The 57,671-nt window shown below is 44.2% G+C and carries 36 protein-coding genes and 1 riboswitch (1 of these 37 running past the window's edge); of the genes, 9 read left to right on the top strand and 27 right to left on the bottom strand.

From position 1 onward, the window contains the following. From DDR33_RS10995 to DDR33_RS10985, 3 genes are all read right to left on the bottom strand, one after another. Nucleotides 1–1,511, bottom strand: partial view of a TonB-dependent receptor gene (locus DDR33_RS10995; RefSeq protein WP_238387760.1) — the beginning only. The gene continues 1,843 nt to the left of window position 1, outside the view; only the first 1,511 of its 3,354 coding nucleotides appear in the window; it begins with the start codon at nucleotides 1,509–1,511; its stop codon lies off the left edge, out of view. Nucleotides 1,512–1,711: 200 nt separating this feature from the next. Further along, entirely contained in the window at nucleotides 1,712–2,863 is a 1,152-nt protein-coding gene (locus DDR33_RS10990; RefSeq protein ID WP_109415843.1) for a FecR family protein, read from the bottom strand. Between the two features lie 129 nt (nucleotides 2,864–2,992). Continuing rightward, nucleotides 2,993–3,571: an RNA polymerase sigma-70 factor gene (locus DDR33_RS10985; protein ID WP_109415842.1), complete on the bottom strand. Its 579-nt coding sequence runs from the start codon at nucleotides 3,569–3,571 to the stop codon at nucleotides 2,993–2,995. Between the two features lie 623 nt (nucleotides 3,572–4,194). Between DDR33_RS10985 and arr the strand changes: the two genes are divergently transcribed. Then, nucleotides 4,195–4,602 (top strand): NAD(+)--rifampin ADP-ribosyltransferase, encoded by a 408-nt coding sequence (gene arr / locus DDR33_RS26965; RefSeq protein WP_394341111.1) that lies wholly within the window; start codon nucleotides 4,195–4,197, stop codon nucleotides 4,600–4,602. A gap of 54 nt (nucleotides 4,603–4,656) precedes the next feature. On the opposite strand, the gene DDR33_RS10975 is transcribed toward arr, so the two are convergent. The 13 genes from DDR33_RS10975 to DDR33_RS10915 form a co-directional block, all read right to left on the bottom strand. Beyond that, nucleotides 4,657–6,867, bottom strand: a complete 2,211-nt coding sequence (locus DDR33_RS10975; protein WP_202913716.1) for an alpha-galactosidase — start codon at nucleotides 6,865–6,867, stop codon at nucleotides 4,657–4,659. 14 nt (nucleotides 6,868–6,881) lie between these two features. Then, on the bottom strand, nucleotides 6,882–9,230 hold the full coding sequence (locus DDR33_RS10970) for a glycoside hydrolase family 95 protein (protein WP_109415968.1): 2,349 nt from the start codon (nucleotides 9,228–9,230) through the stop codon (nucleotides 6,882–6,884). A gap of 25 nt (nucleotides 9,231–9,255) precedes the next feature. Beyond that, entirely contained in the window at nucleotides 9,256–11,601 is a 2,346-nt protein-coding gene (locus DDR33_RS10965) for a GH92 family glycosyl hydrolase (RefSeq protein WP_109415839.1), read from the bottom strand. A gap of 31 nt (nucleotides 11,602–11,632) precedes the next feature. Then, nucleotides 11,633–13,585, bottom strand: coding sequence for an SGNH/GDSL hydrolase family protein (locus DDR33_RS10960; RefSeq protein ID WP_109415838.1), 1,953 nt, complete (start codon nucleotides 13,583–13,585; stop codon nucleotides 11,633–11,635). 54 nt (nucleotides 13,586–13,639) lie between these two features. After that, nucleotides 13,640–14,866, bottom strand: coding sequence for a DUF4998 domain-containing protein (locus tag DDR33_RS10955; protein ID WP_109415837.1), 1,227 nt, complete (start codon nucleotides 14,864–14,866; stop codon nucleotides 13,640–13,642). A 22-nt stretch (nucleotides 14,867–14,888) separates the two neighbouring features. After that, the gene (locus DDR33_RS10950) at nucleotides 14,889–16,112 is read right to left on the bottom strand and encodes a DUF4959 domain-containing protein (protein WP_109415836.1); all 1,224 of its coding nucleotides are present in this window, start codon (nucleotides 16,110–16,112) and stop codon (nucleotides 14,889–14,891) included. 27 nt (nucleotides 16,113–16,139) lie between these two features. Beyond that, the gene (locus tag DDR33_RS10945) at nucleotides 16,140–18,065 is read right to left on the bottom strand and encodes a RagB/SusD family nutrient uptake outer membrane protein (protein WP_109415835.1); all 1,926 of its coding nucleotides are present in this window, start codon (nucleotides 18,063–18,065) and stop codon (nucleotides 16,140–16,142) included. 22 nt (nucleotides 18,066–18,087) lie between these two features. Beyond that, nucleotides 18,088–21,345, bottom strand: coding sequence for a SusC/RagA family TonB-linked outer membrane protein (locus DDR33_RS10940; RefSeq protein ID WP_238387759.1), 3,258 nt, complete (start codon nucleotides 21,343–21,345; stop codon nucleotides 18,088–18,090). 328 nt (nucleotides 21,346–21,673) lie between these two features. Beyond that, entirely contained in the window at nucleotides 21,674–23,275 is a 1,602-nt protein-coding gene (locus DDR33_RS10935; protein WP_109415833.1) for a solute:sodium symporter family transporter, read from the bottom strand. After that, the gene (locus DDR33_RS10930; RefSeq protein WP_109415832.1) at nucleotides 23,275–24,294 is read right to left on the bottom strand and encodes a GntR family transcriptional regulator; all 1,020 of its coding nucleotides are present in this window, start codon (nucleotides 24,292–24,294) and stop codon (nucleotides 23,275–23,277) included. Before DDR33_RS10930 ends, DDR33_RS10935 begins: the two co-directional genes overlap by 1 nt. Before the next feature lie 71 nt (nucleotides 24,295–24,365). Continuing rightward, complete coding sequence (locus DDR33_RS10925) at nucleotides 24,366–26,411, bottom strand: alpha-amylase family protein (RefSeq protein ID WP_109415831.1); 2,046 nt, start codon at nucleotides 26,409–26,411, stop codon at nucleotides 24,366–24,368. A gap of 82 nt (nucleotides 26,412–26,493) precedes the next feature. Continuing rightward, nucleotides 26,494–28,875 (bottom strand): ABC transporter permease, encoded by a 2,382-nt coding sequence (locus tag DDR33_RS10920; protein ID WP_158280708.1) that lies wholly within the window; start codon nucleotides 28,873–28,875, stop codon nucleotides 26,494–26,496. Between the two features lie 502 nt (nucleotides 28,876–29,377). Continuing rightward, nucleotides 29,378–29,983, bottom strand: coding sequence for an FMN-dependent NADH-azoreductase (locus DDR33_RS10915; RefSeq protein WP_109415829.1), 606 nt, complete (start codon nucleotides 29,981–29,983; stop codon nucleotides 29,378–29,380). 136 nt (nucleotides 29,984–30,119) lie between these two features. Between DDR33_RS10915 and DDR33_RS10910 the strand changes: the two genes are divergently transcribed. After that, nucleotides 30,120–30,503 carry a winged helix-turn-helix transcriptional regulator gene (locus DDR33_RS10910; protein WP_109415828.1) on the top strand — a complete coding sequence of 128 codons (384 nt, stop codon included), beginning with the start codon at nucleotides 30,120–30,122 and terminating at the stop codon, nucleotides 30,501–30,503. Between the two features lie 85 nt (nucleotides 30,504–30,588). Here the strand turns inward: DDR33_RS10910 and DDR33_RS10905 are convergent, their stop codons facing one another. After that, on the bottom strand, nucleotides 30,589–30,930 hold the full coding sequence (locus DDR33_RS10905) for a winged helix-turn-helix transcriptional regulator (RefSeq protein ID WP_109415827.1): 342 nt from the start codon (nucleotides 30,928–30,930) through the stop codon (nucleotides 30,589–30,591). Between the two features lie 104 nt (nucleotides 30,931–31,034). On the opposite strand from DDR33_RS10905, the gene DDR33_RS10900 reads away from it, so the two are divergent. Beyond that, a complete protein-coding gene (locus DDR33_RS10900) occupies nucleotides 31,035–31,778 on the top strand; it encodes an SDR family oxidoreductase (protein ID WP_109415826.1) in 744 nt (247 codons plus the stop codon). Between the two features lie 308 nt (nucleotides 31,779–32,086). Then, nucleotides 32,087–33,049, top strand: a complete 963-nt coding sequence (locus tag DDR33_RS10895; protein ID WP_109415825.1) for a helix-turn-helix domain-containing protein — start codon at nucleotides 32,087–32,089, stop codon at nucleotides 33,047–33,049. A 144-nt stretch (nucleotides 33,050–33,193) separates the two neighbouring features. Here DDR33_RS10895 and DDR33_RS10890 read toward each other — a convergent pair whose 3' ends face one another. The 8 genes from DDR33_RS10890 to DDR33_RS10855 all read right to left on the bottom strand — a co-directional run bounded on the left by DDR33_RS10890 (nucleotide 33,194) and on the right by DDR33_RS10855 (nucleotide 46,197). Beyond that, nucleotides 33,194–34,507: a MutS-related protein gene (locus DDR33_RS10890; RefSeq protein WP_109415824.1), complete on the bottom strand. Its 1,314-nt coding sequence runs from the start codon at nucleotides 34,505–34,507 to the stop codon at nucleotides 33,194–33,196. Beyond that, entirely contained in the window at nucleotides 34,504–35,850 is a 1,347-nt protein-coding gene (locus tag DDR33_RS10885) for a MutS-related protein (RefSeq protein ID WP_109415823.1), read from the bottom strand. The genes DDR33_RS10890 and DDR33_RS10885 overlap by 4 nt, the downstream gene beginning before the upstream one ends. A gap of 2 nt (nucleotides 35,851–35,852) precedes the next feature. Then, on the bottom strand, nucleotides 35,853–38,288 hold the full coding sequence (locus tag DDR33_RS10880) for a Gldg family protein (RefSeq protein ID WP_109415822.1): 2,436 nt from the start codon (nucleotides 38,286–38,288) through the stop codon (nucleotides 35,853–35,855). A gap of 13 nt (nucleotides 38,289–38,301) precedes the next feature. Beyond that, on the bottom strand, nucleotides 38,302–39,234 hold the full coding sequence (locus tag DDR33_RS10875) for an ABC transporter ATP-binding protein (protein WP_109415821.1): 933 nt from the start codon (nucleotides 39,232–39,234) through the stop codon (nucleotides 38,302–38,304). Nucleotides 39,235–39,330: 96 nt separating this feature from the next. Continuing rightward, on the bottom strand, nucleotides 39,331–40,740 hold the full coding sequence (locus DDR33_RS10870) for a RagB/SusD family nutrient uptake outer membrane protein (protein WP_109415820.1): 1,410 nt from the start codon (nucleotides 40,738–40,740) through the stop codon (nucleotides 39,331–39,333). Between the two features lie 12 nt (nucleotides 40,741–40,752). After that, complete coding sequence (locus DDR33_RS10865) at nucleotides 40,753–44,133, bottom strand: SusC/RagA family TonB-linked outer membrane protein (RefSeq protein ID WP_238387758.1); 3,381 nt, start codon at nucleotides 44,131–44,133, stop codon at nucleotides 40,753–40,755. Between the two features lie 234 nt (nucleotides 44,134–44,367). Beyond that, complete coding sequence (locus DDR33_RS10860; protein ID WP_158280707.1) at nucleotides 44,368–45,513, bottom strand: FecR family protein; 1,146 nt, start codon at nucleotides 45,511–45,513, stop codon at nucleotides 44,368–44,370. A gap of 117 nt (nucleotides 45,514–45,630) precedes the next feature. Further along, nucleotides 45,631–46,197 (bottom strand): RNA polymerase sigma-70 factor, encoded by a 567-nt coding sequence (locus tag DDR33_RS10855; RefSeq protein WP_109415817.1) that lies wholly within the window; start codon nucleotides 46,195–46,197, stop codon nucleotides 45,631–45,633. A gap of 258 nt (nucleotides 46,198–46,455) precedes the next feature. Between DDR33_RS10855 and DDR33_RS10850 the strand changes: the two genes are divergently transcribed. Next, the gene (locus tag DDR33_RS10850) at nucleotides 46,456–47,319 is read left to right on the top strand and encodes a DUF808 domain-containing protein (RefSeq protein ID WP_109415816.1); all 864 of its coding nucleotides are present in this window, start codon (nucleotides 46,456–46,458) and stop codon (nucleotides 47,317–47,319) included. Nucleotides 47,320–47,353: 34 nt separating this feature from the next. Here DDR33_RS10850 and DDR33_RS10845 read toward each other — a convergent pair whose 3' ends face one another. Continuing rightward, the gene (locus DDR33_RS10845) at nucleotides 47,354–47,872 is read right to left on the bottom strand and encodes an Lrp/AsnC family transcriptional regulator (protein ID WP_238387757.1); all 519 of its coding nucleotides are present in this window, start codon (nucleotides 47,870–47,872) and stop codon (nucleotides 47,354–47,356) included. A 123-nt stretch (nucleotides 47,873–47,995) separates the two neighbouring features. Further along, a riboswitch (cobalamin riboswitch) is annotated at nucleotides 47,996–48,190 on the top strand. Nucleotides 48,191–48,335: 145 nt separating this feature from the next. On the opposite strand from DDR33_RS10845, the gene metE reads away from it, so the two are divergent. Together metE and DDR33_RS10835 are read left to right on the top strand one after the other, a co-directional pair. After that, nucleotides 48,336–50,636 carry a 5-methyltetrahydropteroyltriglutamate--homocysteine S-methyltransferase gene (gene metE, locus DDR33_RS10840; RefSeq protein ID WP_109415814.1) on the top strand — a complete coding sequence of 767 codons (2,301 nt, stop codon included), beginning with the start codon at nucleotides 48,336–48,338 and terminating at the stop codon, nucleotides 50,634–50,636. Between the two features lie 140 nt (nucleotides 50,637–50,776). Next, nucleotides 50,777–51,352, top strand: a complete 576-nt coding sequence (locus DDR33_RS10835) for a P-loop NTPase family protein (protein WP_109415813.1) — start codon at nucleotides 50,777–50,779, stop codon at nucleotides 51,350–51,352. 118 nt (nucleotides 51,353–51,470) lie between these two features. Here DDR33_RS10835 and DDR33_RS10830 read toward each other — a convergent pair whose 3' ends face one another. After that, the gene (locus tag DDR33_RS10830; RefSeq protein WP_158280706.1) at nucleotides 51,471–52,199 is read right to left on the bottom strand and encodes a response regulator transcription factor; all 729 of its coding nucleotides are present in this window, start codon (nucleotides 52,197–52,199) and stop codon (nucleotides 51,471–51,473) included. 254 nt (nucleotides 52,200–52,453) lie between these two features. On the opposite strand from DDR33_RS10830, the gene DDR33_RS10820 reads away from it, so the two are divergent. Both DDR33_RS10820 and rpsA read left to right on the top strand, forming a co-directional pair. Next, entirely contained in the window at nucleotides 52,454–55,423 is a 2,970-nt protein-coding gene (locus tag DDR33_RS10820) for a PAS domain-containing protein (protein WP_109415810.1), read from the top strand. A 233-nt stretch (nucleotides 55,424–55,656) separates the two neighbouring features. After that, on the top strand, nucleotides 55,657–57,621 hold the full coding sequence (gene rpsA, locus DDR33_RS10815) for a 30S ribosomal protein S1 (RefSeq protein WP_109415809.1): 1,965 nt from the start codon (nucleotides 55,657–55,659) through the stop codon (nucleotides 57,619–57,621). Nucleotides 57,622–57,671 lie beyond the last annotated feature (50 nt).

The raw sequence follows: 57,671 nt of genomic DNA, 5'->3' as shown, positions 1-57,671 counted from the left end.
TCGTCTATGGGATAATAAGCGGGAAAACGCACAGGGTTAGAACGCATTACCTTCCCATACATTTCCTTCCCCCCGTCAAGCGGGCCACGGTAGTCGTCAAAATTGCCGTTCATCCGGACAATCAACTCGGTTGATTTGGTAAGATTAATATTGACATTTGCCCTCATAGAATAACTCTTCAGATTAATATTACTGTTGAAGTTATTCCGCTGATCTACTTTCAGTACTCCGTTGTCATTATTAAAAGCACCAGCCACATAATATCTTGCGATATTCCCGCCACCGCTCACATTCAAATTAAAGCGCTGGTTCAACGCATAATCTTTAAACAGCATTTTCCTCCAGTCATTTGCGGGATACACTAAAGGGTTAATCCCCGCACCTGTATTAGCGATTTTTTCTTCCGAATAGGGCAATTCATTGAGGGGGTTACGGGTGGCAACTGCTTCATTAGCCAGTTTCATGTAGGTGACAGGGTCAGCAAGTTCAACATTTCTTGTAGGAGATGATATAGAGTTCTCCAGTCGCAACGAAATTTTAGCCTTACCTACCGCACCCTGCTTTGTCGTAACCAATATAACGCCATTAGCCCCCCGCGCACCATACAATGAGGTCGCTGTCGCGTCTTTCATTACGGAAAAAGTAGCTATATCATCGGGCTGCATCCTTGCCAGATCAGTAGCTGTTAACTCTATTCCGTCAATTAAAATAAGAGGTCTCGTATTATTCCCGAAGGTTGTAATTCCCCTGACGAAAAAATCAGCGTTGTCAGCTCCCGGTTCCCCGCTCCTTTGATAGGATATAATTCCGGCAACCCGGCCTGCAAGGGATCCTGTAAGGTTGCTTGAAGGTACTCTTAGTTCCCCGGGCTTCACCGTCGTTATCGACCCGATTACACTCTCCTTCTTCTGAACTCCAAACGCAACAACAGAAACTTCCTGAAGCGCATTATCGGCATTCGGCAGCAACTTAATGTCCAGCACTTTCCTGTCTTTGATAACAACCTTCTGCGTTATGCAACCAATGAAGGAGAATATAAGGACATCTGCATCGCTGTTTACCTGTATCGTATATTTTCCGTCTTTATCAGAAACAGCCCCCCGCTCAGTGCCTTCGATTTTAATGGTTACCCCCGGCAGCGTCACTCCTGCCTCATCAAATACGGTTCCGGTAACCACCTTTTGAAGGCTGATGTCTGCTGCCTCTTTTTTTATTGCGTGCGAGGGTTTTACAACTATTGTATTGAGGGTGATCGTGTATGCGAAACGCTGCCCGTAAAATACCCGTTCAAGTGCTTCGTTTAAAGGAAGATTTTTAAAGTCGACACTCACCGGTTCAGCTTTACTGAGCTGCTTGTCACTGTACAGGAAATTGTAGCCCGACTGGAGACTTATTTCGTCCAATACCTTCTGCATCGGGGCATTTTTTACCTGGAGATTGATTTTCTGGCCAAATGTGCTGGCACTGACATGCAGAATAGCTATCAAAAGAAAAAACAAAATAAGTTTCATTATTAGCAGGATCTTTAGAACAGAGATCTTATAAATGCTTCGCCATGGAGCATAATATTCCATATATTTGATTGTTTGGGTTAGAGATTAAAGAATTGTACCGCAATTTTTGGTTAGATTAACCCAACAGATCAACCGGGGACGTCGCAACCGTCCCTGGTTATTAATGCTTTATTGGGTAAATAGTCTGAGTGTATAAATTAAGGCATAACAGTCACCCTCCTTCCTTCAAGCTTAAAATGAACTTCTTCTGTTGACTCAAGTACCCGCAGAACGTCACTTAGATTCTTAAACCTTGAAACAGTGCCCGTAAAAGTCGTATTTTCAAAACCAGGTGCATATACTATCTCGACATCGTACCATCGCGATATTTTCCGCATAATGCTTTCTACGTCATCTCTTTCAAAAATATAATACCCTCTTTGCCAGGCCATTTCCTTTTTTATATTGGCCTTATAAAGATTAATACGATCCGTATTTTTTACAACAACAGCCTGTTCACCAGGCTTCATCAGTCTGCTTCCATTGCCTTTCTTTACCATAACAAGCCCTTCAACAAGAGTTGTATTTGACTGGTCCTCGTCTTTATAAGCCATTATGTTGAAGTGGGTACCTAAGACTTCCACCTCCATATCGCCAGCCTTTAAATAAAAGGGCATTTTTTTGTCCTTCTGCACCTCAAAATAAGCTTCACCAGTAAGTTCAATGGATCGTTTACTCCCGGTAAATGTGGCCGGAAATTTTAAGGAAGAGGAAGCATTCAACCACACTTTTGTACCATCAGAAAGAATGACCTGGTATTGTCCGCCCCGGGGAGTGGATATTTCATTCATTTGGCCGGCGCCACTTGCCTGGTTATGATGATCATAAATTAGCTGACCGTCTTTTTTCTTCATGATTACAGCGTTTCCCTGGTTTGCCAGGACGCCTGCTTCTGATTCTTCGAGGATTATCCGCGATCCGTCCGAAAGCGTTAAAACAGCTTTATTTCCTCCCGGTGAGATATCATTACGCGTCTTTACATTTACCGTCTTCTTTATATTTCCTTCAGCGTCACGAGCATCTTTAATGAAAAAATATAATGCAAAAGAGAACACAACAAAAAAAGAAGCAGCTGCTGCGAGCCGATATCGCCTGATCCTTGTAGGGTTGAAGGAGGCTGCGTGCGGATGAGTCTCTGCCTGAATTTTTCTCAACAGATTTAACCTGAGCAGTTCTTCATCCTCCCCGTCCCATTCTACTTCTTCTGCGACATGGGTTTGATACCAATCTTCTAAAAGCTTGTGCTCCTCAGGAGTAGCTTTACCTGCTAAATATTTTCTGATTAATAACGTTAGTTCCTGAGGCTGCATATTTGGCGTTGTTTATGTATGTACCGTCACCGGATAGTTTACCCTTAGTCACACCAAAAAAAAACACAAGCAGTGCCTGTCAAAATGCTGCATCCGGGGAGGATAGGAAAACCTGGCAACAGACAGTCGTTAAGCCAAAAACTTCAGTATGATATACAGAAATAACCCATACTTGAAGAGGCGAAGCCGAATGGTTTTTAAGGCTTTGGTAAGATGCGCTTCTACCGTTTTTTCCGCTATATTCATCTCTTCCGAGATTTGAGGAATGCTTAAGCCGGAATTACGGCTATACTTGAAAACAAGCCGGCATTTCTCCGGAAGCTCATCGACAATACCGTTGATATATTCCTGCAGAAACTTAGCCTCAATTACATCGTCCGATACAGGAATCGTCTCCTGTTCCTGAATAGAGCACTTGATCTCTGTACGTCTTTTTTCTCTTTGGAGGCTTTTTAATACAGCAAATTTCACCGCCTTGGCTAAATAATTATCGAGAGTTTGGATAATAAGCACCTCTCTCCGATCCCAAAGACTGATAAAAATGCTTTGAACAATCTCTTTCGCATCGTTCTGATCTCTGGTATAATTGAACGCAACAGCAATTAATCTCTTCCAATAGCGGTTGAATATCTCAGTAAAGGCAGCTTCTTCCCCTGCTTTCAGAAGTTCCGTAAGTTCTGCATCACTAAGCTTTTTTATGCGGCTCATAATTCCTGTAACTTCTATAACGGTATCATTATTGAAGCATAATCCTTTTAATAAAAACGATTTAGTAAAGAAAGTTAAATATAGGAATATTTTAATCTTTAATAATTAATTAAATAGCATCACCGACAGAGGGTAGCACCGCATACTGTTATGCTGAAACCTTTTGTAGTTATAACGTCCGGATCAGGATCATAGTGCGCTGAGAAAAATATACTTTAAATCCCTATTGTCTACTGTTCCTACTGATTATTTTTGAACTACCCGAGATATCTTTAAGACAAACAACTATGGAATTTAACCCCGGTAATATCGTGATCCAACTCTGCCTGCAGGGGATGAAACTGGAAGAAAATAATGAACCAGGGAAAGCTGGCACCATATTTCTTCAGGCCTGGAACGCAGCATCGAATGACTTCGAAAAATTTATCGCCTCCTGGTATGTGGCGCGGCATCAGCCAAACTCAACTGAAAAATTAAAGTGGTATGAAAGTGCCTTACAGTTTGCTTTGAAGGTTAACAACGATGCGGTTAAAGCCGCACTGCCGTCACTGTACTCCAATATAGCCGGATGTTACGAAGAGCTGGGCGACAACGATCATGCAAAAAGGCAACGTGAATTATCCTTGGCATCTGCATGCCAGCCCTCAGACAAGGGACCATTTTATCACGGTACAAAAGCAGACTTAAAGACAGGCGACCTGTTGACCGCGGGCCGCGTGTCCAACTATCATCCAGAACTGGTGATGAACCACATTTACTTTACAGCCCTGACCAACGGCGCAGGGCTGGCCGCTTCTTTAGCCAGGGGTGAAGGATTAGAACGCGTTTACATCGTTGAACCCACTGGCGGTTTTGAAGACGATCCGAATGTTACCAACAAAAAATTTCCCGGCAATACAACCCGTTCCTATCGGACAAAGCACCCCTTAAAGATCATTGGCGAGGTAACAGACTGGCAAAGGCAAACACCAGAACAACTACAACAATGGCGAGAAAAATTAGCCGGTAACAAAGGTGAGATCATCAATTAATCCGGTTTACCGTAACAGCCCTGACTTTACCCAATCAGGGCCGTTACCCGAAGGTTATAATTCCTCGTCAATTTGAAAAACTACACTGGCTCTGCCTGAATTCACCTGAGGATTGAACCCTACATTCATCAAAAAGTCCCCCGAATACAGCTGTCCGTTTTCAAGGGACGAATATGTTCCGGGATAAAGATTGATCTCACTAATCCGGTATTTCCTGAGGGGATCCAGACCCTTCAATTTTACCGGAAGTTTACTACCTGCCCCATAGCGGTTACTAACCAGATAATTAAATACAACTCCCCTGCGCCGTTCTGCGTTTACATACATTAAAGAAGCAACATCGTTTTCCCATGGACTGGCAAGTCGGTACTGGTCGCCATGCCAAATGACGTCCTTCAGGCTTTTATAGCTTGCAATAGCTTCCCGGCAGAAACGGAGGTCGTTAGCGGAAAGCTTAGAGACTACGATGTCGAAACCTAGCTTACCCATCATGGCAACATCTGTTCTGAACTTGAGAGGTTGTTTTCCCCAATCCGTAACATGATTGGAAGAGCTGATAGCCGGGTAGAAATAAGAATACTCCCATTGAATGAAGATCCTCTCAAGCGGGTCTGTATTATCGCTTGGCCAGAACTCTGTAAAATACTGCAGGGCCGCATAATCTACCCGGCCTCCGCCCCCCGAACAAAGCATCATCGGAACAGAAGGATACTTGGTTCTGATCCTTTTAAGCACGTTATACAAGCCGCGCATGTATTCAATATAGAAATGAGACTGATTTTTAAGATAGGCAGAATGCGCATTGTATATAACAGCATTACAGTCCCATTTAATGTAAGACAGTTCCGGGTTTTTAGTAAACAGGTTATCTACTATTCCATAAACGAAGTCCTGGACCTTTGGGTTAGAAAGATCAAGAACCAGTTGATTCCTGAAATAATGTTCCTCACGGGCAGGCTGCTTCACTACCCAATCGGGATGATTCTCATATAACTCGCTTTTGGGATTGACCATTTCCGGTTCAATCCAGATTCCGAATTTCACTCCGTTACCCTGTGCTTCTTTCACCAGGGAGCTGATACCATCAGGCAACTTCTTCCGGTTCTCCTGCCAGTCCCCCAAACCTGCACGATCATCATTTCTCGGATATTTGTTGGCAAACCAACCGTCGTCAAGCAGGAAAAGATCGACCCCGAGTTTTTTTGTATCTTTTATCAGTTCAGCCAGCTTAGTTTCATTGAAATCAAAGTATGTGGCTTCCCAGTTATTAAGTAAGGTAAGGCGGTCGCCATTCCCATTCAGAAGCTTGTAATTTCTCGCCCAGCTCTGTAGTTGCCTGCTGGCATTTCCCTTGCCCTTATCTGAAAACGTATACAAAAAAGCAGGGGTTGTAAATGTCTCCCCCGGCTTCAGGGTATAAGGAGAGGCGTAGTTGTTAATGCCCGCTATTATCCGAAGATTATCCTGGTAATCAACTTCCAGATCAATTTTGAAATTTCCGCTATATTCTAAAGCACCATACAACACGTTGCCCTCTTCTTCTGTCGCCGGTTTGTCGAGAGAGATCATAAATACCGACGGCTGAAATAAGTTAGCCCGGGTGCCCAGTTTTGAATCCAGAGTTTTAATTCCGTGAGTCAGCCTGCTCTCTTCGGGCTGCATCTCTTTTGCCCAGTCGCCATGATACTGATTCAGCCAATAACTCTTTGCCTTGATATGCAAGTTAGCAGAAGCATACTTTTGCAGTATAACCTTATCTTTCTCACCATGTTTAATTTCACTCCACTGCTCAACAACATCCTCCCTGAAGTAGGATTTATAAAAAAGAGTGACTTGAAAATCATAAACCGGATCCTTTAAAAGGATACTTAAAATGCTGACGTTGTCGTCTACTTTTATCTGCCTGTGACTCACATAGCGCAAATCAAGGGAGTTGTTACCGTCAGCATGAGTAACGGTAATAGCAGGTTCAAGCAGGTTTCTTGATCCTGAAGGAGTATAGACCGAACTCGCCAGGCCTGTATACTCCTCTGTTTGTTTATATGCTCCCTGCAATAATTTGTATTCATTTATGTCAGCCAGCTTTTTGCCGAAAAATATAATACGAATATCTTTATCCTTTTCTGCCGCTATTACCAGTGCATTATGTTGGGTTTGAACAGGTATAATGGTTTGAGCAAAAGATGTAACGCTTATAATTACCTGCCCCATTAAAAAAGCCGCAAATAGAAAGATGTTGCCGGCGGTAGTTTTGTTTAATTTCATGAATGTCCTGCTCCTTATTTGCTCTCTTGTATTTTCTCTGATCGTATTTCTTTCAGAACTCCGTTAACTTTTACCGTTACGTTTGATCGTACAGGTGACAAAATTTTATAGTTAATCACTTTTCCGTCTTTCCAGCTAAAGTCGACCGTATAGTTTCCTCTTGCTTTCAGTCCTTTTACTTCACCGTAAGGTTTCCATAAATCCGGAATGGACGGAATAAACTCAATATATCCATCATGGCTCTGGATCAGCATCTCGGCAATACCAGCAGTCGCCCCAAAATTGCCGTCGATCTGGAAGGGGGGGCCTGCCGACAACATATTGGGATAAACCCCTCCCCCGGCTCCGTAATTGATATCTGTTTTCAACGTAGGTTTTAAAAGTTCCCGGAGCAGCTTGAACGCTCTGTTCCCCTCGTGCAACCTTGCCCAGAATAGAAGCTTGTAAGCGATTGTCCAGCTTGGCCCGTCATCTCCCCTCACCTCAAGTGTCTTCTTTGCTGCCTCCGCCAGCTCAGGAGTCGACCGCGGAGTAATCAGTGTTGCCGGGTACAGCCCGTACAAATGAGAAATATGGCGGTGCTGGGGATCCGTTTCTTTATAATCTTCAAGCCATTCCATTATTCTCCCATCTTTGGAAACCTGACCTACCGGCGGCAGCTGTTTAATTTTTGTCTCAAGCATCTTCCTGAATGCATCATCCTTACCTAAAACCCTGGATGCGATGATCACATTACCAAACAGTTCCCTCACGATCTGATTATCGATAGTAGGCCCCATTGTAATGTTCGCACTCTTCCCGTTAGGAAGATAAAAGCTATTCTCAGGCGATACCGACGGAGAAGTCACCAACCACCCCGTCTTTGGGTCTTTTACCAGCGCATCGTTATAAAATTCCGCAGAACCTTTAATAAGCGGATAAATCTTTTTCAGGTATCCTTTATCTCCTGTAAATGCGTAATGGTCCCACAAATTATTGCAAAGCCATCCTGAACCTGCATTGGAAGCTCCCCAGGATGCGCTCTCCCCCGGTTCTGTAAAGCCCCAGACGTTCGTGATGACATGTGCGATCCATCCTTTTGCATTATAATATGCTTTTGCTGTCTTTTCGCCGTTTTTTACCAATCCCTTCACAAGATCTGCAAGCGGAAGGTTTAGTTCCGATAGATTTGAAACTTCTAAAGGCCAATGGTTCATCTGCACATTTACATCAAGGTGGTAGTCACCGTTCCAGGGTGTATTGATCTGATTGGCCCAAAGTCCCTGAAGATTTGGTGGCAGGAGCCCTGCATAAGTGCTGCTGATGCTTAAATACCGGCCAAACTGATAAAAAAGAGCAGGAAGGCCCTTATCGGCCTGGGGATTATTATAGTAAGCTGCAAGTCGCTTATCTGTTGTAAGACTACCATTCTCCCCCTGGCCAAGGTCAATACTTACTCTCGAAAACAATTTACGGTAGGCTGCGATATGGTCCTGTTTCTGCTGATCATAATTTCGCTTTACTGCCGACCTTAATGCTTTAGCCGCTTTCTCTGCATAATGTGGATTTTTATAGTCGGTAGCTGCCGAAATAAAGATAATTACTTCTGTCGCATTCTTTATCTCCAGCGTATTTTGCACGACGCTCTGACTTCCGTCCTTTAGCCGTGTTCTCAGGCGGGTGATATAGCGCATACCCTTACCGTCTGTTCCGTTATCCAGCTGTCCTCTCATCACTAGTTCGCCGTCTTCAACGGTGGTTTCGAAGCTCTCCGGCCTGCTTAATGCCAGACTGAGATTTAGTTTTCCGGGTTTGTCTGCCTTGATTCTAACAACGCCGACATCATCACTAAAACTGGTAAAATACTCTTTAGTGTAGTTTACGCCCTTCACACTGTATGAGCTTGTAGCAACTGCGCTGTTCAGAAACAATTCGCGGGTGTAGTTCACGGGATAAAATTTCTCTGTTGGCGACAATTTGTAGTCATAAGTCAGCTGAAGCTCACCTAAAACCTGGAACTTACCCCACTGAGCTCCGCCTGAACCGGAACCTTTACACACGAATTCTTTATTTACCAGTTCCTGGGCTTCATCATTCTTCCCCTCCATAATCAGCTTACGGATTTGAGGAAGAACCTTGTAGGCATTGTAATTATTTGCGTCCTGAGGGCTTCCAGACCATAGGCTAATATCGTTCAAAGTTATTTTTTCAGTAAAAAATCCCCCGTCGGGTGTCATTCCCAAATGACCGTTACCCAGAGGGAGAGTTTCTTCCCATATCTGTGCCGGCTTATCGTACCAGAGTTTTAAGGACTGCTGCGCGAACGTGGCCTGAACAAGGCAAACAGCTACGATTGCACATTGAAAAGCTTTTTTAATAATCATAAGTAATATATCTGAGTGTGTATAATTATTCATTCCTGTTGATCGTTAAGTGGCCGGTTCTAACACCGAAAGAATTTGCAGACGGACGGTCTGCTTTAGCCTTCCCCCAATTTTTGTTTGGCTTTGCTCCCATTACCAGTTCGAGCTTCCCTCCTGCCTCAATATCCGATTGCGTAATATAAGTCCGGGTGTATGGTCGTCCATTAAGCCTGGCAGACTGGATATATATATTCTTTGCCGAGGCGTTAACAGCCTTTATTCCGAACGTTTTTCCTTCAGCAAGTTTGACAGACACATGTTCTAAAGCAGGAGAGCCAATAACGTAAACACCGCTGGCGGGGTTTACCGGATAAAATCCCATCGCGCTGAACACATACCAGGCCGACATTTCACCACAGTCGTCATTACCGGCATAGCCTGAAAAGGATGTGTTATACAGGTCATTTAATACCCTGGAAACGTAATATTGAGTCTTCCACGGCTGTCCGGCATAGTTATACAGATAAGTAACATGATGGCTCGGCTCATTTCCATGGGCATACTGGCCAATAAATCCGGAGGCGTTCCCATTTACCTCATCCGGCCTGGCGTCAAGGGTAAAAAAAGTATCAAGCTTGTCTGTAAAAGCGTTATCTCCGCCAACTAATGATATCAGGTCATAAATATCATGAGGAACATACCAGAAATATTGCCATGCATTCCCCTCGGTAAAAGGATTCCCGCCATTAGCTCCATATTTAAGGGGACTAAAAGGTTCCATCCACTTGCCCATGTCGTCTTTCGCTCTGAAAAAGCCCATTTTCTCATCGTAGAGGTTTTTATAGTACCGTGACCTTTTTATGAAACGCTCATAATCAGCTGTATTCCCAATCTTCCTTGCGAATTGCGCAACACACCAATCGTCATAAGCCATTTCCAGAGTGATGGATACCGATTGGCTTTGCTTATTCTCCGGCATATATCCGTATTGTTCCCAGATACTGAACGGCGAATTCAGATGATCGGTAAGTGATGAGTTTTTTACCGCTTCATAAGCCTTCTGAATATCAAACCCGGGAATACCTTTTAATACCGCATCAACAATTACCGGAATTGCGTGATTACCGATCATACAATAGTTTTCCTGCCCCCATAATTGCCATACTGGCAAATATCCGTAGGTTTCGTATTGGCGAATCATGCTATTAACAAATTTACCACTGCGCTCCCTTTGTATTAAGGTATACAGAGGATGAGCTCCGCGATAGGTGTCCCACAGGGAAAATGTAGAATAATGTGCTTTGTCTTCCGCGTTTTTGATTGTGTAATCCGCAGCCATATAATCTCCGGAAACATCCGCAATATTATTGGGTTGAAGGAGAGCATGGTAAAGACTTGTATAGAAAATTTGTTTTCTCTCCTCTGTACCCTCAACCTTTATCTTTTGAAGTTCTGCCTCCCATTTAGCCTCTGCTTCCTGTATCTTGTTGTCGAAGTCCCAGGCAGGAATCTCAGATTGAAGATTCGCCTTCGCATTTGCGATACTTACTGCCGATAAACCAACTTTTGCAAGCAGGGCGGGTGTATCTGCGGTATCAAAATCGAGAATAGCACGCAGGTCCGTTCCGTTTATCAAAGGCTGATTAAAGTATTCTGCTCCTCCGTCAACGAAATCATGAGCTTTGATGGGCTTTGAAAACTCTATGTAGAAATAAACCTTCCTGAACTTAGCCCACCCTGTTATCATGCGGTAGCCTTCGATGGCATGGTTGTTAACCAGGCGGAACTGAGCATTTACAATTCTGCAATTCCAGTCAGGTTTCTTGAGTGAGTGATCAAGGTCGATGACAACATGTGCTTTACTATCTTTGGGAAACGTATACCGGTGAAAACCGGCATGTTCCGTGGCCGTTAGTTCAACGTTAGTTTTATGGTCAAGTAAAAAGACGCTGTAGTAGCCTGGTTTCGCAGTCTCCTGCTGATGAGAAAATCGGGAGCGGTAGCCGCTTCCTGGTTGAGAAGGATTGCCGGCACGCGTTTTTATATCGCCCGTTGCCGGCATCATCAATACGTCAAACAGCTCAGCAACCCCTGTTCCACTGAGGTGCGTATGGCTAAATCCCACAATTGTGCTGTCGTTATGATCGTAACCTGAAGCAGCACTCCAGTCTGGTGCATCTTTGGTATCAGGACTTAACTGAACCATGCCGAAAGGAACGGTAGCTCCCGGGAAATTATTCCCCGACAGACTGGACGAAACAGGGCCGGTTCCGATAAAGGGATTCACATAGGAAGTTAACTTTCTACCCGATTGCTGTCCGAAACTTTGAAAAATTACGAGACAGCCTATACTTAAGAAGATATTTTTAACGAAACGATTAACTGTGAACATATTAAAATATTGGTGATATATATCTCAGCATCTAATTATCATTGACAAGGAAGTTGACTACCCGGCAGGCGTTTCCTTTACTATTCTGATTTTTTTTATCCAGTACTGTAAGTGTCAGCGTATGTGAACCGCGCTTAAGATCTCCCTCAAATAATATATAGTATGGCAAATGCAACCAGCTGCTATATTCAGTATATAGATCGAGTTCTTTCACTTGCCCCTTATCAATAGAATAAGAAATAATTCCTGCATCTGCTCCCGAAATTATCGCCATCCCAACGGCGGTTCCCCTGAACGGGAGTACCAGGCTTGCGCCCGGCTGTTCTGATACAAGCATGGGAACATTCACAAATCCTTCCCTCGTTGATAAATGATCAGCAGGTTTCCAATTGGGAACATACGTCCATTTAGCGTCCGGCTTCCCGTTCCTGATATTATAATAGCGGCCCTTAGTAAAGCTTGCAGGGATTAATGCTGCAGGCCGGCTTGATTTTACATTTCTCTCATTTTCCTGAGTAACGAAAGCATCCTGAAATAAACTCTTAATTGTAGCAAAGTATAACTCCTGCCCGAAGGGCGAGGGGTGAATATCTTTAAAATCGTCATCCCATGAAAATTCGCCTTCTTTAATCTTGTCAGCCACTTCTTTGGCCAGATTAATAGATGGCAGGTTATAATGAGAAGCAACCAGTTCATGATTAAATACTTCAAGGGGAATTTTCCCTTTGGCGTAATCTGCGGTTTTATAGGTATCAGCAAAAGACATCATGATTATATCCATTGCGGGATTAGATCTTTTAGCATGGCGGACAATTCCCTCCAAAGCTCTTAGTTCTGTAACGCTGTCAATACCGCTCCCACGGTCGTTAACTGCAGCTTCCAGGAACATTAAATCGACCTTTCCTGAGTCCAAAAGGTCCTGCTGCAGCCGGAAACTGTGGGCTAAACTGCCCAAAGATGGAATAGCTGCTTCTATAAACCTGAATTTAGTTTCAGGAAAACGTTCGCTAAGATAAAGACTGACTTTCTCCCTCCAGCCGGGGTTATGCGTGATAGATCCTCCTAAAAAACCTACTGTCGCTTCCTTCTTCCCGGTAAATAATTTAAAAGAGTTTTGTAATCCTCCTCTTATTGTAATATAATTTTTATAACTAAGTGACGTGTTTACAGGAAATGAATTCCGATAAATAAAATCAGCAAATTCACGCGCTTTTCTGATCGGAAAGTGATGCCCTTCCAGTTGACGGGGACCATCCGTTACGGGATAAACTGCTGCCGGACCGCCAAGTGCAATATAGCGTTGGGTGAGAACATAGGTATTTTCTGTATTTGGCACAATCTTGTCGTCCTGGCCAATCACATGTAGGACCGGAACTTTGAAGGAGGCCAGCCCTTCCAGATTGTCAACCGGATTATCGCGAAAAGTCAGCGCTTGCTGCTCATCCCAATGCATGGCAATTAGTAATTTCTTCCACTCCGTACTGTCTCCCTTTCCAGAACCCTTTCCTCCCGGCCAGCTTTTGATATCGCAAACAGGTGCTTCTGCATAAATGCAGCTAACCTTATCGGGATTCCTTTTTGCCCACCCATAAGCATACAGGCCCCCCCTGCTTACCGCTTCCAGTGCTGGCCGGGAGGCCAATCCCTTCATGCCTGTAAGATATAAGTAAAATCTGTCCCATACCTGCATCGCATAAGGGCTGCCAAATTGATCATCCACAGATACATAGGCAATATGAAATCCTTTTGCAAGAAGGATACTGTCCATATCAGTATGCCAGTCAGGGAATGAAGACCTCCATACCCAGGGCTTGCCGGATAATGGCTCTTTGGGCTCTACGTAGTAAGCTTTGTGATCTCCGATTGAAAAGTTTATCCTCTGAAAACCTTTCCATGTATCAGGAACGGAAGATTTTACATATTGGGCCTGAGAGACTGTTGCCCAAAAGATATAGCAAGCGAAAGAGCAGAAAATCTTATACATTAAACCATGTGCTATAGTAAAAGGCGAAGACTAAACTTCGCCCTTTATGTTTAATTATTTCAATTTGTTCCAAAGCGTAAGTTCGCTGATATTGCAGGCATTTGTATTGCCGTTAGCTGTACGCTTCACCCTCATCCGAATATACCTGACCGCTGGCGGATTAGCAACTAAATCGAACCTGTAAGGAGCGCTTCCATCGTCATTTCTGCTAACGTCGGCTAACAAGGTCCATCCTTTGGAAAGCATTTCATCTTTCCATCCGGGATGATTACCCGCCAGCGTTGTCTGCGCATTACTAATGTCCGCAATACCCCATATTTCAAACTGAACAGGATTATGGCAACAATCGCGGCCGGTTTCTTCCATTCTGGCTAAGTTTTGATAAACAACGCCCAAATCAAATGTAAAGTAATGAGGCATCGGAACGTCGTTGGTATGGAAAAGATTTGGAAAACTTTGAGGGCCAACGCTTCCATCCCATAATTTCTCAAATTGAGTGCCCCAGTCAGCGGTAACCTGGCTCACTAATGGCATTGCTTTGAAAAAGGACTTATCCGCTTCTCCATATAAAACCTTATTCATATCAATGGATGGAAAATCAGCATACTCTTCAACATAAAAAGTATCTATCGACGCTTTACCAGGGATGTATGCAGACCGGTATTTAATGGCCGTTTCTGGCTTATAGTCACTTAAAGCTACTTTTTGCTGGCCGGGAAATTTCTTCTCAACCAGGACACCTTGTTTGTTGGTATATTTTATAACAGTCCACACTTGCGTCACATTCATTGTATCAGCAGGTAGAAAATTAAGGGCTAATTCAGCGTCGTTATCTAAGTAATAAGACCGGTTAACATCATACTTCCGGTTTAACAAACTTCGTTGAAAGAGAGGGCCGTATACCTTGATGTTATTAATCTCTTTGGGAATAGAATGATTTCCCTTTCCGTCAACGGCATAAATTGTAAAGCTATATGCATACTCACTGAGGTTGCCGATAGTTGCTTTAATAGAATCTGTTTTCGCAGATAAATTAACAACCTGAGAATCCGCCCGGTTGTTCCAGTAAATAACATATTTAGTAATACTCGGGTCCGGGCTGCCTTTCCATTTAAGTTCCACACGTAAATTCCCGGGAGTACTGATGACGTTTTCCACGGCACCAGGATAAGTGATCTCATAGCCGTTGAAAAAATCGCGGAACGCAGTGTCACTTTTTTCGCAACTATACAGAAAAACAATTACCAAAAGTGAAGAGAATATATATCTGATATTTTTCATGTTTTAAGCTTTTTACAATCCCTTATTCCGGCCTGCCATAGACAGACAATTCAATAATATGAGCTGCATCTGAGTTTCCCCAGGTCGTTCTGACTGCAATTCGCAGGAACTTAACTGAGGGGGCATTAAATGGAACATTGAAGCTCACACCGGCTTTGACGAAAGTCTCATCTGCACTATTCGTAGATCCGGGAGGGTTGCCGGAAGGGGGATCGGGGAAGTGATAATTGCCTAAATTTATCCAGTCACCTAACTGAGTACCTTCAGGAGCAAGCAAAGGTAACTGTGCTTCACCCGGACGATCTTTATTAGATCCCCATAGAGAAAAATCTTTAGGATTACCAAGACCATAAGTATATTCACCTGTTCTCTCCCAGATAACAAAACGGCTCAATTTATAGGTCTTGCCTATGCCGAAAGAAGCAACGAAAGGCGGATGCCCCCCCGAAGCGGTGTGCCATCCGTCACCGCCCGTATTCCCGTTCCATAGGTTAGGAAGGACCCAGCCAAATCCAATCGGACTATCAGTAGTCAGATTATAGACGCTGAACTTGCTTTTGTCAACTAATTCCTCATAAAGTGGAGTTAAAGTACTCGTAAGGGTGTCGGAGATATTACCCCATTTGTCTGTAACATATAATCCAAAGTCCCTCGGCTCATTTACAAAGCCGCGTACGGCATAATTGACCGTCGCATCTTTGGTAAAAAACTGGTCCTGTACCTCCATTTCTCCGGTAATCTTATTCTTAGCCAGCAGTATCAGTCCGATCTCCTTATTTAAAGAATTGAGCCCCTGAATATTGATACCTCCAAAATCCTCACCCATCTTGAAGGAAGGCTGTACATATTCATATACCGGTGTGAGAGGATGGACTTTAATTTCTATAGGGTCTGACATTACGTTAGCACGGGAAACGGTATAAAGTGTTACGTCATATTCCTTTGATTTTGCAAATCCTTCAACAACAATGGTATCCTTGTAGTAGGAGGCTTTTGTTTCCCTAACGGTTTTATCATTAATCCGATACCTGGCCAGCACATAGAGCAGGTTGTCCGAATTAGGAAGATCGTAGGTGATATAAGCTCCTCCGTTAAAATTATCAACTTTAACATTCGTAATAATGCCCGGCCTGGTCTTGTCAGCAGAAACAGGTTCGTTAAATCCATTGTTCTCCTTACACGATAATACCAGCATCATGAATGAAGCAATAAAAAGAGGCAATAATGATTTCTTAATTTTTTTCATGATTTTAATTCTAACTATCGTATCCAATTACCAACCGGGATTTTGTACAAGATTGGGGTTTGCCAGGAGAGTATTATCTCTTATAGGCCATAAGTAATTTCTGAGGCTGAACACGGGAGTAAATATGGATGCGGGGCGGTAATACCGCTGAGGATCCGACTCAAAAATATTCCAGCCCTGCATTGGATCTGACATCACCCCCTGCAACTCCTTCCACCTGCGTAAGTCCCAGCCAGCCTGTCCTTCAAATGCCAGTTCTATTCTTCTCTCACGGTGGATGATCTCACGCATCCCGCTCTGTGAACGAAACTTTGAAGGGTTATTAGAGTAAGTTTCCCAGGACTCTACAATGCCTGGCAACCCGGCTCTCTGTCTAACCTTATCGAGGTAGGCCACTACCTCCGTATATGGCTTACCTTGTTCATTTAACGCTTCTGCATACAACAGATACAAACCGGAAAGACGGACCAGGGGCATTCTGTAATCCACCCAGGTCATATTTCGATCATAAACAGTTAAGTAATTAACCAGCTTCTTTGGCCAGTATCCCGTAATATTTGTTTTGGAATCATCTCTTGGACCTGCATAAGACGCTGGCCCTCTTGCCTGCACATAAAGAGCATCCTCCGGGTTTCTCAAATAATCATCGCCATTGCCATACCAGATCCCACCGTCGAATGCCACCGAAGCATAAAACCTGGTTTCTCTGTCGAAATGTCCTTTAACTGTTGTGTATCCATTTTTAATGTAATAACGGTGTTCGTTATCGCCATTTTGCAAAGTATAGCGATTAGAGTAATCCCATGTTTTGTCCTCATTAATGGGCACACCATTTTTTGTATAGAAAAGTTCCTGCTCAGAAATAGGTACAGCAAGAGTACCCTGGGCAACCAGGTTTTGTGTTGAACCCAATGTTAAACGGGGCATAGCGTACTCCTGTTTTCCAAAGCCAAAAGTTGGATTAAGAGCCCATATAATTTCTTTGTTTAGCTCCCATTTTTCAGTGATAGCAGTTTGAATTGAAAGTACCCGTTTCAGTTCAGAAGGCAGGTTTGTTGGCACAACCCCCTGCGGCGTATACTCATGAAGCCTGCTGCCGCTCTGCTCAGCAAGAGTAATAGCATTTAAGCACGCTTCCGCAGCGCTATCCCACTTTTTTGCATCGTATAGTGCCGGAAAGAGAGCTTCACCATCCTTGTTCTTAAGGCTGGCATAGTCCGGGTTACCGTTAAAAAGAGGGCTTGCTGCGGTAGCCAGAATTTCCGCTTTTACCGATGCCGCGATTGGCCGGGTAATTCTTCCCATTTCCCTGTTAGCGTCTGTAATGACCAGTGGCAGATCGGGAATAGACTCGTCCAGCAAACGCACCATATAATTGACAATAGTATCAACAGGTGCCCTTTTCAGCCGCACCTCTTCGATACTGCTGTTGATCGGAAGATTCACATCAACAATCGGTACGGGACCATATAACCGGAATAAATAGAAGTGATAATACGCCTTTAAGAATTTAGATTCTGCTATCCATCTGACCTTTTCGGTTTCTGTTAAATCTATAGGTTTGTCAATATTCTCAAGCATGGTATTACATCGCCTGATCGCCTGGAACATTGCCGGCACGTTGTTCCTCCCTTCCCAAAAATTCAAATAAGGCTCATCTGTTTTTTGTGTTCCGTACATCAGGCGAAGTCCCACCGGATCAATACCGGTTACCCTCATTCTCTCTGGAAATATTACTTCCCCGGAAGTGACAAAACCTGCATTGTACTGGGGATATTGTAGTTGCTGCAAAGTGGCGTAACAGCTAAAAAGATAATTTTCGGCTTCGTTACGGTTTCTGAATGCATAGTCTATGGTTCCTACGTTTTCCGGCGTCACATCAAGATAGTTCTTGCAGGATACAGATGCAGAAACAAAAGCCAATGCGAGAAAGTATTTATATATCCGTTTCATTTTAATTTCTCTACAGAGTGGTTTACAAATTGACGTTAAGTCCTATGTTATATACTTTTTGGATAGGATAACTGAACCCGTTGCCTCTCAGTTCAGGATCCCACATTTTGAAAGGACTCCATGTTATCAGGTTTAATCCGTTAAAATACAACCTGGCTGATCTTAGTTTAATACGGGAAGCAAACTTTTTAGGAAGAGTATAACCTATTTCCAGAGATTTCAGCCGCAGAAAGCTGCCATCACGCAGCCACCAGCTGCTGCCCTGCCTGTTATTCTCTATTGCCGCACCATCCGGGCCTAGCCTTGGGTATAACGCATACAGGTTCTGATTCTCCTCCGACCAATGATCATCTGCAAATGCTTTTAATAATTGAGTATCGCCTGAACTGAAGTACTGCTCGGGGCTTCTGATAAACGGACTGACTTTCGCAGGCTCGATCATAAAGGAAATCTGTGCCTGCCCCTGAAAAAAGGCAGCAAGATCGAAATTCTTAAACCCACCGCTCAGACCAAAACCATACACCATTTGGGGAACATTCGGGTAGCCCAGATAAGTCTGATCCTTGCCGTCAATTACCCCATCATTATTTAAATCCCTGTATTTGATATCTCCTCCCTGCGGTAAAAAGCCTCCATTGCTGAATCTCTGGGTGGGAGAATTTCTCGCCTCTTCGTCGTCCACAAACAATCTTTCTGCTATATAACCATAGTTGTGATTTACGGGTTGGCCAACATGAAATCTATAGGACTCGCGATAATCGGGCTCTTCGTATTGCGTATATTTATTTTTGGAGTAGGTCACACTGCCTAATGCCTTTATCCACCAGGTATTACCCAGGTTGCGCGTACCGTCAACCGACACTTCAAATCCTTTTGAATTGACTTTGCCTATATTCGCAGATATGGTCGACTCCAGTCCGATTTCCGCCGGAATATCAGCACGATCCTGAAGAATGTCTGATTTATTATTCTGAAACACCTCCGCCACTACTTTGAAATCCCTGAGAAAAGTAAGCTCCAATCCTAAGGTAGCCTGCCTGGAAACTTCCCAGGTGACGTCGTTATTTTCGTAGTTGTTTATTTTTACTCCGTTGCGGGAATAGCCATTATTTACTCCGAAAACAGCAGAATTTCCTCCGTTCAGGTTTACGTCAGAAAGATAGAAGAACCTCCGGTCGCTAATGGCGTCATTACCTACCAAACCGTAACTTCCCCTGATCTTCACCCGTTCGAAAACATTAGATAAATCTCCCCAGAATTTCTCATCTGAAATAATCCAGGACGCTCCAATGGTCGGAAAAAATCCAAAACGATGGTTTTCTGAAAAGCGTTCCGACCCGTTATATCCAAAATTGAATTCCAGGTAATATTTTCTTTTATAGGCATATGTCGCTCTTCCTGCTAATGTAAGATTTCTGAAAGGCAGGGCATTCAAAAGACGGTCAGCATTCCCGTTGGACGTTTGCTGCATAGTACCAATCAGGGCACCACTCACATTGTTATCGCCAAAGTCGCGGTTATAATCTACAGAACCCTGCAAATACAGAAAGCTGTTTTGTGCCTGCCTGTCTCTGTCCAAAATATAATCAAGATATTCCTGCGCCTGACCAGGATCATTGTTAATCCAGTTTAATGTGTAAGCATTTGCTAATTTATCGTATGAACCGACCCGGTAATAAAAAGGCTTATAAGCCATGCTCGATTCAAAACGTGAGTAACGGTTCGTGCTTGCTATTGCGTGAATATTTAACCCCTTCGTCAGAAAATCCAACCCTTGATTTACTTCGAACTGTGCGAGCATTTTAGACTCGGAGAAATTTCTGTGTCCACTTAGTAAAGCAGCATAGGGATTAGTTTGCATTGGATTTTTGGAGCCCTGGCTCAAAGGATCTACTGTATTTCCGAACAAAATATGTTTAACGCCCGTATTGGCTATATCCGGCTCGTAGTATGCCGGGAAATCAACAGGGCTTGTGTGCGTAGCTAAGTTATATAAGTCAGTTGAGAAAGATGCATCATTGGTACGAGGGCCATTATACTCATTGAAATTCCCCGACAGCCTTACCACCAGTTCCGTCGTTTTAGTGAGATTGATATTGACATTTGAACGGAGCTGGTAGTTTTTGAAGTTAACGTTATTGTTATTATTATTTCTTATATCCGTTCTCAAAAGACCATTATCGTTTGAAACGGAACCTGCAACATAATACCGGGCAACGCCGCTGCCGCCACTGATATTCAGATTAGCACGCTCCGTATTTGTTTTGTCTTTAAACAACATCTCCATCCAGTCAACAGCAGGATATACAAAGGGATTACTTCCTGGTGCACCGTCGACTGTAGCTTGTGTATTTCGTATCTGATTTTCGGTATATGGACGGTCTGCAAGTGGATAACGGGCAATGGTCGCCTCATTTTTTAACCTCATAAACGTGATCGGATCTGCAAATTCCAGGTTTCTGACCGATTGAGAAATGGCGCTTTCGAGCCTTACATTAACCTGGGCTTTCCCTATTTTGCCTTCTTTCGTTTTAACTACGATAACACCATTACCTCCCCGCGCACCGTATAAAGCTGTTGCACTGGCATCTTTCAGGACCGAGAAACTTTCTATATCGTCGGGTTGTAACCTCGCAAAATCAGAAGCCGTCACTTCTACATTATCTATTAAGATTAAAGGATCTTTCCGATATCCAAATGTCGTTACGCCGCGAATAAAGAAGTTAGCGTTGTCTACCCCGGGTTGCCCTCCCGGCTGAAAAGCAATAACACCCGCTACTTTCCCCGCCAGGGCAGCAGTCAGATTACTTGCAGGTATTTTAAGATCACCCGGCGAAACCGATGTGACCGAACCAACGATGGCTTCCCTGCTCTGTTTCCTTCCATAAGCCACCACCACCACTTCTTCAAGTTTCCCCGACGACACAAGCAGGATATTTAAAACTTTGTTACTTTCGTTGACAGTCACTCTTTTGTCTCTGAAACCAACATAGCTGATCCTTAAAACAGTTCCAGGTTCTACATCAAGAACAAATTTCCCATTGGCATCTGTACTTGTACCGATACCTTTTTTACCTTCTGCGGCCACGTTTACCCCGATCAATCTTTCACCCAGCGAGTCAGCAACTGTACCCGTTATGGTAATTTTGGGGGGTTGAGCACTAACACCAGCAGCGAGAAGAAAAAAGAAGATAAAATAAACAAAGGAAAGGTTCATTTTCCTCCCTTTGACTTCGTCTCCGTCGCAGAAAAGCGACACTAATTCGCAGACTAACTTCATAAAAGCAGTTTCATAATGGTTAATAATTGGGTTGTGATAGTAAACGAAGCTATACCCATGTGAAGATCGCTTCGTGATTAGTTTTTTTTCAGCTAACAATGATTGGGAACCGCAGAAAAGACATCTTCTGCTTACCTCTGCACATTTTGCTGCAATGGCAGGTATTATTTCTTCATATACTATAAATCTAAGTTTAAAATTCTGTTCTATTCTATACTACAATAATACAAATAAGTTCCTTCATAACAACTTTTTTTATTTCTTTTTCAGGAAGAGCCTGGCTTGGTTCAGTGGTTTTGTCAGGCTGGCAATCGGGAGAGCTGCCCGTCTACTTCGCCAGAACGGCGGGAGAGAATATTACATAAATGAGCACCATTAAGATCAGCAAAATGAAACTGTAGTAATGACGGTTTTTCCAGGGTATTATATCTACTTTATTATCAAGTTTAAGTGTATAAGGGGTCTTCATTGGTGCTGCTGAACCTATGGCTATCATCAATAAAGCAGTTATTACAAAAATAATCGCAAGAACATGGAGAAAATGCAGCTTAACCGGAAAGATGAACTGACTTAATACATAACAGGTAATAAAGAAAATCATTCCCACCTTGGCGGCAATTGCAGGCACCCGGCGGGTGATGAATCCGATAAATATTATCGTGAATATAGGTATGGTGAAAATACTCCCTACCTTTTGAAGGTAGTTATAGAAACCGTTCTGAGAGAAGATGATGAAAGGAGCAAACAACATGGCAAACAGGGATATGCAAATCTGAAACAGCTTCCCGGCTCTGAGCAACCTTCTTTCAGAGACCTCTCCGTTCGTTTTTTTCTGCAGGTATGGTTTATATAAGTTGAGTACAAACAGGGTACTGCTGCTGTTTAATCCGGCATTGTAAGTAGTGATCGCTGCCCCTAACAACACAGAGGCTGTCAGCCCTACAAGAAATGCAGGTAAAACATCTTTTACCAATAATGGGAACACCTCGGCTGTATTGGTTAAAGAAGGATACATATGCACGGCTATTAAACCCGGAATATTGATCAGAAGAGGGCAAAGAAGCTTGGCCAGGCAAGCTAAAGCTATCCCCTTCTGGCTATCCTTCAGGCTTTTACCGGCAATCGCTTGTTGAACTATATACTGTTCCATTCCCCAGTAATATAGATTGACGATTAACATCCCTGTGAAGATAGTTGAGAAAGGCACGGCATCTGTTTCAGAACCGATAGCATTGAGATGGGTCTTTTTCGATGACAACAGGGTTTCTAAACCTAAATGGATGCTTCCATCCCCCAAATACCTCAATCCGTAATAAGGTATGATCAGCGCAAGAATAAACATACAGGTGCTCAATACCGTATCAGATATGGTAATCGCCTTAAACCCTCCGATGATAGAGTACAAACTTCCTATGATCCCCACGATAAAAACAAGAAGCCAGATACTTTCCCAATAGCTGATTCCTAAAAAAGCAGGGACATTGAACATACTGCTGAATGCTATTGCCCCCCCGTACAATACAGCGGGCAGCAGATTAATGATATAGCTAAATAAGAACACGACTGAAACCAGAACCTTCGTACTCTTATCATACCGTTTTTCCAGGAAGTCGGGAGTTGTCATGATCCCTGATTTAAGATAGATCGGAATAAAATATTCAGATACAATTAACATCGCAAATACTGAAGTTGCGCCCCATCCTATTACAGACATGTTATTGATATATACCGACTCATTCTCCCCGATAAATTGGTTCGAACTGATATTACTGAAGAAAAGAGAAGAACCAATAACAAGGTATCCGTTGGTCCGGTTAGCAAAAAAGAAATCTGTGGTAGTAGCTTTGCGGCTCCGCGACGACTTTATAAAGGAGATAAAAGCCACCAGGAACATAAATAGCAGAAAGCTCGAAACTGCCGTTAAGTTCACTACAAAGAGTTTCTTCTGATTAACTCATTTTTCATAACCAGCTTCACCGGTTTCTTGCTCAGTACAAATTCCGCTGCCATTTTACCCATGTTAGCGAAGTCGATCGAAAAGGTTGTGATACCATCAAAAATGATCTCCTTTACATAATCATCATTGTGCGAGAGAATTCCGAGATCTTTTCCAAGGGTCATTCCCTTGTTTTTTGTATCCTTCAGCATCTGCCACAGCTCAAGATTGTGAATGGTAAAATAGACTTTTCCCGGTTCGATACTCCCGGGCTCGTATTTGTTCTTCAGGGTTCCGTTGATATTGAAATCTTTAATGAACTTCTTATAGGATTTAAGTACCTCATCAGGCTCTGCTGAAGAGGGTTTGAATAAAAAAACAAACTCCTTAAATTCCTTTATCCTCGGGGCTAAAGCGGCGAATGCTTCATATGAAGATTCCTCGAATTCCTGCACGATGTAAGAATGTTCATCCTTTAACTGCAGGTAGCGGTCAACCATCAGGAACTTGTTCATCGGAAGCTCTTCGAGCAGATGCACAGATTGGGGCTGCGGAATCGGTGCTATCACATACATTCCGTATTTGCCTTTAACATCCCTTACAATTGTCTCGAAAATCTGGGGATTATTATGATGAAAGAAAATATCGAGGTGAACATTCTCTCCAAGGTTATTCCGGAAACTCTGGTAAAAGGTTTCCTGAAAGGTGTCAAACGCAAACAGCAGCAGGCAAACTTTAAGATGCTGTTCTGTATCCTCTGTGGACACAAAATACCCCCTGCGGTTCTTAGATTCTACAATACCTCTGTTTATCAGCTCCTTGTACGCTTTAACAATCGTCTCCCTTGCATAAGTGAGCTCCCGGATCATCTGATTTACGGAGGGCAGCATATCGCCCCGCGATATAATTTTCTGGTCAATGGCATTTATGATACCCTGCACCAGCTTTTCATGTTTTGAAAAGGAGTTTACATCCTCTAACGCTCTTATCTCATTAAACAGTTCACTGTTCATCAAAATTCTATACTCTTTAATTGAAACCAAATCTGCCGGTACCGCAGATCACTTACTTATGTCATTCGCTTTCACAGCTTAAACTTCAGCAAAACGACATCTCTTGCGGGGACTATCATCTGCTTTCTTTTCCCGATATGATATTGCTTTCCGGAAAATACATCTGTAGTAACAAAAACGCGTTGCGGCAAAATGCCAGCTTTGGCCAGGTCCGGATTGAACACCTTTTCCAAATCTCCGTAATTGAAAACCGCAAGATAACAGAATCCATCTATCTTTTTCCAGAACATCGCGCCTGCTGATTTACCGCTGCCACCCTGCAACGGCCGGAAAGCTTTTCCATCGGCTACCAGCTTAAGCAACTCCCCTTTCTGGAACAGTTCCTTTGCCCGCACTGTCCAATTACCCGTGGTCGAAAAATCATCGCCTGTTATCAAAGTACCTGTAATAACGGAAGACAATGTCCTGGCCTTATTCTCGCCATAGCTTTCGTTTGCCAGAACCACATGGTCGGCATCCAGGTAATTGTACAGGTATGTTTGCCACCATCCATATGTTACGCTGTTAAGCGTATATTCAGTGTCACCGATACTTTTAAAAGCATCGCAGGCAATACGACGAACGTGGACATAACGCCCTGTAGCCATGCTGGGCGAGATAGCGGCATAGACAAGCATCTGATTATCCAGTTGCTTTAATAAGAACTCCATCCCTGCTTTATAGGCCTGCATTCCTGTTTTAATATTCTTGTCGTAGAAGGAATCTGCTTCAATCGCCCCATGTCCCAGGAAATCGATTTTAATCATTTTAAAGCCACAGTCCTTTAACTTTCCAATCACCAATTTTATCCGCTCCTTTGTTCCGGGATGAGTTGGATCTAACGCACGTGCTCCGTCAAAGTCATGATATCCACCGTTTACCTTAGTCCACAAATCGCCATAGGTGTAAGAGCTCCCTTCCACCCGTCTTTCCGCCCCTGATTTAAATCCCCAATCAGTAAAAGGAGCCCAGTAAACTCCAGGTTGTACCCCCCTGCTCAAACAATAAGCGGCAAAGCTTTTAAGCTCAGAATAATCGCCCTCCAAACCTCCTTTGATCATCTTATCCCAATAAGAATCAAGATCAACATAGACATCATTCCCGCTTCTGAAGTTTCTTAAACTATCAGCAAAAAAATCAACTACCCGGGAAGCATTCGAATAATTAATGTTAGCCTGTAATACTCCCCAACTATTCCATCCAACAGGCGTCGCCTTATTCCAATTAAAAACATAAGGCTTTTCAGCTTGCCTGCTGGCTTTTCCATACTCTTCCAGTCCAGAACGCCAGTCGTCAAAATATCCGACTAAAAACTTTGCAGACCTGACCTCATCATTTTCAATAAATCCGTGAAAGCGCTGATCGCGCGTCACATCCTTATCTGTGTACCCGGAAAATGCTTCTAATTCATTTCCGGCACGCAAAGCTTTTGTTCTCACGCCAGACTTCCAGACAGAATGCTCGACGGAGCCTGCCACCAGGGCTCTGTCAGAAACTTCATCATAAACTAAACCGACCTCCGAACTTGTGCATTCCGTCCCTTCGTTTAATTCTTTCGCGTCATACCTGATCCAGGCATCGTTATCAAAAGGAACAAAAAGCGAGCGTTTGCGGGACTCATTCGTTATATCCCTGAAACTGGCAATAAAGGGAGCGAGATAGTTCGATTTCAGGCTCTTTCCATTCAACGTGATCTCTACAAAAAAATGGTCTCTGGCAGGATAAGTATAGATGGTATGCTTTAGAGTTGGAAGTCCGGCAGAGCGGTATTCCACTATGTACTTAATCCCTTTTCCAAATGAGTCGTTCAGCGTCTTTTTAGAATAGCTATGTGTTTGATAGCTTTGAGCGGTTAATAACTGGCCGTTGCTTTTTGCCCGCGCATAAGCGTCGTAAAATATCACCTTTCCGTTTACATAAACATCGAATTTCCCCTTATTAAGATCGTATTTGATCATGCCGTTCCTGCCGTAAGAGATTTCTATCGGATTTGTTGCAGCGTAACAATCACCCCCCAATTCAAAGGAAAGAATAAAAAATATGAAAAGAACCCTATGGCAGAGTTTATAAATGGTCATATTGTTCTATACTATTCTACAAGTATACAATAATACTCCGCTTCAAAAGAAAAAACTTTATATATAAAGAGTACCAGCTAATTTACTCATTCCTTAAACTATCTACCGGCCGGGCTCTTGCAGCTCTTATTGCCTGCGAACTCACGGTAAGTGAAGCGATCGTTATTGCCGTAGCCGCTGCTGCACAGAACACCCACAACTGAACAGGAACACGGTAGGCAAATCCTTCAAGCCATTTATTCGTGACATACCAGGCGACCGGTGATCCCAAAGCAATCGCTATCAGGACGAGCTTCATAAAGTCCTTCGACAGCATTTGTACCACTTCGATGGTTGTAGCTCCCATTACTTTTCTGATACCTATCTCCTTGGTCCGTTGAAAAGCGGTGAGAGCAGCTAATCCAAACAAACCAAGGCAACTAATCACCACAGATATAATACAGGCAAGATTTATAAGCAATGAAATATTTCTTTCCTGCTTATAGATACTTTCCAGGTGCTGATCGTAGAACTTGTAATCAAAATAATGAGAGGGATAAAATTGCGACCACTTTTTCCGGATCGACTCAATGGTTGTTTGCCAGTTGCCTGTTTCTTCTGTGCTGAGTTTGATATTAAATGTTGCCAGATCCTGTTTTTCCATCAAAATAGAAACAGGAACGATGTTGTTATAGAAAGACTGGGAGTGGAAGTCTTTCACCACACCTGCAATCGTCAGCTTCTTTCCGCCATCGTCCAGCATTTTCCCAACAGCATCTTCCGCCGATTTAAATCCAAAATGCTTTACCGCAGTCTCGTTGATGAGCATTTCTTTCGCCGTATCAGCAGGAATCAGGTTTCTGCCCGCAATCAGCTGTATCTTGTATAGGTTAAGATAGCTGGTATCGGCCACCTTTCTGTACAATTGCCCCTCAGCTTTCTTTCCCCGGCTATCCGTGTAAGAGAACAGAGAACTCGAGTATCCGTCTGTCAGCGGCGGATCTCCCAGGGATACATCCGTAATGCCTTGCACGTTTCTCAACTCATTAATCAGGGAAAATTGCTTGCTCTTATACTGTTCCTTCCAGCGTAATTTCCACGGAACTTCAACCAGTAATACGGCCTCCCTGTTAAACCCGGGGTCTTTCTTCATCAGGTAACGGATTTGCGAGGCAGCGATAAAGGTGCAGACTATAAAGATCTGGGCCACGCAAAACTGGAAGATTATAAGGCCCTTCCGCAGCCCAAGACTGCTGCTGCGGGGAAGTAGCATATGGTTGCGGATGATCCTCAATGGATTAACCCTGGTGATGAGGTATGCAGGATAGCTTCCGGCAATCAGCGGAACTAGAATTAAGACAGCTGCGATAAACAGGGAAATGCTTCCGGGATCCAGGTATTGTTCCGCTCCCTCCGGGATAATGTTCTTCAGGGCGAAAAAAATCAGTTTCGAAAACAGGAACGATAAACAGAGAGCAAGCAGCGTAATTAAGAAAGTCTCTGTTAACACATGCCCAATCAGACGGAGCCTTCCGCTTCCCAGCGTCTTTCTAACCCCGAACTCCCTTGTTCGCTGCCATATCTGAGCAGTGCTCAGATTAATGTAATTGATAGAAGCCAGCAGCAACAGGAAAACACCTATTAGTATCAATCCGTACATTACCTCCCTGCTGGCTTTGTGTACTCCTTCACTGATATCAGGAGTAAAATGCAGGTCATCAAAAGCGATAAGCCTGTTGCTTACTTTTGTAGTTCTCCAGAAGGGCTCGTCTTTAAAAACATTCCACTTGTTCTTCAATATCCGGTTGATCCGGTCGGAAACTATTCCGCGATCTGTATGCGGATTTAATTGGATGTAGAGTTTGTTATCCCCATTGGTCGTAGCCCATTCCGTAGCAGAATAGGTTTTAAGCGGTATTGCAAAAAACTCCTTGCCCGTAAAAGAAGTAGGCCCCTCCAGATCTTTTACCACTCCGGAGACCTCCTTCTTTAATGTATCATTGTATAGGATGGTCTTTCCTATCAGGCTGAGAAGGTCAACACCGGGAAAATATTCCTTCGCACGGCTCTGAGTGAGCACTACGGCATCAGGTTTCGAAAGAGCTGCCCGGCTGTTCCCTGCAATCCAGTGATAAGGCACCATCGAAAAATACGTATTGTCAGTGCTCACAATATCTTCCGGTTCTTCAATTTTTTTTGTCTGATCTCCACCGGACACCTCAGCAGTGTTCAGATGTTGTACGAAAACAGGAACAACCCTCTTAATCCCTGCCACCTGTGCTCTTATAGCTTCAGGTAGAGGCTTTGTAACACCGCCGTTCAGCGACTCTCTGCCCTCATAGACAAAATCCGAAACAACACGATAGATGTTCTCCCGGTCGGGAAGCTTCCTGTCAAAACTGAATTCATAATAAACTACCCCCGATATGACGATACACGCACTCAGTCCTATACTTAAGCCAAGGATATTGAGCGCTGTAAACATTTTATTCCGGTAAAGGTACCTCAGGCTGCTTTTGAAGTAATTCAACACCATAGTATATTCTGTTTGGATCGCGGGTAAAATGAATGATTTTGCATAGAGAGCTTACCAAGCCTATGCCATTTTAAAAAGACCCTAATAATTAACTGATTATCCTATAAACACCAGAATAATTGCCCGAAAGTGAACAGTCGGTGTATTACAAACAAACAACACTCAATAAGTTTGAATCTGAAATGTGAGACCGGGCAATCTCATGCAGAAAGACGGGCGTCAAAGACCTTTTCAAACTTGCACGTCAGAATCTTACAGGTTCTCAGCCCATTAAAAAGGTTGGAATTATTTTGTCCGGAAATTACCGGTAAAGCTGAGGATACCGGCTGAAGAAAATTGCTTGCAGGATAAGATAAGACGAAGCCTTTTTCTCCGTTGGCCGGAGTTTTGGTGAAGCTATTCCTTTCCGCGCATCCCGGTTACAAGATACGCGGAAAGAATACCTCTTACTTTACGCGTCAATCGAGATCTCCCCGATTGCCTTTTCAAGCGCATGCTCTTTAAGACCCGGAATATTGGCACCTTCAGCGCGGTAAACCGTTATATCAGTCATACCCAGAAAACCCAATACCGCTTTCAGGTAGGGAACTACAAAGTCGTAAGGCTGGTACGGACCTTCAGAATACACCCCGCCCGAAGACATTGCGATATAGACCTTTTTTCCCTTCACCAGTCCTTCCGGCCCCTGTTCGCTATAGCGGAAGGTGACACCCGCGCGGGCGATGTGGTCGATCCACGCTTTGAGTGCAGAATGGATGCTGAAGTTATATAACGGGGCGCCGACAACGATGAAGTCGGCTTCCATCAGCTGACCGATAGCCCGTTCCGAGTAGCGGATCGCTTCCTGGTCGGCCGGTGTCAGGTTTTCACGCGGCGTAAAGAACGATTGAAGATGAGGTGCATCCAGGTGCGGAAAATTTTCCTCTATCAGGTTCACCTCGTTAACCGTGCTATCGGGGTAAGTTTGCTGCAACTGCGCTACAATAGCTTTACCCAATTGAATGCTGAGAGAAGATTCCTGCCTCGGGCTGGAAATTAAATGAAGGATCGTTTTCATATTATGCTAAAGATTTTAAATTTCTGTTTACTTTCTTAACGAAGTCCAGGCAAAACTACCGGTTGTTACTATACGAAGGATAGGACTTTCCCAAAGGATAGTGGTATCCTTGAGGATAGTGTATACCTTTACAGGTATGAAAGAGATACAAGAGATGGAAGTGCCGGTTATAACCAGGGAGGAATGCAACGCCCATGTCGGCCATATCCGCGATGCACTGTACGTGCTGAATGGTAAATGGAAGCTGCCCCTCATTTTTACACTAAGCGAAGCACCGAAGCGTTTCGGCGAGTTGCAGCGGGTGCTCGAAGGAATTACTCCTAAAATTCTCACAAAAGAGCTGAAAGAATTAGAGCTGAACGGATTTGTGGTACGCAAGGTATATCCTACCACTCCGGTCACCGTTATCTACGAAGCAACTTCATACAGCTCCACCTTACAGAACGTTCTTCACGAACTGAGGGAATGGGGTGCCCGGCACCGCGAGAAGATCAGGGAAGACATGCGCAAAGCCGATTAACGAAAGCACTGCAGGCATTCGAAGCAGCGCAATTATTCCGCTGTACAAAAGATAGGTAAAAATGCTGCGTTCACTGTTCTGAAGCTTATTTACCGGTGATCATTTTACGGTGCTTCTTTCCCCAGTCTGCAAGATTGTTAATGATGCCCTTCAGGGTTAAACCATATTCGGTCAGGTTATAATGAACCGTTACAGGCTGAGTATCTAATACTGTTCGCACGATCAGTTTGTTAACCTCCAGCTCTTTTAGTTCCTTGCTCAGCATTTTGTTGGAGATGCCATTCACATCATTCAAAATATCGGAGAACCTTCTTTTATTATAATAGCAGATCGATGAAATAATGGAGATCTTCCATTTTCCATTCAGCACATCCATCGCATCGTGGACAGCCATGATCTCCTTTTTGTGGCATACGTCGTCAGTCATAAGTTACCTCGTTACTCAAAAGTTACTGTTACTTTTAGTTACAAAGTTACGAAAATTAATTTATCTGTATTAGGTTTGCATGGTATATAACAAACAATCAAACAATGAATTTTACAGAAAAGAATGTAGTGATAACAGGCGGAACAACAGGCATCGGACTGGCAACCGCAAAAGCATTTATCAACGCCGGCGCAAATGTGTGGATCACAGGGCGGAAGGACGAAAATCTTCAAAAAGCAGCCGCAATGATCAACAGTCCAAGATTGAGAACAATCCTCTCGGATACTTCCAAACTGGCAGATATCGAAATCATTAAGCAAGCAATAGAAGAAACCGGGAGCAAATTAGATGTCCTCTTTCTGAATGCTGGAATAGCGGTATTTACCCCTATTACTCAAACTACGGAAGCAGATTTCGACGCACAGTTCAACACGAATGTTAAGGGGCATTACTTTACCCTGCAAAAACTGATCCCGCATCTGGCAGACGGTGCAGCAGTACTGTTTACCTCATCAACAGTGGCAACGGCGTCTAATGCAGGTGCCAGTGTATATTCTGCTACTAAAGGGGCGCTAAATAAAATCGCCCAGATCGCCGCAAATGAATTGGCGGAAAGAAAGATCCGCGTAAATATCGTGAGTCCGGGCCCCGTACAGACCCCTGGATTAGAGTCCGTCATACCAGCTGAGGGGAAACCTCTTTTAGCTGCGGCCACAGCCCTCCAAAGGTTAGGCGATCCCGATGAAATAGCGCAAACCGTATTATTCCTGGCCTCTGACGCTGCAAGCTTTATCACCGGAACGGAGATAGTAGCAGACGGAGGTTATCTCAATTACGGCTTGAAGTAAACCCGCTTCCGCCCAAATTAATAAAACCTTATCAAGATGAAGGATAAGGGGTGCCAGTACAGCCCTCGTGCGGACACCTTCAGCCGAAAAGGTGCACTTTTGTACCTTTTTGCCGAAGGTGTCTGCACGAGGGGGCGACCGAGTCCCGAACAAGCTCACCAGCGGTCCCGACTAGTTCCGCACGAGGGCCTCACCACTGCCTCTTAAGATTTCTTTTTTCATGAGATTCCATGATTGTCAGTTTTCAGCAAAGTTATCCGTAGATTTAGGGACAAAACACCCCAGTATACAGACTTAATAGTCCATAAATGAGTCAGAAGGATCAAATACAAGCGATGCTCGACCTGATTGAAAAGATTGGTTTGCCCGTTCAGGACCAGGCATCCGGACTGGCCAGGCTGAAGATGCATGAACTCAGGGTGGTCGACCTGATGCCGGATATGCTGGTGATGGTCCGCTCGCTGCTGGTCCTGGAGGATGTTGCATTTCGACGGCCTCCGACCAGCGCTATGGAGAATAGTTTATTAATCTCCTTTCAGAATGTTCACCGAAATCAACACGATCAGCCAGAAAGTCTAAGCCCGCCGGAAGACCAGGAAGGACCTCACGTGCGGATCTCACCCTGGCATCTCGAAAGCGTAATCAGCTTTTCAAGGCAAAAGCAGATCAGTCAAATCTCAATTCTGATAGACAGAAATTACCTGAAGCAGTTTCTGGGTAAAGACCAGCAACGCTTCGGCTATCTTTTCGACGCGGAACGTACTTTTTGGATCGAAGAATTTATGTCGCCTGAGATCGCAGTCCTTGTTGACGAAGTAATGCATCGCGCACGGGAGCCCATACTCACAGATGCATTTTACCGGCTGAAATGTTTAACAATGCTTTATCACCTCTTCAGCAATCTCTCCCGCAGAGACCCCATCGGGCATCAGCAGCTGAGTGCGAATGAAATAGAAGCGGTGTATCGGGTCAGGAATGTAATGACTGCCTCACTTGATAAACCCCTGCCGGTTGATGAGTTAACCCGGTTGAGCGGTATGAACGAGCTGAAACTACGCAAGCTTTTCACGCAGGTGTTCGGCAAAGGGCTCTATGATTACCATCAGCATCTCCGGATGGCAGAGGCTGCAAGACTACTTAAGGAGGATAGGCTGACTGTATCAGAAGCTGGTTACCGGCTTGGCTTCAGCAACTTAAGCTACTTTGGGAGACTTTTCGAAGAACACCTGGGCATTAAACCCAAAAAGTGGCGGGATCAATATAAAAAGTGACATTTCTGAATCATATCAGTGACGTGCACACCGTAAAAAAAATCGCCCCGGTTGCTTAACCTGGAGTGAGGTGGGGCGATTTATTTATATGAATAGATCAGGTGCCTTGCGAACTAAAATCACCTAAGTACAGCATTATCGCAGCTATCTCAAAAGCTCTAATATTCCTTCTTTTTCTATAATCATCATGCCATGCCTGTCGCCGGAAATACCTGGCTGAAGCTGATATGTATAGGCAGGAATATTATTCTGCATAAGGGTAGGCAGATAAAGCATCTGGATGTTATTCCGTTCCTGAAGCACTTCACCAGCTTCAATGATATGGGTTGAAATAATGAACAGGCATTCTTCGTATTCACTGAAAGCAGTAGTAACGGCCAGTGTCGCATCATAGGCATCCTTCACATTGGTGCCTTTAAACAATTCATCAAAAATAACCACAAGACTTTTGCCGCTGCTCACCTCTTCGGCTACTTTTTTAACACGCAGTACTTCAGCATAAAAGTGACTGTACCCCAAATTCAGGTTGTCGGGTACGTTTATTGACGTGTATATACCGTCTTTCACCGAGAATGCCATATTGTCTGCCGCTACCGGAAAACCCATGTGCGCCAGGTAAACGTTTATAGCCAATGCTTTCATGAATGTGGATTTGCCCGCCATGTTGGCACCGGTAAGAAAAATCATATTATTGCCGTGATTAAAGAATACCGGGTTTCCTACCGCCCGCTTAATTCCCGGATGCCTGAGCGCTGCAGCCTTCAATATGCCGGCTTCTTTAGGGAATGCATTTGCATAACAGAATCCTTTTTCGCGGGCCAGGTTAGCCACAGAAATGTATAAATCGAGCTTATAAAAAGTCTGGATGACCAGCAACAGGTCTGCCTGCATTTTACGCTTCAGCAAATGTTCATATTTAGCCATTTTCATTAATGACAGCCCGCTGTTTTGCCATGTTTCAAGCTCCCCCAGATCTGGATTGTTAAGGATCTTTTTTGCGGCAAGCAATTCATCGTAAAACGGATGGTCATTATCATTCGAAAGCTCATTGATAAATATTTTACTGTCATTTATCAACTTTATGGTTTGCTGTAAACTGATCCGGGTGTTTTGATACTTTTCATCTCTCACCACAGCGCCAAGCAGCTTTTTCCTTCCGAGTGCAAGCAGCACCGTGAGGTAATACTTACCGCCACTATCGCTCAGGTAGTCGTCGATGGCGCTGAACTGTTCGTTGCTGAAGGGAAAAGGCAATTGCCTGCTTTGGAAATACCGGAATATGGCACTGCGCCTGTTGATCGCTTCAGGGTCGGTAAGCGGCATGCGGAACATTTCCATCAGTAGTTTTTCAGCACCCGCAGTTTTTACGGTATTGAACAGGCTGAAGATAGAATGCTGCTTGTACTTGCCAAGAAGATTCAAGTCTTCCAGGGTTTGTTGATCGGCTATAAAACTCATTTGGTGATACCCTTTCCTCTCTTTAATATGTCCAGAATTCCTTCATTATGAATAATGATCATCCCATGGCGGTCTGAAGTGATGCCGGTTTCCAGAGTATATGTATATTCAGGCGTGGAACCTTTCATCCTGGTGGGCAGGTAGCTGAAGCTGATATTGGCGCAGCGCTCCTTCAGCACCGGGCCTGCTTCAATGATATGGGTTGAGATTACAAATATGCTGTTACGCTTTTGGGCGAACGCTGAGGTGATGGCTATGGTGGCTTCATAAGCATCCTTCACATTGGTCCCCCTGAAAAGCTCATCAAAAATCACGAAGATGTTCTTTCCTGCGCTCAGTTCTTTCGCTACTTTTTTTATCCGCAGCACCTCTGCATAAAAATGGCTCGCGCCAATGCCCAGGTTATCCGGAAGGTTGATGGTGGTATAAATGCCGTCTAATACAGAAAATTCCATTTTCTTTGCCGCTACCGGAAATCCCATGTGAGCCAGGTACATGGCAATTCCGAGCGATTTCATGAAAGTAGATTTGCCGGCCATATTAGCACCCGTTAAAAACACCACATTACTTTCAGAGTTGATAATGAGGGTATTGGGGACTGCATTCTTGATCTGCATATGATAAAAGCCTTCAATCACCAGACTTTGGCTGCCTTTATCCAGGGCATCGGGAAATACATAGTTCCGCTCTGCCGCAACCCGGGCCACGGTTATATATACGTCCAACTGATACACATACCTGAGAATCCGCTGTACAGTTTCCCTGTGCCGAAAACGAAGCAGCGTATCGTAAATAGCCAGTTTTTCTTTTGACAATTTATTCTTCCGGTTTTCCTCCAGCAAGCGGCTTACGGGTTCGGCGGTAAAATGGCTGACTATCTCTAGAGTTTCCGGATCCTCATTTAAGGGGCTTCCGGTTACCAGCAGCGTATTTTTCAGAAAGTCGTCCAGTTGCTTTATAATCTCAACCAGCGCTGTTATTCCGTTCACTATCTGTTTGTAATCTGCGTCAGCGGCAACCAGGTTAGTCAGTTTTTTTTCGAGGGAATGCTTTTCTGTGGAAAGCTTCGTTCTTTCGTCAATATTGGCCAGGTATGGTTCTGCCTGATCAAAAAGTTCGGAGCTGAATGGAAATGCAGCCCGTGTGACTTTCAGATAGCGGATGATACCACTTCGTTTATTGATGGCCCCGGCGTCGGAAAGAGGATAGTTAAACATCTCTTCAAGCATCCTGGCGGCATTCAATGTGGAAGTCTTGTTAAACAGGGAAAGGATTGACTCCGTTCCCTGTTTGCCATAGATGTTCAGATCTTCCTGTGTTTGCTTGTCTGTAGTAAATAGCATGTTTATTTTCTTTTACGGCGAATAAGGAAGACGGTCCCGAAAACCAGTATCAAACCAGGTATAACGTAAATATACAGGATCTTTAAAAATGATACGTGGTCCGTGCTTACCGTTACCCGGTTGTCCTTTGCGTCGGGACGCGAAGCGTCAATCGGAAACCGGCCATAGTCCAGCCAGCTAAACAGAGCTGTGCTAAAGAAGAAATTCACTATCCTTGGCTCATATCTTCCAAGCTCTGAGTTACTAAGAAGGTCAGCATCGCCGCTCACAATGATGCGCTGCTCCTTGCCGTTAACCTGTCGTGTTAAAGCTAATGCGGTAGCAAAGACCTCTCCGACCCCATTTTGGTTTTTAAGAAGAGGCTTCTTCACCTTTTTCTTTCCGGTTACGGATGTTCCGCTGCCCATAACTGTTACAGAAACCGGCCCGCCTCCTCCAACTTGAACGATGCCGCCAGGCTGAGCATTTTCGTCCACTTTGACATTGACAAGATCAAGATCGGGATTGCGCCTGGTAGAATTAGCGGCAACGCCCGCTTTTGTTAACAGCAGAGGTTTTATCTTAAATCCAGTGCTATCGTGATAGGATAACGCCGCAACGCCGTTCATTGATACCGGTAAAGTGTCTACTGACGGTTTATCAAGCATCTTAGCGAAACTGATCGCAGTTTTAGTTAAAGCAGGTAATACCAGCGTCGGGGCATGATCTTCGCTTAGCTGTTCAAGCATTCCATTCGTCATCTGTACACCCAGTTTTTTTAATAAAGGATTCAGTATGTGCTGCCTGCCCGGCTCTCCGGCAATTAGTAAATTGCCGCCTTTCGCAATAAAATCCTCCAGCTTTCCGATGGCAACGGCACTAAGTTCATGCTGCGGATCCGCTATCACTAAAGCAGCAATACCGCCCGGAATATCCTGAGTATTTAAGGATACTGTATCGATATCAAACCCCTGGTTAATCAGCGCATACCTGAATGTTTTATCGGTAGTGAGCGTTTTATACTCCCTGTCGCCCTTTTTGCCAATTTTGCGTTCTCCTTCACCTGTAACAAAAACGATCTTTGGAATTTTAGCCTGCAGGAGCCTTTTTATTGCGGCTGAGACTTCGGCTTCCATTGGCCAGACGATCTGATCATTAAAAACGCGCAAATAGGTTGATCTGCCTTTGTAAGCCAGTTTCATTACAAATCTGTTCAGTTCGGGTTTCAGATCAATTTCCTTTTGTATCTGCGCAGGAGTCTTTAACACCGACATCTTCAGGTCCGACGCTTTAGCCCTTTGCTCGGTTATCTCTTCAAGACTTTTGCCTTTATAAGAATCAAAAATGTTGTATCCCAAGCTCAAAGGGTTGTCATAATAAGTCACATAATGAAATTCAATATCGGGTTTAAAGCGTAAATAAGACTCCCAGCGGCCCAGGTAATCGTTACGCTGTTCAGGCATCCCGAACCAGTAGTAGTTATCCAGGAAATTGGTATATGATGTAATTTCAAGTTTATCACCGCCCAGTTCCCTGATTATTTTCTGAGTATTTGGGGTAAGCGTATTATCGTGGTTCGCTGTTGTATCCCAGTAACCGGTAAAGCCCGGACGGGAGCTTACATATCCGATAATCAGTGCAGAGACTATTATGAAAACATATCTGCCGGAAGTGACATACCATGGCTTTGTTTCGCGGCCTGACTGCAATTTGTAAATGCTTAAGCCCAGGAATATATATACTATAACAACGAAGTAAAGCACATCCTTGGTGGTGATAAGTCCCTGCAGCATGTGCTGGGTTCGGCCTGAAAGTGACAGGAAGTAAGTGAGGTCCCTGACGAAATCTATGCCCTGCCATAATTTGCCGATATAACTGAGGGCTCCTATAGTCACAAAGGTGCTTACTGCTGCAACTATCTGGTAGCTTGTCAAACTAGACATGAAAAGACCGATAGCTGAATACGCACATAACAGTAAATAAAATCCCAGCGCCGCCGATAAAAGCATGCCGTAATCCGCAGACTTGACATGGAGGACGCCAGCCACCAGGAATATGCCGATAACCACCATTAACACAAGGCTATATCCCATCATAGCCAGGTATTTACCAAAGACAATTTCCCTGATCCTCACCGGTGAAGAATAAAGAAGGCTGATGGTGCCGCCGTTGATTTCCCGGCTGATGAGGCCCATCGTTAACAGCGGAATATACAAATACAGGTTTTGCATAATACTGCTGAATAATCCCTCATAGGGGTTTGTAAAAACGCGGGCTGTCAATTGCGTCAGATATTCTAAGTCCATTCCGCCCATCTCCTGCGTCATGGCGATCTGATTTAAAACGCTGGTATAGGTAATTGCGCACTGTACCATAAAGGCGATGGTTAAAAACCACGCTATGGGCGAATAAAACAAGTTGCGCAGCTCTGCTTTTGCTATTTTAAAAATTAGTTTCATTATAGGGGATTAATTAAGAATGGGTTGATTTTGCGGATAATTGTTTGAAGATCTCATCAAGGGCAGTTTTATCAAGACTAATCTCCCTTAAACGCCATCCGTTGTGTACGGCCGCTGCAATAAGGTGTTCGGTGATCTCCTGGTCGCCCGTAAAATAAACCCTTGCCTGCCGTTCTGTAATAAAATCCACTTTATCGACTCCGTTTATGCTTAGCAGTTCGGCTGCCGGCGGCGGATTTTCCATTTGCATCAACACACTGTGCGGCTCTACGTAATTGTTAAAAGCATCCATCGTATCGGAAAAAACGATCCGCCCGTCTGCGATCATTTTGATATCCTTACATAGCATTTGCACCTCAGACAAAACATGAGAAGAGAAGATGACTGCATGTTCTACAGCAATTTCCTTGATCAATGTCCGGACTTCCGTAATCTGATTGGGATCTAGGCCGTTGGTCGGCTCGTCCATCACGACCAGTTTAGGCTTATGAATGATCGATTGCGCTATCCCTACGCGCTGACGATAACCACCCGACAGATTTTTAATCAGGCGGTGACTGAAATGGGAAATCCCGCATCGTTCTTTCGCCTCTTCCAGGGCGGGCTTTATGTCCTTGTGCTCCATTTTGCGGAGCTCGGCAGTATAAACGAGGTATTCATCTACGGTCAGATCCAGGTATAGCGGCGGATTCTGAGGGAGGAACCCGATCTGCTTTTTTGCCAGTTCCGGGTTTTCACGGATGTCTATGCCGTCTATCAGTACAGTACCCTCTGTTTGGTTGAGAACACCGCACATGATATTCATGGTAGTGGATTTACCTGCTCCGTTGGAACCCAGCAAGCCCAGGATTCCTGTCCGGTTTATTTCCAGGTTAATGTCGCGGATGGCCCAGGAGGTGCTGTAGCGGTGCGACAAATTCTTAATGCTTAAAATTGAATTTTCCATTTTTTCGTTTTTCTCAAACAGGAACTGCCTGCCCCGGGAGGTTGAATGACTGCCCGGGAAGCAATTGCAATTGGTTTGTTATAGCTTATTACATTGTTAATTATAGCCCGGATTTTGCGTAAGACGACTGTTTAAAGTTCGCTGCGTTTGGGGCACCGGAAAGATGGCGAAATCTGGCTTCCATCCGGGCAATACGGCGGGCGCCTGCCCGGAGGAAGGGTATTTGTTATCGGTACTGGTTCTGTTCAGGTCAAAAAACCTGTTCCCAAATTCGAAACACATCTCCAGCCTTCGCTCCTGTCGTATGGCATCCAGCACAGCGGTTTGGGTTGCCGGGTAAACAGGTGTTAAACCTGCCCTGCGACGGATAATATTTATATCATCCACTGCTTCAGCCAGTCCTCCCAGTTGCGCAGCAGCTTCAGCCCTGATCAGATACATTTCGGCGTACCTGAGCAGCATAAAGTTTGTGGCAGGAGTTGTTGGCACAACATCTTTATACTTAAAAGGGTAATACAGCGTATCGTTGTCTACCACGTTAAAACCGAGCCAGGCTGCCTTGCGCAAGTCTTTATCATCAAACTTATTCAGCAGAGAATCTGTTACCAAATAATTGGGTATCCCACCCTGGGATACAAAAATCATGGCATCTCCCGATCCCTGGTAGGCGTCCAGAACAGGCACCTGCCAGATTGCCTCTGCGCTTTCTTCTAAAAATACGCTGTTAAGATCAGTTAAAAGACTGAAACCACCTCGCGTAATAACCGAATCAGCCTCGTTATAAGCAGCTTGCCAATTGCCCCGGTAAAGGTTAACTTTCGCCCGTAATGCTATGACGGTGTAGAGGTTAGGCCGCACATGCCCGGCTGAGGGGTAAGTCGCCGGTAGTTTCTTAGCTGCGCCGTCGAGATCCTTAAAGATCTGGTCATAGATTTCTGTTGCCGTAGCCCGGGGAAGCCGGGTATTGGTGGTGTAATCAGTGGAAGTAACCAACGGCACTCCGCCGAACAAATTTACCTGGTAAAAATAAATAAAAGCCCTTACGAACTCCATTTCTCCTGTAATTTGCTTTACAAATGAAGCAGATAACTTATTGTTGCCGGTGATGTTGGCCAGGATATCATTTACCTGATAAATCCCGGCGTAAGGTACCGACCATAACTCGTTTAGTCTGTCATTTTGCGGTGTAAGAGTGTGACTGTAATATTGAGCATCGTCCCCGTAAGTGCCCATATAAGCTACTTCGTTACCTGCGAGTGCCGTAGTTACATCAAACAGGCCATTATGGTAAGGAATGCCATTGCCGTTTGTGCTCGGCGTAAAAGAATATACGCCAGCAACAGCAGACATGGCCGTGGCGCTGTCTGCAAATGCCGCCTGCCGGGTAATACTTGTTGGCGGGTTGGGCGGGATCTCTATTAGTTTTTTACACGAAAGAGTAGTACTCAGGATAATAAACGTCCCCGCTGCCAGGATTCTATTTTTATAAGAAAATATCTTTGTCATGGGAATAATTTTTTACAGTTTGAGATTTAAGCCAAATGCGAGGATACGTTGTAAGGGGAAGGCCGCAAAATTGCCGGGTTGTTCCGGATCGCCGAACTTGTAGTCGCTGAAGGTGAACAGGTTTTGAGCATTGGCGAAAACACTGCCATTCTTAATATGAGCCTTTGCGAGCCAGGCGGCAGGCAGGTCATAAGATAACGACGCCGTTTTAACCCTCAGGTAAGTAACGTTTGAGTAGGCTCCGGTTGACTGAACAAAGCTATATACAGGGTCAACATACGGTGAATTGTAACTACTTGCTAAACGTTGAATTTCGGCATTCTGACCGGGAGCAGTCCAATATTTACCCAGTATGTAAGCGGGTACATTGGCCTGATAACCAGGAACACTGTTATTATAAAGGGCCGAAAGGGCATTGGGCTGCATACTGCTGTTAAACTGGCAGAAAACGTACAGGCTCAGCTTTTTGTAAGTAAAGGTATTGCCAAAACCACCCATATATTTAGTCTCCCGGTTTCCGATGATCACCTGGTCGCCGCCAGTCGCCGCCGTGCCATATTGGGGACGGGATGTAAGCGTTCCGTCGGCTGCGTAAAACTCAAATAATCCCGTTGCCGGATTTACCCCTTTATATTTATAGCCAAACATAACAGACGTAGGCTGGCCTACAACATACTGCTGAGCATAGGATGATGATTCCAGATTGGGAAATGAGAGGAGTTTATTTCTATTGAAGGTTAAATTGAAGTTGCTTGTCCATGTGAAATTACGGGTTTTTATATTGGATGATGACAAGGTGAACTCCCATCCTTTGTTCTGAACAGTGGCGTCCTGGTTTTCAAATACTGTTGAAAAACCGGCTTGTCCGGCCAATGGGTAGGCAACAAGCTGATCGTCCTGACGCTGCCTGTAATAAGTCGCATTTAACAACAAACGATCGGCAAAAAAACCAAGAGCCAGAGACAGGTCGATCGATCTTTTTGTTGCCCAATGAAAATCGGGGTTGTAAAGGTTGACAGGAATAATTTGTTTAATATCCTGGAAAGGGGTGGTATTACCGTATGGATAGGGGCTGTATAATGGCTGATACTGATAGCTCTGAGACGCATTCTGCCCCGTAGTTCCGTAACTTCCGGAAAGCTTGCCGAAGCTGATAAAAGGCAGAGTGTTTTCGAAGCCTTTCTCCTCAGAGAAGATCCAGCCGGCACCGGCAGAACCAAAAGTGCCGAATTGTCTGCCCGGACCAAAATTACTTGAACCGTCTCTCCGGCCGCTAAATTCTAAAATATACTTCTGATTGTAAATATATTTTAACCGTCCAAACAAGGCGACGTATTTATACAGCCCTTGCCCGTCCCAGGAAGTTAGTGAGGTTGCTCCGTTTATTGAATTGAGAAAATTATCGTTTGAATAGTTATACGCTTGTACCTGATAGGTATTGGTGGTGTTCTTTTCATAAGTACCTCCTAACAATACAGTCAACATGCTTTTACGCATATTCTTTTCATAATTTATTTGAGGTTCAATGTTAATGTCCTGTGCGGCGCCATTTGCAAAGGCTGCATTGCTTTGGGCGTATGATGAAGGATATTGCGCAATCTTTGGCGCAATAGAATGTTCGGCATTGGTATTACGGCTAAAGCCTACATTAGCGCCAATAGTTAACCCTTTTATCAGTTCATAATTTATGTTGAAAGAGCTATTGAAATTGTAGGTTTCCAGGTTGGTAGGACATAATAATGAGGCATAAAAATTATTCTCAAATGGTACGCCTTTGTAGTTCCACACTAAATTACCGTCCGCATCCCTCAGATCGGGGGTATTAGGCGCCATAATCACTTGCGCAGAGCCTCCCATACCTGCAGAATTATTTTGATCATAGGAATAATCTGCTATCAGCGAGAGGGTGAGCTTTTTATTTGCTGAAGCAGCGGTCAGAGCGCTATGCAGGCTATATCGCTGGTCAGCGAAATTACCGGGATAATTATAATCTGAGCGTGTATAGCCGCCTGACACCATAAAGGTACTATTTTCAGTTCCGCCAGACACGCTAAGATGAATATCTGAATTGTGAGTGGAGTTTCCCTGAATGACCTTTTGCCAGTTGGTATATTTACCCTGGTCGAAAAGAAAGAGGTCGGGCGCAAAACCGGAATAGTTATTGGGATCGCCGCTGGGTTCAATCTCGTCCAGCTCATACGCCTGCTTTCTTAATTGAATATATTGGCCGGTACTCAACAGTTTCACCGGCCTGGCAACCTGGTTTACCTGTGAGTTTACATTGATATCGACAGTGGTTTTACCTGCTTTCCCTTTTTTTGTGGTTATCAAAACAACGCCGTTAGATCCCTTGGTGCCGTAAATAGCTGTTGCATTGGCACCAGTAAGTATGGTAATGCTTTCAATATCGTTGGGGTTAATACCGTTAAAAGCACCGAGGCCGGTTGCCTGGTTTATTCCGCCGCTAAAACTCTGCGAAGTGGCAAGATTTGACAACTGATTTATATTAACATTCTGCGGTGCAAAAGGTACCCCGTCTACTAAGAAGAGAGGCTGGTCATACGGTTTAAAGTTCTGGGAAGTTGCCAGTCCGTTTTGACCGCGTACCTGTAACAAGGTTGTTGAACCGGGTACACCATTCATGGCAATAACGGATAAACCGGGCACCTGTCCCTGCAGCGTCAGTAAAGGATTAGTCACAGGTTGTTTTTCTATTGCTTCGGCACTAACAGTATGTACCGTTCCAACACTAAAGCGTTTAGATTCTTTACCGTAAGCAACAATCTGTACCTTGTCAAGCGAGGAAGCAGTTAAACGCGTAATTATAAAGAAATTCAGTTCCTGGCCATCTACCGTTATGTTCATTTCTACTTTCGCATACCCGACATAGCTTATTGCCAGTGTATAGCGGCCGTGCGGAACGGAGGGAAAAACAAAGTTTCCGTCATTATCTGTAAAAGCACGGTAGTTTGTGCCCTTTAAAATGACAGTAGCGCCAATCAGGGGCATTCCCAGAGTGTCAACTACCCTGCCTTTTACAGGTGCAGGCAAGTGAAAAAGCCGGGCAGCTTTACTTTTAACATTTTCAACGATTGACGGGACTTTCCTGGATACAATTACGGATTTGTTTTCAATTGAGTAATCTAAAGGCTGCTTATCAAATATCTTTTCTAAAACGTCATGCAGTTCGGCATTTTTCACCTCGATCGTCACCGGCCTGGCATCCATAAGAGTTGCAGAGGTGACGGCAAAATCGTATCCTGTTTGTGCCCTGATCTGATTAAAAATCTCGACAAGAGGGGCATTTTTTGCCAGTAATGTAACTTTTTGGGCCGAAGTTTTGGCGCTGACATGCAATATGACTGTGATCAGCAGAAGAGAGCTTAACTTCATAATCAACAGGATTTTTTTTACTGTACGGCCAGGCGGCTGCACAAGGAACTTTAAGTAAAAAGTGTACATTTGTTGCAGTAGGGTTTAATGCGGATTGCCTTTTCATTTGTCAGGATGCACCAGGCTCTTCGCGATGATTTAATAAGTTGATTATAATTATTAAAGTAATCCTACTTCAGCCATCCCGACGCCAATCAGGATGGCTTTCTCGTTGATTACCGTTTGAGTTAATGTTTATTGCATAACAGTAACCCTCCTTCCTTCAATTTTAAAACGAACCCCTTTGGTTTTTTGCAGCATAGTCAGCACTTCGCTGATATTCTTTTCCCGCGAGCTTGTGGCATAAAATTTCTCGTCTGGTACAGGACCTAGATATTGGACCTCAATATCATACCAGCGGGAAAGTTGCAGCATGACGCTCCGGATATTTTCGTTGTTAAAGCGGAAATACCCGTTTTTCCAGGCAATGGCTTCCTGCGGATCAACATCAACCGCAGAGAGAGAGTTCCCTTTCAAAACAGACTGCTGACCTGGTTTTAAAAGCAGCTCTTGCCGACTACCATGCGGAACGGTACCACTGAGGGAAACTTTAACAGCCCCCTCCAGCAGAGTAGTGGTGGTTTCACTCCCGTCATCATAGGCGCTGATATTAAAATGCGTACCGATATCCTCCACAATTTGATTTTTAAGGATCACTTTAAAGGGTTGGGCATCGTTGTGAACTACCTCAAAATAAGCTTCACCCGAAACCTTCACCGTCCGGTCCTTGCCCTTAAACGATACGGGAAATGTAATAGAAGACATAGCATCAAGCCAAACCCTGGTGCCGTCGGGTAAAACCAAAGGATATGGCGATTGCTCTCCGACTGCGGTGGATAAGGTATTATAGGTTACGGCTGAATGGGTGTCTGCGCCCGAGGTAGTGTAAGTTATGGCATTTTGACTGCTTACGCCAATGGTGGTATTTCCCTGTTGCGCCAGTTGCCCGGATAAACCCATGGTGAGAATAATCTTTTGCCCGTTAGCCAGTGTGAGCGTTGCCTGGTTACGGCCGGGTAAGATGTCGTTTGCAAAATAGGGTACCTCTTCATTATTCTTGTAAATCATAAAATAGCTACCAACTGATATTGCTAAAACAATTGAAGCAGCTACTGCTATCCTGGGCCATATAGTGCGTATTTTAGCAGGACTGCGGGCGGTTTGTATGCGTCGCCAGAGTTCGGCCTTTATAATTTCCGGACTTTCGGCGCTAAGTTGCGTCCAATCTGTTGTTCCCGGCATTAAGCGGTTCAAACAGGCGTTGTATTGCGCCAGTTCTTCATCTGTAGCCGTATTATTATTAACCTTATCAACCAGGTTGTTGAATGATTTGATGTCCATATCGCCTGCGCTATAATATGTAAGGCACATAAAAGCGTGCGAACACCGGTTCGAAAATTGAGAAAAGTTTAATAAATTATTAAATAACTGTAAATCAGAAAGAAAATTTCGGTCGATTTAGAAAGAAATAAAAATAGTTGCCATCTTGCCCAAAGATGCCCGCAACTTCTTCAACGCGCGCGTAATGTGATCATCGACAGTTTTTTCAGAAATACCTAACCGTTCGGCAATCTGCTTATGGCTTAAATGCTCATCCCGGCTCAATAAGAAAACATCCCTGCATTTATCGGGTAATTCATTTATCAATTGACTTATAAAGTGTCTGAGTTCCTTAATTTCCAGCTCGAGCTTCTCATCTGCCCGGATTTCACTGCCCAGGACATCCTCCAGGAACGATTCTCTTACCTTACCCTGGCGGATTAAATTAGCTACCTTATACTTAACAGCTGTATAGAGATAAGCTCGTAAACTGGTTTTGATGGTAATATCCTGGTGATTTTCCCACATCCACATAAAAACAGACTGACAAATATCAAGAGTATCTTCTTTATGTCTTAAAACGTTGTATGCAGCTGTGTATAAAAACTTCCAATGACGGTTATAGATTTCAGTAAATGCAAGTTCATCACCTTCATTTAATAAAGATTGAAGCTGCTGATCGGAAAATACGTTGTAATTTGCCACTTACACTACCTTGCATACCAAATTTAGCAAAATACCAGCAATAATTTCCTACAATTATTAAAACATCTGCTCAAATACCGACAATATGATAAAAAAAAACACTTGTCATCTCATCTTTCCCTGCATATAGTTTTGTATATTCAACTTTCAGCTTATACTGAATTACAAACCGTCCATATCTTTCATTTAGATGAGATTGAATTAGATCCTTCGGGAAATTTGATTTAAGCTTATATTAGCGCCTCCGAATTAAAAAATATGGCATCTGGTTTTTTTGCAATTTTGGATGATATAACTGCTCTGATGGACGATGTGGCTGTGACAACAAAAGTCGCTGCCCGTAAAACGGCCGGTATACTGGGCGATGACCTGGCTGTGAATGCCGAAAAAGCTACAGGCTTTCTGTCTTCCAGGGAATTACCAGTGCTCTGGGCTATCACAAAGGGCTCACTTATTAACAAAGTCATTATTGTTCCGATAGCCCTGATATTAAACGCCCTTTTCCCGCTGGCAATTAAAGTGATCCTGATACTAGGAGGAGTATACCTGGCTTACGAAGGAGTAGAAAAAATTATCGAATACCTCTTTCACCGTCCGAAAGCGGGGCATGAGGTGATTGAAGAGGTCAGGCAGGACAGTACTGCCGCTGAGGCCGCCAGGGTTAAATCGGCAATTACCACAGACTTCATTCTTTCGATAGAGATTGTGATCATTGCTCTTGGGAGTGTGGCACAGGAAAGTTTAATTACGCAGATATTAACCGTATCAGCTGTAGCATTGCTGGCAACAATAGGTGTTTACGGAATTGTCGCGCTCATCGTCAGGATGGACGATACCGGCTATAAACTTATCCGGTATTCGGGCAATAAGGGCTTTTTAGCAACTATCGGCTCATTACTGGTAAAATCTCTTCCTGTTATTATCAGGGTTTTAGCTGTAGTCGGTACAATCGCTTTGATACTGGTATCAGGCGGTATATTTGCCCATAATATTGAATACCTCCACCATTTCCTCCCCACGATACCGTCTATGCTTAAGGAAATAGCGTTTGGATTAACGGCGGGCATACTCGCGGTATTGCTTTTGGAAGGCGTCAGAAAAATCCGCACTATCTTCCGGTAATACAGGTAAGCATCGCCCTAAGTTATTCAGACTATTAGATATTAATATTATAGGTATTCTTATTCTCGCACATAACAAATGTGCTATGAGTACTTCCTATACTTGTTACCGATCCGAGCTTGTTAAATACAAAATCCTGGTAGTGTTTCATGTCTCTGGCTAATACCTTAAGAAGAAAATCGTAATCTCCGGAGATATTATAACACTCGACCACCTCGGTCAGAAGCATGATATCTTTTACAAACTGGCTTCCAATACTTTTGTCGTGCTGTTTAAGTTTTATATTACAGAATACCATCAATCCGTAATTTAACTTTTCGGCGTCTATTAAGGCGATATACTTCTTTATATATCCTTTTGTTTCCAGCCTTTTTACTCTTTCAAAAACGGGTGAGGGAGATAAATTGACCCTGGCTGCTAATTCCTTAACAGTCATTTTTGAATTCTCACCCAATAGCCTGAGTAGTTGCAGATCCGCGGCGTCCAGTTCTTCCATGGAATAATTTTCTTTTACGTCGCCGGCAAAGTTAGAACATTGGAATAATATTCTCAAAAATACCAATTATTTAGTTTAATAAACCGATTAATCGGGATTCATTCAGAAATATAATCTTTATTCCTAGATTTGTCCCGAACGTTAATCCTTAAAAGGGCTAACAAAACAAGTTCTTTCTTTACTGAATCAGCCGGAACAGGTTTCTGATGAAGATCAGAATTAAAAGGGAACCGTGTGCAAATCACGGGCTGTCGCGCAACTGTAAGTAACATCAGAAAATCCGGGCCAACATTGTCCACTGCCAGTAAGGATACCGGCGGGAAGGACGGCCGGATTGTTACAAGCCAGGAGACCTGCCTGCAACGGATGGATGATGCTTTCGCGGAATAAGGCAATGCCAGAGATGATACATAACGACTGAATAAAAATTCAGCCACGTAAGCTCCTTCCTTCCTCTTCCGTTCAAAGTGTTGCAATGTTTAGCAGAATACATTTTAACTTTTTATTAAATTTTTAGAAAATGCTAACGCAAAACCTGGGCTATCCGCGTATTGGTAGCCAAAGACAACTTAAGAAGGCCTGTGAACAATATTGGGCAGGCAGGATCAGCCTGAGTGATCTGAACCAGGCGGCCCGTCTGATCAAAGACGAAAACTGGCAAGCTCAGCTGGAAGCTGGTATTGATCTGATCCCCTGTAATGATTTCAGCTTCTATGACCAGGTACTCGACATGAGCCTTTTGCTCGGAGTGATCCCGCAGCGCTATGCGCCGGTATTATCTGAAGTAAAAACCAACAAAGAAATTGACCTTTATTTCGCTATGGCACGTGGCTATCAGAAGGACGGGCTCGACATCATTGCGATGGAAATGACCAAATGGCTGGATACCAACTATCATTATATCGTACCGGAATTCACCGCACGGCAGGAATTCCATATTTTCTATGAGAATATATTTGCAGAGCACCATAGCGCCAAAAGACTGCTCGGGAATAAAGCGAAACCCGTACTGCTTGGGCCGGTAAGTTATCTTCTCCTCGGCAAGGAAAAAGAAGCGGGCTTTGAACGCGTAGACCTCATCAGGAAGCTGGTGCCGGTATATGTTGAAGTCATCAACCGGCTGAGGCAGCAGGGAGCTGAATGGATTCAGCTGGATGAACCCTGCCTGGCGCTTGATCTTTCAAAAAAGGAGAAAGAAGCATTTGAGTTTGCATATCGAAGTATAGCCAACAGGGTGAGCGGAATTAATATAATACTCGCAACCTATTTCGATGCACTGCTTGATAATACAAGCCTGGCCGTTAATCTTCCCGTCAGGGCGCTGCATATTGACCTGGTGCGGGCTCCCGCCCAACTGGATGAAGTACTTGCAGAAATTCCGGATCATCTCCAGCTTTCGCTGGGTGTAGTTGACGGAAGAAATGTATGGAAGAATGATTATGAAAAATCCCTGGCTCTTATTAATAAAGCCGTTGGAAAGCTTGGTACGGGCAGAATCATTATCGCTCCGTCCTGCTCTCTTCTGCACTCTCCTATCGATCTGGATCTTGAAAACAACCTTGACCCGGAAATCAAAAGCTGGATGGCATTTGCCAAACAGAAATTAAATGAAGTAAATGAACTGAGGCAAATAGCAGAAGGAAACACATCCCTCCTTTCTGCTAACAAGGAAGCTATTAAAAGCAGACGATCCTCCGCGCAGGTGCACCAGCAGGCAGTAAAAGACAGGATAGCTGCCATCACAGAAACTGATGCAACCCGCAGGAGTGCATTTCCAGTACGCCAGCAGTTGCAGCATGAGCGTTTCAATTTTCCTTTATTCCCGACTACCACTATCGGCTCTTTTCCTCAAACAGACGATATCCGCCAGTTGCGCTCAAAACTAAAAAAGGGCGAATTAACAGCAGCAGAATATGACAGGAAGATAGAAGAGGCTATTACCGATGCGATCCGCTGGCAGGAAGAGACCGGGCTCGATGTATTGGTACATGGCGAATTTGAGCGTAACGATATGGTTGAATATTTCGGAGAGCAGCTCCAGGGCTTTTTGTTTACTAAAAACGGCTGGGTACAAAGTTATGGAAGCCGGTGTGTAAAGCCACCCGTCATTTACGGTGATGTGAGCCGCCCGGAAAATATGACGGTACGCTGGAGCCAATTTGCTGCATCAAAAACACAAAAGCCGATGAAGGGGATGTTAACAGGCCCGGTTACCATCCTTCAATGGTCATTTGTACGTGACGATCAACCGCGGGAAGTGACCACGAATCAGATTGCACTTGCAATCCGTGATGAAGTGACCGCTTTGGAACAGGCAGGGATAGGAATTATACAGATCGATGAACCGGCTATCCGGGAAGGCCTGCCCTTACGTAAAGCGAAGCATGCTTACTATCTTGACTGGGCGGTGCGGGCATTCCGGATCTCGGCCAGCAGCGTTCAGGACAGCACACAGATCCATACCCACATGTGTTACAGCGAATTCAACGACATCATCGGGAGCATAGCTGCGATGGACGCCGATGTGATCACCATTGAGACCTCAAGGTCGCAAATGGAATTGCTGCACGCTTTTTCGAATTTCGAATACCCGAATGAAATCGGCCCGGGCGTGTATGATATTCATTCGCCCCGGGTACCTGGTACTGGTGAAATGGTGTCTCTGCTAATCAAAGCTGCAGAACTGTTGCCGGTGAGGAACTTATGGGTGAACCCCGACTGCGGTCTGAAGACACGTAAATGGCCGGAAACGAAGGCTGCACTTGAAAATATGGTAGCTGCCGCTAAACTGGCCCGTCAACAGATCCAGACGGAAGCATAAAGAAAATGCGGGCAGTCCTGTCCGCATCCTTTACTTTCTGCATACTGAAGGAACAAAGCACGTTACCAGGAGATTTGGATGTTTGGTATTAACACCCGGAGCATTTGTTATTTTTGCTGAACATTTCAAGTTCAGTAAAAATGAAAATTCATATAATGGGTGCTTCCTGTGCCGGCTCCACAACTTTAGGAAAAGCATTATCCGACCTCTTAAGTTATCCTTATTTTGACACTGACCACTTTTTCTGGCTGCCTTCTGAAACACCTTTCACCATCAAACGTGACGCCCGGGAACGGAATGAAATGCTCAAACAGGAACTGAGCAGAAATCCGAATGCGATAACAGGAGGCTCTCTTCTCAAGTGGGGCGACGAGTGGCTGAGTATGTTCGATCTGGTGGTGTTTCTGTATGTTCCGGGGGAAATCAGGATGGAGCGACTTAAAAACCGTGAAATAGAACGCTATGGAGAAAAAATCTTTAGAGATCCCGTCCGGGCACACCTATACAACTCGTTTGTAGCCTGGGCGCGCGGATATGATGACAATACCACCCAGGGACGTAACCTGCAGACACATACCGACTGGCTGGCCCAATTATCATGCCCTGTGGTAAGAATAGACGGAGATACAACAGTCAGTGAAAGAACAGAAATCGTCTTAAATGCATTACAGGATGTTGAACGGCAGATCAAACTTCATCCCTCCATTAGAAAGTAAAAGTCAAAGCCCGGTGCAACAGGCTTGGGCTGTAATTATAGTTATGGGTTTGTAGACCAAAGTCCGGTCTCTTATACAAAAGCTCTCTGAGGAAGTTTAAGATGAGGGACAACGACGCTTATTCCACGAGCCCGAAGGCAACTGCGAACCTGATTAACTGGGCAAGCGAAGAAATCTCCAGCTTAGTCAGTATATTTTTACGGTGGTTATTGACAGTATGGATGGAGATAAACAGGCGGTCGCTGATCTCTAAACTACTAAACCCCTGGCATATAGAAATTATAATTTCCTTTTCCCTCTTACTCAGTAAATTAAATTTATGGTAATATTTAATCTGGTAGCTGTTATCATGGCCAAGGTTTCGGATATGCTTTCCGGCCACAGGCAAGCTCTGAACATCTACAGAGATATGCATAACATCTGGTATATCGGTTTCTGACAGGACCGGGATAAGTCGGGATGTGGTTAAATACCATTTATATTCTTCACTTTCATCCGGCCTCACCCTTTGAAAGAAACTGAATACTTTATTGTAATCTCTCTCGCTGATGAACTGATGAAATTTTCCTGTAAGGAATCTGACTTCATCTTCGGGAAAAAACTTCCTGAAGTACCCAGATCCCATCGTGAATAGTTCTTCCTTACTATGCCTCAGAATTTCACACCCTTGCTTATTCATATAATTGTTAGTCATACCCACCAGGTCCTGTACCATCACACTTCCCGGAATATAATCACCAATCTCCTCAATAAGCAGAGACTGACCAGAAACGCGTTTTCCAATATCCAGGACCGATGCAGAAATAAGTGTTGCATCTTCGAATGGTATGGAAGTTTGGTTCCTCATAGATGTATGCATATAGAATTAAATATATACATATTGAACAGGAGGTTAAGTCATAGAAAATGAACAGTTTTCTTCTCAGATCTGCACACCCAAACCGCGCTTCAGCAGCTCGCCGGGCGGCACATTCCAGGGCTTCTTCCGGCAATTTTACGGAGAACCAGCTCTGCGTTTCTTATTCTTTTAGTACATTTATAGCTTTCAACATCACTATTGGGCTATTTTCGCAGAATACCTATGATAAATGTTGCCGGTAAATGCATCATATAAAAGATCCGTTATTTTATGCAGTTTTTAATCAACTGCCGGAGACCAGGTTAATTACGACAGCTGACGCTCCGCAATTTACAGTTATAGCCTGCAACGAGGCCAACACTGCCCTGCTGGGTATAAAGGAAGAACTATCCGGCCGTAGCTTATGGTCACTCTCCTATCCTGATGCTTTTGGCGGGGACAGAAGAAGCCTGGAGCTGGCGGTCGAAGAAGTTCTGCAAACGAGACGGCGTGTTTCGGCAGCTCCTTTTTTGCAGAAAGATTCGGGTTCCGCTGAATCAGCCCGCTGGCTTCAGATAGAAGTTAGCCCGGTCACTCAACAGGACAAAGTAATATACCTGATATTTACTGTTTATGACCGGACGCAGGCCGTTGACAGTCAGGCTGAACTACAGGAACTAAGAACAAATGAGGTTCAGCTTCTGGAAGAGCAACAGGCTTTAAACGATGAGCTTACCGCAACAAATGAAGAGCTAACGGCAATTAATGAGGACCTGAATGAGTCCAGGGAAACACTGATCCTTTTAAACCAGCAGCTTGAAGACAGGGTAGTCGCCAGAACCCGCGAATTGTTTTTGAGTGAACAGAAGGCAAATTTGCTGATTAAGGATGCGCCCGTGGGAATTTGCCTGCTTACAGGTGAAGACCTGGTCATTGAATCGGCCAACAAAATGATCCTGGATTTCTGGGGAAAGACCAGATCTGTTATAGGTCTGCCACTTCTGACGGCACTCCCGGAACTGGAAGGACAGCCATTTCCCCAGCTTATGAGAGATGTGCTTGTAAGCGGAAAGCCGTATATCGCCTATGAAGCGAAAGCCGTACTGCCTTCCGGCAGAGGCTCTAATCCCCGGTATTATAATTTTGTATATCATCCCCTGCAGGATGAAACAGGTGCAACGGTTGGCATTATGGTGGTGGCCTCGGACGTCTCGCCCCAGGTAGCTGCCAAAAAGAACCTTGAAGCGAGTGAGTTCAGGCTGAAAAGAATGGTGATGACCACTCCGTTCGCTCTTGCAATACTTAAAACGCGCGATCTTTTCATAGAGGTGGCAAACCAGAGAATGCTTGAGATATGGATGCGAAAGGAAGAAGATGTGCTGGGCAAACCCCTTATGGCTGTTTTTCCCGAGCTTGAAGACCAGCCTTTCCCGCTTTTACTGGCAGAAGTATTTGATACAGGAAAAAGAGTTTCCATGCCGGAGGTATCTGCCCTGATCGTCTCCCCGGAAGGAGAAATTAATGAACACTATGTAGATTTCAGTTATGACCCCTTATTTGACCTGGAGGGAAATGTTGAAGCCATCCTGGTCAGCGTGAGTGATATCACAGAGATCATCCGTGCCAGACAACAACTACAGGAACGGCAGGAAGAGCTGGAGGCTCTCAACGAAGAAGTTACAACGGGTAATGACGAACTGATCGCTATCAACGAAGAGCTGACCGCATCGAATGAAGAGCTTCTGCAGGCGGAACAACAATTGCAGGTACTTTATAACAAACTGGCGGAGAGAGAAGATCTGTTCCGGGGAATTTTTGAACAGGCTCCCCTCGGGATGTGTGTGCTGAGAGGCCCTGAGCACATCACGGAACAGGCAAATGATAATATATTGAAAATATGGGGACGTACTTCGTCCGAGATACTGAATATTCCGCATAGGATTGCCAGACCTGAGCTTGCAGGACAGCCTTTCAATGATTGGCTGGATGAAGTGTATTCAACGGGGATAGCACGTGTCAACAGCGAGTTACACGTCCGTCTTTATGCAGGACCGGGCCGAACCCGCGAAGCGTATGTTAACTCTTTATATCAGCCGCTGAGAGACGCCAAAGGATCTGTATACGGAATCCTTGTTATCCTGGAAGAGGTAACGGAACGGGTGTATGAACGAAAGAAAACTGAGCACGCCCAGGAGCAGTTCCGGCTGGCAGTGGAGTCGGCAGCACTTGGCACCTGGTCACTTACGGCTGATTCACGCGAATTTACATTGTCTCCCCGGCTGAAAGAATTATATGGTTTCTCCCCCGATGAACACGTATCTGTTGATTCGGCTATGGCTATAGTAAGTGATGAATACCGTCAGAAATTGATTGACGCGACGAACGATGCCATCGCTTCGGGAGGGGGCATCGACCTTGAATATACCATTAACAGGTTCAATGATGGAAAGCTGCGGTGGGTGAAGACGACCGGAAAAATGTATCCTGCTGACGGCGGCAGAAGATCTCACTTTTCAGGTACCGTACAGGATATTACCGAGCGGAAACTGGAAGAAACGAGAAAAAATGACTTCATTGCAATGGCAAGCCATGAGCTGAAAACGCCTTTAACGTCTATTAAAGCCTATGTACAAATGCTCGTGTCTAAAGCGAAAAATTCGGACGATGATTTTTCCGGGCTGGCTTTGGCAAAAGTAGAATTACAGATAAAGAAAATGCAGTCGCTGATCAGTGGTTTCCTCGATGTGGCAAGAATGGAATCAGGACGCCTGACACTAAACCAGGAGACTTTTCTTCTTGACCACCTGGTAAAAGAAATAGTAGCGGAGATCCTGCCGGTTTCGCCCAACCACCAACTGATCATTGAGCAGATTGATGATACCGAGATCAATGCCGACCGGTACAAAATTGGACAGGTCATTGATAATCTGCTGAGAAATGCCATTAAGTACTCCCCCAACGGCGGCAATATATATATCAGATGCAGCTGCAATAATGAGTCGGCCCTGGTGAGTGTGCGTGATGAGGGAATGGGTATTACGGAACAGGACATGCAGGGTTTGTTCAGCAGGTTCTACCGTATAGAAAATCCCCATACCGCTCATATTTCCGGGTTTGGCGTAGGACTTTATATCTGTGCGGAAATCATCAGGAGACACAATGGCAACATCTGGGTAGAAAGCAGTCCGGGAAAAGGCTCGACATTTTTTTTCAATCTGCCGTTTAATCCCTGATGGGCAGGAAATATCCCCGGGGAGTATAAAAAAGCGGATAGGATGACAAAAAAAGGACTGGAAGAGACCATTTCAGGCTAAAAACAGGAGATATAAAAACAGACCTGCACCCGCACAGATCCAACAGCCTATCAATCAATAAAATAATAATAAAAATTTATCCTGAATAAAAATTTTATTTTCTACCTTTGCAGTCCTGATTCAAAATCAGGAAAAAGGAGAAAAATGAATTAATGGCCAAAAAACAAGAAGCAGAAAAGGAGCTACAGGCTAAAACAGCTGAACTCCATGGCGAAGAAACCAAGTCGGTTAAAGAAAAGGAAAACATTGAGTCAGAAGCTGATTCACTGTCAATTGAAGACATCAAGTCTAAAACTCTGTTAGCGCCTTCAGGCGATTTTGACTGGGATGCAGATGAAAAAGGATTTGGCAATTACAGTTCAGAAGAACGTGCCAAACTTGAGCAGATGTATGCCGGAACATTTAACTCGATCAGCAAAGGTGAGATCATCACCGGTACTGTTGTATCGATCAACAACAAGGACGTGGTACTAAACATCGGATTCAAATCAGATGGTATGGTATCTCTTTCCGAATTCCGTGATACGCCGGAATTGAAAGTAGGCGATCAGGTTGATGTTTTCGTTGAATCACAGGAAGACGTTAATGGTCAATTAGTCCTTTCACGTAAACGTGCTAAGACTCAGAAGTCATGGGAGCTTATCAATGAAGCTTTAGAAAACGACACCATTATCACCGGTTTTGTTAAGAGCCGCACCAAAGGTGGTCTTATCGTTGATATCATGGGTGTTGAAGCCTTCCTTCCCGGATCTCAGATTGACATTAAGCCAATCCGCGATTACGATGTGTACGTTGGCAAAACAATGGAGTTCAAGGTTGTTAAGATCAATCACGAGTTCAAAAATGTGGTTGTATCTCACAAAGTCCTTATTGAGGACGATCTTGAAAACCAGAAAACTGAGATTGTTGCTAAACTCGAAAAAGGTCAGGTTCTTGAAGGAACTGTTAAGAACATCACTGACTTTGGTGTGTTCATCGACCTTGGCGGTGTTGACGGCTTATTACATATCACCGATATTTCATGGGGCCGTATCGAGCATCCGAAAGAAGTATTGTCACTTGATCAGAAGATCAACGTGGTTGTTCTTGATTTCGATGATGAGAAAAAACGTATCGCCCTTGGCTTAAAACAACTTACTCCTCATCCTTGGGAATCTCTTGATACTACAATCGAAGTAGGTTCTAAGGTAAAAGGTAAGATTGTTACTGTAGCTGATTACGGTGCGTTCCTTGAAATCACTCCAGGTGTTGAAGGACTGATCCACGTATCAGAAATGTCATGGTCACAAAACCTGCGTAATCCTCAGGAATTCCTGAAGGTAGGTGATGAGATCGAAGCACAGGTGCTTACATTAGACCGCGATGAGCGTAAGATGAGCCTTGGTGTAAAACAACTTACCCCTGATCCTTGGCAGAACATTGCTCAGAGATACCCTGTTGGCAGCAAGCACAAAGCTGTTGTTAAAAACATGACCAACTTCGGCGTTTTCGTTGAAATCGAAGAAGGTATCGACGGATTGATCCACATCTCTGATCTTTCATGGTCTAAGAAGATCAACCATCCTAACGAGTTTACTAAGGTAGGCGAAGAACTGGATGTAGTTGTTCTGGAACTTGATGAAGAAAACCGCAAGCTGAGCCTCGGCCACAAGCAACTGGAAGAAAACCCTTGGGATACATTCGAAACGATCTTCACACTGGATTCTATCCACGAAGGTACAGTATTGAAGGTGAGCGATAAGGGTGCTATTGTTGCACTTCCTTATGGTGTTGAAGGATTCTCTCCTGCTAAACATTCTATCAAGGAAGATGGCAAGCCACTTAAAGTAGACGAAGTTGCTGACTTCAAGATCATCGAATTCAGCAAGGATGCTAAGCGTATTGTTGTTTCTCATTCACGTATCTGGGAAGATGCAAGAGCTGAAGCTCGTTCTGCTGAAGTAACACAGAAGAAGAATGACCAGAAGGCCACTTCCAGCGCTGTGAAGAAAGTAAAAGATTCAGTTGAAAGATCTACCCTGGGCGACCTTGGTGTTCTTGCTCAATTGAAGGAACAAATGGAAGGTGCTGAAAACAAGGCACGCAATGCAAAGAAATCCGATGAGGATGCTGAATAATTCTGTTATGTTCTTATAAATATAAGCCCTGTCGTTAAAAACGACGGGGC

Origin of the sequence: Pararcticibacter amylolyticus (assembly GCF_003130405.1) — a bacterium.
Classification (GTDB): Bacteria; Bacteroidota; Bacteroidia; order Sphingobacteriales; family Sphingobacteriaceae; genus Arcticibacter; species Arcticibacter amylolyticus.
This window is presented reverse-complemented; position numbering and strand designations above follow the sequence as displayed.

What these genes read in the sequence shown, in the direction of transcription:
- DDR33_RS10990 (WP_109415843.1), bottom strand. Translation starts at nt 2,863, where the DNA reads ATGCAGCCTCAGGAACTAACGTTATTAATCAGAAAATATTTAGCAGGT.
- DDR33_RS10985 (WP_109415842.1), bottom strand. Translation starts at nt 3,571, where the DNA reads ATGAGCCGCATAAAAAAGCTTAGTGATGCAGAACTTACGGAACTTCTG.
- DDR33_RS10975 (WP_202913716.1), bottom strand. Translation starts at nt 6,867, where the DNA reads ATGAAATTAAACAAAACTACCGCCGGCAACATCTTTCTATTTGCGGCT.
- DDR33_RS10970 (WP_109415968.1), bottom strand. Translation starts at nt 9,230, where the DNA reads ATGATTATTAAAAAAGCTTTTCAATGTGCAATCGTAGCTGTTTGCCTT.
- DDR33_RS10965 (WP_109415839.1), bottom strand. Translation starts at nt 11,601, where the DNA reads ATGTTCACAGTTAATCGTTTCGTTAAAAATATCTTCTTAAGTATAGGC.
- DDR33_RS10960 (WP_109415838.1), bottom strand. Translation starts at nt 13,585, where the DNA reads ATGTATAAGATTTTCTGCTCTTTCGCTTGCTATATCTTTTGGGCAACA.
- DDR33_RS10955 (WP_109415837.1), bottom strand. Translation starts at nt 14,866, where the DNA reads ATGAAAAATATCAGATATATATTCTCTTCACTTTTGGTAATTGTTTTT.
- DDR33_RS10950 (WP_109415836.1), bottom strand. Translation starts at nt 16,112, where the DNA reads ATGAAAAAAATTAAGAAATCATTATTGCCTCTTTTTATTGCTTCATTC.
- DDR33_RS10945 (WP_109415835.1), bottom strand. Translation starts at nt 18,065, where the DNA reads ATGAAACGGATATATAAATACTTTCTCGCATTGGCTTTTGTTTCTGCA.
- DDR33_RS10940 (WP_238387759.1), bottom strand. Translation starts at nt 21,345, where the DNA reads ATGAAGTTAGTCTGCGAATTAGTGTCGCTTTTCTGCGACGGAGACGAA.
- DDR33_RS10930 (WP_109415832.1), bottom strand. Translation starts at nt 24,294, where the DNA reads ATGAACAGTGAACTGTTTAATGAGATAAGAGCGTTAGAGGATGTAAAC.
- DDR33_RS10925 (WP_109415831.1), bottom strand. Translation starts at nt 26,411, where the DNA reads ATGACCATTTATAAACTCTGCCATAGGGTTCTTTTCATATTTTTTATT.
- DDR33_RS10920 (WP_158280708.1), bottom strand. Translation starts at nt 28,875, where the DNA reads ATGTTTACAGCGCTCAATATCCTTGGCTTAAGTATAGGACTGAGTGCG.
- DDR33_RS10915 (WP_109415829.1), bottom strand. Translation starts at nt 29,983, where the DNA reads ATGAAAACGATCCTTCATTTAATTTCCAGCCCGAGGCAGGAATCTTCT.
- DDR33_RS10910 (WP_109415828.1), top strand. Translation starts at nt 30,120, where the DNA reads ATGAAAGAGATACAAGAGATGGAAGTGCCGGTTATAACCAGGGAGGAA.
- DDR33_RS10905 (WP_109415827.1), bottom strand. Translation starts at nt 30,930, where the DNA reads ATGACTGACGACGTATGCCACAAAAAGGAGATCATGGCTGTCCACGAT.
- DDR33_RS10900 (WP_109415826.1), top strand. Translation starts at nt 31,035, where the DNA reads ATGAATTTTACAGAAAAGAATGTAGTGATAACAGGCGGAACAACAGGC.
- DDR33_RS10895 (WP_109415825.1), top strand. Translation starts at nt 32,087, where the DNA reads ATGAGTCAGAAGGATCAAATACAAGCGATGCTCGACCTGATTGAAAAG.
- DDR33_RS10890 (WP_109415824.1), bottom strand. Translation starts at nt 34,507, where the DNA reads ATGAGTTTTATAGCCGATCAACAAACCCTGGAAGACTTGAATCTTCTT.
- DDR33_RS10885 (WP_109415823.1), bottom strand. Translation starts at nt 35,850, where the DNA reads ATGCTATTTACTACAGACAAGCAAACACAGGAAGATCTGAACATCTAT.
- DDR33_RS10880 (WP_109415822.1), bottom strand. Translation starts at nt 38,288, where the DNA reads ATGAAACTAATTTTTAAAATAGCAAAAGCAGAGCTGCGCAACTTGTTT.
- DDR33_RS10875 (WP_109415821.1), bottom strand. Translation starts at nt 39,234, where the DNA reads ATGGAAAATTCAATTTTAAGCATTAAGAATTTGTCGCACCGCTACAGC.
- DDR33_RS10870 (WP_109415820.1), bottom strand. Translation starts at nt 40,740, where the DNA reads ATGACAAAGATATTTTCTTATAAAAATAGAATCCTGGCAGCGGGGACG.
- DDR33_RS10865 (WP_238387758.1), bottom strand. Translation starts at nt 44,133, where the DNA reads ATGAAGTTAAGCTCTCTTCTGCTGATCACAGTCATATTGCATGTCAGC.
- DDR33_RS10860 (WP_158280707.1), bottom strand. Translation starts at nt 45,513, where the DNA reads ATGGACATCAAATCATTCAACAACCTGGTTGATAAGGTTAATAATAAT.
- DDR33_RS10850 (WP_109415816.1), top strand. Translation starts at nt 46,456, where the DNA reads ATGGCATCTGGTTTTTTTGCAATTTTGGATGATATAACTGCTCTGATG.
- metE (WP_109415814.1), top strand. Translation starts at nt 48,336, where the DNA reads ATGCTAACGCAAAACCTGGGCTATCCGCGTATTGGTAGCCAAAGACAA.
- DDR33_RS10835 (WP_109415813.1), top strand. Translation starts at nt 50,777, where the DNA reads ATGAAAATTCATATAATGGGTGCTTCCTGTGCCGGCTCCACAACTTTA.
- DDR33_RS10830 (WP_158280706.1), bottom strand. Translation starts at nt 52,199, where the DNA reads ATGAGGAACCAAACTTCCATACCATTCGAAGATGCAACACTTATTTCT.
- DDR33_RS10820 (WP_109415810.1), top strand. Translation starts at nt 52,454, where the DNA reads ATGCATCATATAAAAGATCCGTTATTTTATGCAGTTTTTAATCAACTG.
- rpsA (WP_109415809.1), top strand. Translation starts at nt 55,657, where the DNA reads ATGGCCAAAAAACAAGAAGCAGAAAAGGAGCTACAGGCTAAAACAGCT.